Source organism: Pseudomonas sp. P7779, from assembly GCF_013386315.1.
GTDB lineage: Bacteria > Pseudomonadota > Gammaproteobacteria > Pseudomonadales > Pseudomonadaceae > Aquipseudomonas.
Genome location: NZ_JACARZ010000081.1, coordinates 1 through 56,967, shown reverse-complemented (window position 1 = coordinate 56,967; position 56,967 = coordinate 1). Strand labels below are relative to the sequence as shown.

General features: G+C 62.4%; 53 protein-coding genes (1 of these 53 only partly in view). 33 read left to right on the top strand and 20 right to left on the bottom strand.

Features of this window, described 5'->3' with window-relative positions; all coding sequences use genetic code 11:
- The 6 genes from HX869_RS23390 to HX869_RS23365 all read left to right on the top strand — a co-directional run.
- Positions 1–246, top strand: partial view of an acyl-CoA dehydrogenase family protein gene (locus HX869_RS23390; protein ID WP_178903710.1) — the 3' end only. Its footprint begins 933 nt before the window's first position; the window shows 246 of its 1,179 coding nt (coding positions 934–1,179); its start codon lies off the left edge, out of view; it ends in the stop codon at positions 244–246.
- Positions 243–1,202, top strand: a complete 960-nt coding sequence (locus HX869_RS23385; RefSeq protein ID WP_003211305.1) for a D-isomer specific 2-hydroxyacid dehydrogenase family protein — start codon at positions 243–245, stop codon at positions 1,200–1,202. The genes HX869_RS23390 and HX869_RS23385 overlap by 4 nt, the downstream gene beginning before the upstream one ends.
- A gap of 309 nt (positions 1,203–1,511) precedes the next feature.
- Positions 1,512–3,632, top strand: coding sequence for a TonB-dependent receptor (locus HX869_RS23380; RefSeq protein WP_087694856.1), 2,121 nt, complete (start codon positions 1,512–1,514; stop codon positions 3,630–3,632).
- A 26-nt stretch (positions 3,633–3,658) separates the two neighbouring features.
- On the top strand, positions 3,659–5,233 hold the full coding sequence (locus HX869_RS23375; protein ID WP_008434613.1) for an FAD-dependent oxidoreductase: 1,575 nt from the start codon (positions 3,659–3,661) through the stop codon (positions 5,231–5,233).
- Between the two features lie 25 nt (positions 5,234–5,258).
- The gene (locus HX869_RS23370) at positions 5,259–5,750 is read left to right on the top strand and encodes a RidA family protein (RefSeq protein WP_093197996.1); all 492 of its coding nucleotides are present in this window, start codon (positions 5,259–5,261) and stop codon (positions 5,748–5,750) included.
- Positions 5,751–5,786: 36 nt separating this feature from the next.
- Positions 5,787–8,480 carry a TonB-dependent siderophore receptor gene (locus HX869_RS23365; protein WP_256736782.1) on the top strand — a complete coding sequence of 898 codons (2,694 nt, stop codon included), beginning with the start codon at positions 5,787–5,789 and terminating at the stop codon, positions 8,478–8,480.
- A 1-nt stretch (position 8,481) separates the two neighbouring features.
- On the opposite strand, the gene HX869_RS23360 is transcribed toward HX869_RS23365, so the two are convergent.
- The 4 genes from HX869_RS23360 to HX869_RS23345 form a co-directional block, all read right to left on the bottom strand.
- On the bottom strand, positions 8,482–9,369 hold the full coding sequence (locus HX869_RS23360; RefSeq protein WP_178903709.1) for a LysR family transcriptional regulator: 888 nt from the start codon (positions 9,367–9,369) through the stop codon (positions 8,482–8,484).
- A 182-nt stretch (positions 9,370–9,551) separates the two neighbouring features.
- Positions 9,552–10,175, bottom strand: coding sequence for an isochorismate family cysteine hydrolase YcaC (gene ycaC / locus HX869_RS23355; RefSeq protein ID WP_161635723.1), 624 nt, complete (start codon positions 10,173–10,175; stop codon positions 9,552–9,554).
- A gap of 18 nt (positions 10,176–10,193) precedes the next feature.
- On the bottom strand, positions 10,194–12,032 hold the full coding sequence (locus tag HX869_RS23350; protein ID WP_003207313.1) for an amidohydrolase: 1,839 nt from the start codon (positions 12,030–12,032) through the stop codon (positions 10,194–10,196).
- Positions 12,029–12,619 (bottom strand): antibiotic biosynthesis monooxygenase, encoded by a 591-nt coding sequence (locus HX869_RS23345; protein WP_003207311.1) that lies wholly within the window; start codon positions 12,617–12,619, stop codon positions 12,029–12,031. The genes HX869_RS23350 and HX869_RS23345 overlap by 4 nt, the downstream gene beginning before the upstream one ends.
- Before the next feature lie 170 nt (positions 12,620–12,789).
- Between HX869_RS23345 and HX869_RS23340 the strand changes: the two genes are divergently transcribed.
- The 3 genes from HX869_RS23340 to HX869_RS23330 all read left to right on the top strand — a co-directional run bounded on the left by HX869_RS23340 (position 12,790) and on the right by HX869_RS23330 (position 14,512).
- On the top strand, positions 12,790–13,221 hold the full coding sequence (locus tag HX869_RS23340; protein WP_023658747.1) for an AraC family transcriptional regulator: 432 nt from the start codon (positions 12,790–12,792) through the stop codon (positions 13,219–13,221).
- A gap of 83 nt (positions 13,222–13,304) precedes the next feature.
- Positions 13,305–14,027: a pirin family protein gene (locus HX869_RS23335; RefSeq protein ID WP_008434624.1), complete on the top strand. Its 723-nt coding sequence runs from the start codon at positions 13,305–13,307 to the stop codon at positions 14,025–14,027.
- Between the two features lie 137 nt (positions 14,028–14,164).
- Positions 14,165–14,512, top strand: coding sequence for a hypothetical protein (locus HX869_RS23330; RefSeq protein WP_177049916.1), 348 nt, complete (start codon positions 14,165–14,167; stop codon positions 14,510–14,512).
- Between the two features lie 102 nt (positions 14,513–14,614).
- Here the strand turns inward: HX869_RS23330 and HX869_RS23325 are convergent, their stop codons facing one another.
- The gene (locus HX869_RS23325) at positions 14,615–15,613 is read right to left on the bottom strand and encodes a quinone oxidoreductase (protein ID WP_178903708.1); all 999 of its coding nucleotides are present in this window, start codon (positions 15,611–15,613) and stop codon (positions 14,615–14,617) included.
- 102 nt (positions 15,614–15,715) lie between these two features.
- Here HX869_RS23325 and HX869_RS23320 point away from each other — a divergent pair, with 102 nt between their 5' ends.
- Complete coding sequence (locus HX869_RS23320) at positions 15,716–16,579, top strand: LysR family transcriptional regulator (RefSeq protein ID WP_178903707.1); 864 nt, start codon at positions 15,716–15,718, stop codon at positions 16,577–16,579.
- Positions 16,580–16,585: 6 nt separating this feature from the next.
- Here HX869_RS23320 and HX869_RS23315 read toward each other — a convergent pair whose 3' ends face one another.
- A complete protein-coding gene (locus HX869_RS23315) occupies positions 16,586–16,987 on the bottom strand; it encodes a cupin domain-containing protein (protein WP_178903706.1) in 402 nt (133 codons plus the stop codon).
- Between the two features lie 71 nt (positions 16,988–17,058).
- The gene (locus tag HX869_RS23310; RefSeq protein WP_178903705.1) at positions 17,059–18,054 is read right to left on the bottom strand and encodes an aldo/keto reductase; all 996 of its coding nucleotides are present in this window, start codon (positions 18,052–18,054) and stop codon (positions 17,059–17,061) included.
- 99 nt (positions 18,055–18,153) lie between these two features.
- Between HX869_RS23310 and HX869_RS23305 the strand changes: the two genes are divergently transcribed.
- Complete coding sequence (locus tag HX869_RS23305) at positions 18,154–19,047, top strand: LysR family transcriptional regulator (protein ID WP_178903704.1); 894 nt, start codon at positions 18,154–18,156, stop codon at positions 19,045–19,047.
- Here HX869_RS23305 and HX869_RS23300 read toward each other — a convergent pair.
- A complete protein-coding gene (locus tag HX869_RS23300; RefSeq protein ID WP_178903703.1) occupies positions 19,035–19,928 on the bottom strand; it encodes a LysR family transcriptional regulator in 894 nt (297 codons plus the stop codon). The genes HX869_RS23305 and HX869_RS23300 overlap by 13 nt on opposite strands.
- A 117-nt stretch (positions 19,929–20,045) precedes the next feature.
- Here HX869_RS23300 and HX869_RS23295 point away from each other — a divergent pair, with 117 nt between their 5' ends.
- The gene (locus HX869_RS23295) at positions 20,046–20,486 is read left to right on the top strand and encodes a GFA family protein (protein ID WP_087694864.1); all 441 of its coding nucleotides are present in this window, start codon (positions 20,046–20,048) and stop codon (positions 20,484–20,486) included.
- A gap of 101 nt (positions 20,487–20,587) precedes the next feature.
- On the opposite strand, the gene HX869_RS23290 is transcribed toward HX869_RS23295, so the two are convergent.
- Complete coding sequence (locus HX869_RS23290; protein ID WP_178903702.1) at positions 20,588–21,193, bottom strand: histidine phosphatase family protein; 606 nt, start codon at positions 21,191–21,193, stop codon at positions 20,588–20,590.
- 138 nt (positions 21,194–21,331) lie between these two features.
- Here HX869_RS23290 and HX869_RS23285 point away from each other — a divergent pair, with 138 nt between their 5' ends.
- Entirely contained in the window at positions 21,332–22,285 is a 954-nt protein-coding gene (locus HX869_RS23285) for an aliphatic sulfonate ABC transporter substrate-binding protein (RefSeq protein WP_178903701.1), read from the top strand.
- Positions 22,286–22,425: 140 nt separating this feature from the next.
- On the opposite strand, the gene HX869_RS23280 is transcribed toward HX869_RS23285, so the two are convergent.
- A complete protein-coding gene (locus tag HX869_RS23280; protein WP_003215718.1) occupies positions 22,426–23,406 on the bottom strand; it encodes a sugar-binding transcriptional regulator in 981 nt (326 codons plus the stop codon).
- A gap of 63 nt (positions 23,407–23,469) precedes the next feature.
- Entirely contained in the window at positions 23,470–23,931 is a 462-nt protein-coding gene (gene rpiB, locus HX869_RS23275) for a ribose 5-phosphate isomerase B (protein ID WP_003215716.1), read from the bottom strand.
- 284 nt (positions 23,932–24,215) lie between these two features.
- Between rpiB and HX869_RS23270 the strand changes: the two genes are divergently transcribed.
- From HX869_RS23270 to dhaL, 7 genes are all read left to right on the top strand, one after another.
- The gene (locus HX869_RS23270; RefSeq protein ID WP_003215714.1) at positions 24,216–25,703 is read left to right on the top strand and encodes a sugar ABC transporter ATP-binding protein; all 1,488 of its coding nucleotides are present in this window, start codon (positions 24,216–24,218) and stop codon (positions 25,701–25,703) included.
- Entirely contained in the window at positions 25,700–26,689 is a 990-nt protein-coding gene (locus HX869_RS23265; RefSeq protein WP_003215711.1) for an ABC transporter permease, read from the top strand. Before HX869_RS23270 ends, HX869_RS23265 begins: the two co-directional genes overlap by 4 nt.
- 39 nt (positions 26,690–26,728) lie before the next feature.
- Positions 26,729–27,736: a substrate-binding domain-containing protein gene (locus HX869_RS23260; protein ID WP_003215690.1), complete on the top strand. Its 1,008-nt coding sequence runs from the start codon at positions 26,729–26,731 to the stop codon at positions 27,734–27,736.
- A 151-nt stretch (positions 27,737–27,887) separates the two neighbouring features.
- Positions 27,888–28,643, top strand: coding sequence for an SDR family oxidoreductase (locus tag HX869_RS23255; protein WP_008434650.1), 756 nt, complete (start codon positions 27,888–27,890; stop codon positions 28,641–28,643).
- 28 nt (positions 28,644–28,671) lie between these two features.
- Entirely contained in the window at positions 28,672–29,787 is a 1,116-nt protein-coding gene (locus tag HX869_RS23250) for an erythritol/L-threitol dehydrogenase (RefSeq protein ID WP_008434653.1), read from the top strand.
- Between the two features lie 181 nt (positions 29,788–29,968).
- Positions 29,969–30,970 (top strand): dihydroxyacetone kinase subunit DhaK, encoded by a 1,002-nt coding sequence (locus HX869_RS23245; RefSeq protein ID WP_178903700.1) that lies wholly within the window; start codon positions 29,969–29,971, stop codon positions 30,968–30,970.
- Positions 30,971–30,973: 3 nt separating this feature from the next.
- Entirely contained in the window at positions 30,974–31,618 is a 645-nt protein-coding gene (gene dhaL / locus HX869_RS23240) for a dihydroxyacetone kinase subunit DhaL (protein WP_003215682.1), read from the top strand.
- A 141-nt stretch (positions 31,619–31,759) separates the two neighbouring features.
- Here dhaL and HX869_RS23235 read toward each other — a convergent pair whose 3' ends face one another.
- The gene (locus HX869_RS23235) at positions 31,760–32,641 is read right to left on the bottom strand and encodes a LysR family transcriptional regulator (RefSeq protein WP_102605152.1); all 882 of its coding nucleotides are present in this window, start codon (positions 32,639–32,641) and stop codon (positions 31,760–31,762) included.
- 103 nt (positions 32,642–32,744) lie between these two features.
- On the opposite strand from HX869_RS23235, the gene HX869_RS23230 reads away from it, so the two are divergent.
- Both HX869_RS23230 and HX869_RS23225 read left to right on the top strand, forming a co-directional pair.
- A complete protein-coding gene (locus HX869_RS23230; RefSeq protein WP_177008647.1) occupies positions 32,745–33,230 on the top strand; it encodes a heme-binding protein in 486 nt (161 codons plus the stop codon).
- Complete coding sequence (locus HX869_RS23225; protein ID WP_178903699.1) at positions 33,227–34,756, top strand: MFS transporter; 1,530 nt, start codon at positions 33,227–33,229, stop codon at positions 34,754–34,756. The genes HX869_RS23230 and HX869_RS23225 overlap by 4 nt, the downstream gene beginning before the upstream one ends.
- Before the next feature lie 150 nt (positions 34,757–34,906).
- On the opposite strand, the gene sohB is transcribed toward HX869_RS23225, so the two are convergent.
- A complete protein-coding gene (gene sohB, locus HX869_RS23220; RefSeq protein ID WP_008434663.1) occupies positions 34,907–35,932 on the bottom strand; it encodes a protease SohB in 1,026 nt (341 codons plus the stop codon).
- A 193-nt stretch (positions 35,933–36,125) separates the two neighbouring features.
- Between sohB and HX869_RS23215 the strand changes: the two genes are divergently transcribed.
- Entirely contained in the window at positions 36,126–36,836 is a 711-nt protein-coding gene (locus tag HX869_RS23215; protein ID WP_178903698.1) for a histidine phosphatase family protein, read from the top strand.
- A gap of 56 nt (positions 36,837–36,892) precedes the next feature.
- On the top strand, positions 36,893–37,207 hold the full coding sequence (locus tag HX869_RS23210) for an SCP2 sterol-binding domain-containing protein (RefSeq protein ID WP_087694874.1): 315 nt from the start codon (positions 36,893–36,895) through the stop codon (positions 37,205–37,207).
- Between the two features lie 130 nt (positions 37,208–37,337).
- Here the strand turns inward: HX869_RS23210 and HX869_RS23205 are convergent, their stop codons facing one another.
- Positions 37,338–39,974 carry a glucosidase gene (locus HX869_RS23205; protein WP_177122697.1) on the bottom strand — a complete coding sequence of 879 codons (2,637 nt, stop codon included), beginning with the start codon at positions 39,972–39,974 and terminating at the stop codon, positions 37,338–37,340.
- Between the two features lie 195 nt (positions 39,975–40,169).
- On the opposite strand from HX869_RS23205, the gene HX869_RS23200 reads away from it, so the two are divergent.
- Positions 40,170–41,537: a VOC family protein gene (locus HX869_RS23200; protein ID WP_178903697.1), complete on the top strand. Its 1,368-nt coding sequence runs from the start codon at positions 40,170–40,172 to the stop codon at positions 41,535–41,537.
- 125 nt (positions 41,538–41,662) lie between these two features.
- Here the strand turns inward: HX869_RS23200 and HX869_RS23195 are convergent, their stop codons facing one another.
- Positions 41,663–41,902, bottom strand: a complete 240-nt coding sequence (locus HX869_RS23195; RefSeq protein ID WP_003215657.1) for a DUF465 domain-containing protein — start codon at positions 41,900–41,902, stop codon at positions 41,663–41,665.
- A gap of 189 nt (positions 41,903–42,091) precedes the next feature.
- Between HX869_RS23195 and tkt the strand changes: the two genes are divergently transcribed.
- A complete protein-coding gene (tkt, locus tag HX869_RS23190) occupies positions 42,092–44,152 on the top strand; it encodes a transketolase (RefSeq protein ID WP_178903696.1) in 2,061 nt (686 codons plus the stop codon).
- Between the two features lie 61 nt (positions 44,153–44,213).
- On the opposite strand, the gene HX869_RS23185 is transcribed toward tkt, so the two are convergent.
- The 5 genes from HX869_RS23185 to HX869_RS23165 all read right to left on the bottom strand — a co-directional run bounded on the left by HX869_RS23185 (position 44,214) and on the right by HX869_RS23165 (position 49,944).
- Positions 44,214–44,975, bottom strand: coding sequence for an SDR family oxidoreductase (locus tag HX869_RS23185; RefSeq protein ID WP_003215653.1), 762 nt, complete (start codon positions 44,973–44,975; stop codon positions 44,214–44,216).
- Positions 44,976–45,018: 43 nt separating this feature from the next.
- Positions 45,019–45,846, bottom strand: coding sequence for a DMT family transporter (locus HX869_RS23180; protein ID WP_008434678.1), 828 nt, complete (start codon positions 45,844–45,846; stop codon positions 45,019–45,021).
- A 75-nt stretch (positions 45,847–45,921) separates the two neighbouring features.
- Complete coding sequence (gcvA, locus tag HX869_RS23175) at positions 45,922–46,827, bottom strand: transcriptional regulator GcvA (protein ID WP_087693730.1); 906 nt, start codon at positions 46,825–46,827, stop codon at positions 45,922–45,924.
- Positions 46,828–46,897: 70 nt separating this feature from the next.
- On the bottom strand, positions 46,898–48,955 hold the full coding sequence (locus tag HX869_RS23170) for a methyl-accepting chemotaxis protein (protein ID WP_087693731.1): 2,058 nt from the start codon (positions 48,953–48,955) through the stop codon (positions 46,898–46,900).
- A 581-nt stretch (positions 48,956–49,536) separates the two neighbouring features.
- Positions 49,537–49,944: a VOC family protein gene (locus tag HX869_RS23165; protein ID WP_003215625.1), complete on the bottom strand. Its 408-nt coding sequence runs from the start codon at positions 49,942–49,944 to the stop codon at positions 49,537–49,539.
- 215 nt (positions 49,945–50,159) lie between these two features.
- Here HX869_RS23165 and HX869_RS23160 point away from each other — a divergent pair, with 215 nt between their 5' ends.
- The 7 genes from HX869_RS23160 (at position 50,160) to msrA (ending at position 56,899) form a co-directional block, all read left to right on the top strand.
- Entirely contained in the window at positions 50,160–51,125 is a 966-nt protein-coding gene (locus tag HX869_RS23160; RefSeq protein WP_087693732.1) for an amino acid ABC transporter permease, read from the top strand.
- Between the two features lie 15 nt (positions 51,126–51,140).
- Positions 51,141–51,905: an amino acid ABC transporter ATP-binding protein gene (locus HX869_RS23155; protein WP_023658742.1), complete on the top strand. Its 765-nt coding sequence runs from the start codon at positions 51,141–51,143 to the stop codon at positions 51,903–51,905.
- A gap of 74 nt (positions 51,906–51,979) precedes the next feature.
- Positions 51,980–52,819: a transporter substrate-binding domain-containing protein gene (locus HX869_RS23150; protein ID WP_003215621.1), complete on the top strand. Its 840-nt coding sequence runs from the start codon at positions 51,980–51,982 to the stop codon at positions 52,817–52,819.
- A gap of 83 nt (positions 52,820–52,902) precedes the next feature.
- A complete protein-coding gene (locus HX869_RS23145) occupies positions 52,903–54,210 on the top strand; it encodes an FAD-binding oxidoreductase (RefSeq protein WP_178903695.1) in 1,308 nt (435 codons plus the stop codon).
- Between the two features lie 27 nt (positions 54,211–54,237).
- Entirely contained in the window at positions 54,238–54,708 is a 471-nt protein-coding gene (locus HX869_RS23140; RefSeq protein ID WP_003215617.1) for an Lrp/AsnC family transcriptional regulator, read from the top strand.
- A 200-nt stretch (positions 54,709–54,908) separates the two neighbouring features.
- On the top strand, positions 54,909–56,396 hold the full coding sequence (locus HX869_RS23135) for an MFS transporter (protein ID WP_177022100.1): 1,488 nt from the start codon (positions 54,909–54,911) through the stop codon (positions 56,394–56,396).
- Positions 56,393–56,899 (top strand): peptide-methionine (S)-S-oxide reductase MsrA, encoded by a 507-nt coding sequence (gene msrA, locus HX869_RS23130; RefSeq protein ID WP_102605137.1) that lies wholly within the window; start codon positions 56,393–56,395, stop codon positions 56,897–56,899. Before HX869_RS23135 ends, msrA begins: the two co-directional genes overlap by 4 nt.
- Positions 56,900–56,967 lie beyond the last annotated feature (68 nt).

Below are 56,967 nucleotides of genomic sequence, written 5' to 3'. Positions count from 1 at the left end.
GCCGCCGACGGGCACACCCCGGCAGCCCACGCCGCACAGATCAAATACCTGGTGACCGGCAACGCGATCCGTGCCGTCGAGTTGGCCATCGAGGCGTCCGGCAATCCAGGCCTGTCCCGACACAGCCCACTGCAGCGGCATTACCGCGACGTGCTGTGCAGCCGCGTGCATACCCCGCAGAACGACGCGGTGCTGCAAGGCGTCGGCAAGGCCGTCTTCGCTCAACGACACAAGGAACGCCCATGAGCCAGGTGATTATCGCCAGCCAGCTGGACGAAGATTTCAATCAAGTCATCCGCCAGCGCCTGGCCCTCACGCACCCCGGTGCCGAGGTGATCAGCGTGCCGGCCGGTGTGCCCAGCGACTTGCCGGCCCAGGCCAATATCCTGCTGGCCCGGCCGATCAATGTGCGCGGCTACACCGCGCCGGACACACCGCCCCCGGGTTGGCCGTACGGCGTGCAGTGGATCCAGGTGGTGTCGTCGGGCATCGACTTCTATCCCAGGTGGCTGTTCAACGGGCCGCCGGTGAGCACCTCACGGGGCAGCGCCGCCGAAAACCTCGCCGAGTTCGCCCTCGCGGCAATCTTCGCGGCGGCCAAGCATTTGCCGGATATCTGGGTAAAGGATGCCCAATGGCAGTTCACCCCGTTGCGCCCGCTCAAGGGCACCACCCTGGGGATTCTCGGGTTTGGCGCGATTGGCCGCAGCCTGGCGCAGAAGGCTCATGGGTTGGGGATCAAGGTGGTGGCATTACGCCAAACTGACACGCCGTTTGACGTGGAGGGTGTGGAAGCGGCGCGGGATATCCATGACCTGTTTGCTCGTTCCGATCACCTGGTGCTGGCAGCGCCGCTGACCGAGGCCACACGGCATATCGTCGATCGGGAGGCGCTGGCGAATGCCAAGCCAGGGTTGCATCTGATCAATATTGCCCGGGGAGGATTGGTGGATCATGAGGCGCTGCTGGAGGCGCTGGACAGCGGCCATATCGGGCTGGCTTCGCTGGATGTGACCGAGCCCGAGCCATTGCCGGACGGGCATGCGTTGTATGGGCATCCGAGGGTCAGGGTGTCGCCGCATACGTCGGCGATTTCGACCAATAGCCGGCATGACATTGCGGACAGTTTCCTGGGCAATCTGGAAAGGTATCTGAGTGATCGGCCGCTGGAAAACCTCGCTGATACCCAACGCGGTTACTAAGCCGAACAGAAATCAAAATGTGGGAGCGGGCTTGCTCGCGAATGCGGTGTTTCAGTCACTGTCAATGTTGACTGAGCGACCGCATTCGCGAGCAAGCCCGCTCCCACATTTGTTTTTTGTCGGCTGAAAAATATCATCAGCCTTACGCATCACATTCAAACCAATACATACCTATTTTTTATAATTAACTTATAACTAATCGGACTTTTACGCCCGGCATTTATACAAATACTGTTACATCCAGTACCGACCCCTGACCAGGTGGAGGCCCAATTTTGCCTAAACCGTCAACCACCTCAGGGGTCCATCATGAGTCCTACCGCCGTACCCAATCGCCTGGCACTGGCCATCTCCCTCGCCCTGTTCGGCCTCGCCGTTCACGCCGACGACACCGCCCTGCCGGTGGTCAACGTCACTGCCGAGCACCGCAGCGAAGACCTGCAAAAAACCCCGCTGGCGATTTCCGCGTTTGATGAAAAGGCCCTGGAAGACAAGCAGATCAACAGCGTGCGCGACCTCTCGGGCCAGGTGCCGAACCTGACACTCAGCCGCCAGTCGATCTCCTACAGCGCGCAGACCTACGGCATTCGCGGTATCGGTGAAACCGACCCGATCCAGGAAGCCGCCGTCGCCGTGTATGCCGATGACCTGTACATCCCGCGTGCGATTTCGTCGATGCTCGACTTCAACGATGTGGAGCGTGTCGAAGTGCTGCGCGGGCCCCAGGGCACCCTGTACGGACGCAACAGCAGCGCCGGCGCGATCCGCGTGATCACCCGCGATCCGACCCAGGAAACCCGTGGTTTTGTAGAGCTGGGCGCCGGCAACTACGATGCGCAGAACGCACGCCTGCTGATCAGCGGCCCGCTGGTGGACAACGCGCTGTTCGGCAGTTTCTCCGCTATTCGCCTGAGCCGCGACGGCACCGTGTCCGATCCCACCCGGGGCAAGGACGTGAACAACGTCGACATCCAGTCCTATCGCGGCAAGCTGCGCTACAAGCCGGTGGATTCGCCCTGGGATGTGCAATTGACCCTGGCCGGTACCTTCGACCGGGGCGACACCACCAGCTATACGCCCTTCGACGCCAACGGGCATTTCGACAAGTTCAAGAGCTACAGCAGCCTCGACCCAAAAAACCGCCTGGACCAGGGCAGCTCGGTGCTGCGGGCGATTTACGCGATCAATGACAACCTGAACTTCAAATCAGTGACGGCCTACTCGGCGTTCCACCAACCGGTGGACTACGACAACTCAGGGCAAGCCGCGCTGATCCAGAACAACCTGATCCTGTACAAGCAGAACTATGCGACCCAGGAGTTCCAGCTCAACGGCGACTACGACGATTTCAGCTTCAGCACCGGGGTGTACCTGTACCGCGAGAAGTTCGACGCCGACCGCGACAACCTTACCTATTCCATCGCCCGCAATCGGGTGATCGGCCAGGGCCAATACAGCACCACCAACACCGAAAGCTATGCGCTGTATGGCCAGGGCACCTACAAGCTGACGCAACAACTGTCGCTGATCGCCGGCCTGCGCTTTACTCGCGAGCACAAGAATTTCGACTTCACCAACTACGCGATCAACACCGACCGGCAAATCACCGGCACCAACTTCACCGCCGAGTCGAGCAAATCCTGGCAGTCCACCAGCCCGAAGATCGGCTTCGAATACGCCTGGACCCCGCACCTGAACCAGTACGCCTACGTCGCCAAGGGTTTCAAGGCCGGTGGCTACGACAACCGCGCCCCCACCCAGGCCGCCGCCGAACAGGCGTTCTCCCCGGAAGACGTGACCACCTGGGAAACCGGGGTCAAGGGCGACTTCTTCGACCAGCGCCTGCGGGCCAACGTCGCGCTGTTCTACAACGACTACAAAGACCTGCAAACCAACGCCTATGACCCGGCGCTGGGGGTGAGCCTGCGCACCAACGTCGGCCGTGCCCACACCTACGGCGTGGAGCTGGAAACCCTCACCGCCCTGAGCCGCGACCTGCAACTGACCGCCAACGTCGGCTACCTGCAAAGCAAGTACGACGACTTCCAGAACGCCAGCGGTGCCGGGGTGGATGCCAACGGCAAGCAACTGGTGTTCTCGCCACGCTGGAACGCGAGCGTTGGCCTGAACTACACCATCCCGGCCGGGCTGCCGGGCACCTGGCTGGCAGGCACCGATGCGCAGTTCCAGACCAAGTCCTACGCCAACGCATTGAACGACGACATCCAGGAAATCCCGCAACAGACCTTCTGGAACGCCAACACCCGCTACATCAGCGGCGACGGCCACTGGACCACCACCCTGGCGGTGAAAAACCTGCTGGACCGCGCCTACCCGCAGTCGGTGGGCTACGTGCCCTCCAGCGGCGCCCGCTACTACTCGGTCAACGACCCGCGAACCCTGTTGCTGACCGTGCGCTACGACCTCTGACAAACCGCTATCTCAAGGAGCGAATCATGGCTTTTACCCGCAGGGAACTGATTTCCCGTATTGCCGCCGTGGGCGGTTATTCCGCCGCTGTCAGCGCATTGGGCGCGCTGGGGCTGACGCCTCAGGCGGTGGCATCGAGCTTTACCCCGCTGCAATTGGGCAGCACCGGCAAAGGCAAGCAGGTGGTGGTAGTCGGCGCCGGGATCTCCGGGCTGGTCAGCGCCTATGAGCTGCGCAAGGCCGGGTTCAACGTGACGATCCTGGAAGCCCGCGACCGGGTGGGTGGACGCAACTGGACCCTGCGCCGAGGCACCAAGGTCGATTTCGACGACGGCGTCAGCCAGACCGTCGACTTTGATGACGGGCAGTTTTTCAACGCCGGACCCGCGCGTATTCCCAGCCACCACCAGACGATCCTCGGCTACTGCCGCGAGCTGGGTGTGGAGCTGCAAGTACTGGTCAACAGCAGCCGCAACGCCCTGGCCCGGCCGGATACGCAGCAACCGGCGTTCCAGTTGCGCCAGGCGGTCAACGACACCCGCGGCCAACTCTCGGAACTGCTGGCCCGCACAGTCAGCCGCAAGGCGTTGGACCAGGACCTGAGCGTGGATGACCGCAAAGCGTTGCTGAGTTTCCTCAAAGTGTACGGCGACCTCAACGGCGACCTGCAATACAAGGGTTCGGTGCGCTCCGGCTACACCCGCGTGCCCGGCGCCGGCGACCAGACCGGCGTGACCCGCGCGCCGCTGGAGCTGCAGACCCTGCTTAATCCCAAGCTGTGGGGCGCACTGGTGTTCGATGAAATCCCGGAGTTTTCCTCCACCATGTTCCAGCCGGTGGGCGGCATGGACCGCATTCCGTATGCCTTCTACGAACATCTGAAAGATGCGGTGCGCTTCAACGCCGAAGTCAGCGATATCCAGACCTCGGAGCAAGGCAGCCGAATCACCTACCGCGACCGCATCAGCGGCAAGACCCAGGTGCTGAGTGCCGACTACGCGATTGTCACCGTGCCCTTGCCGCTGCTGGCCAAGCTGCCAACCAACTTCACGGCACCCTTCAAGCAGGCGATCCAGACCGCGCAAAGCGACCAGGCCAACAAGGTGGCCTGGCAGGCGCCGCGCTTCTGGGAAACCGACTTCAACATCTACGGCGGCCTGTCGTACCTCGACCATGAAGTCAAAGGCCTATGGTACCCCAGCGACCGCCTCAACAGCGCCCAGGGGATTCTGGTGGCGGCCTACAACACCAGTGAATCGGCCCAGGCCTTCAGCCAGAAATCCCTGGCCGAACAGTTCGCCTCCTCACGCCAGGCGGTGGAGCTGTTGCACCCCGGCCACAGCGCCAAGCTGCAAAAACCGGTGGCGATCAACTGGTCGAAAGTCAGCTACAGCAAGGGCCCGTGGATCGTCAACGACGAGGTCGGCGAAAGCGCCTACCGCCTGCTCAACGAGCCCCAGGGCCGCACGTACCTGGCCAGCGACGCCCTCGCCCACGGCGGCGTCGGCATCTGGCAGAACAGCGCCGCCGATTCGGCGCGGCGCATCGTCTCGCTGATCGGCCGGCATGCCGAACGCCAGCAACCGGGCGTCGCCGCCTGACTTTTCTCTCTCAAGGAATGAACCGATGAAGACGCTTTTTGCAGGACTGCTGATGACCGCCACCACCCTTGCCGCCCACGCCGATGAGATCAAGCGCGTGCCGCTGCCGAACTCGAACTTCCCGATCTCATTGGCGGTGTCGGTGCCGCCGCAGACCGAGCTGTTGTTTGTGAGTGGGTTGCTGGCCGACCTGCATGACCCCAAGGCGCCGAAAGACTCGTTTGCCGCCTATGGCGACACGGCCATCCAGACCACGTCGATCCTCAACAAGCTCAAGGGTGTGCTGCAAAGCCAGGGCCTGGATTTGGGAGATGTGGTGCAGCTGCGGATATTCCTGGTGGGCGATCCAGCCAAAGGCGGCAAGCTCGACTTTGCCGGGTTGCAGGAAGGCTACACGCCGTTTTTCGGCAGTGCCGAGCAGCCGAAAAAACCGGCGCGCACCGCGGTGCAAGTCGTCGCGCTGCCATTGCCCGGCGGGCTGGTAGAAATCGAAGCGGTTGCCGCGCGCAAACGCTGACAGGGACATCACTCGAGACCAAGGAGCTCCACTCTCATGCGAAAATTCAACTGGCTGACGGCACCTTTGTGGCGAGGGAGCTTGCTCCCGCTGGGGCGCGCAGCGGCCCTGCCTGACTCCGCAATTTTCTCGGAAGACCGTATTGGGGCTGCTACGCAGCCCAGCGGGAGCAAGCTCCCTCGCCACAGCAAGCTCCCTCACCACAGCAAGCTCCCTGGCCACAGCAAGCCCACTCGCCACAGCAAGCTCGCTCATCGTAAAAGGCTACATCGGTATAATCATCTGAAACTCCTGCCGCTCTCGCTGGCGTGCGGCCTGGCGTCCTTCGGCGTCGAATCTGCCGAAGACCGCTCCCCCACCCTCGACACCGTGGTGGTCACCGGCAACCGTGGCGCCGAACAACGCACCGTCACCACCAGCCCCACGCCGATTGATGTGATCAGCGGCGAACAACTGCGGGCCGTGGGCAAGCCGAGTTTGCTCGAAGCGTTGGGCAAGCTCATCCCCTCGTTCAACCTGCCCGACCGCGCCGGCTGGGATGCCAGCGGCGTGGTGCGTTCGGCCACCCTACGCGGCCTCACCGCCTCTCACGTACTGGTGCTGGTCAACGGCAAACGCCGCCATACCAGCGCCACCCTGAACATCAACGGCATCAACAGCGGCGCGGCCCCCAGCGACCTCGACCTGATCCCGGTGGCTGCCATCGACCATGTGGAGGTGCTGCGCGACGGTGCAGCGGCGCAATACGGCTCGGATGCGATTTCCGGGGTGATCAATATCATCCTCAAACAGACCACCGGCGGCAGTTCCGACACCACCCTGGGGCAGAACTACGACGGCAAGCGCGGCACCGGCCAGGAGGCGCTGAACTACGGCTTCCAGGTGGGTGAAGCCGGGGTGCTCAACGTGTCCCTCGACACCCGCTACCAGGAACGCGACAACAAGGCCGGCAGCAACGGCTACAGCAGCCATTACTACCCGCTGGCGGACGGTTCCCCCGACCCGCGCGAAGCCACCTCCAGCCACCACACCTACAAAGGCTACGGCTCGCCCCGCAGCCAGTTGGGCGATGTGGCGTACAACCTCGACCTGCCGCTGAACGACAACCTGGCGCTGTACTCGTTTTCCACCCTGGCCACCCGGGAGAACAACGACGGCCAGAACTTCCGCCTGCCCAACGGCCGCAACACCATCACCACCGGGCCCAATGGTTACCCCGACGGCTACAGCCCGTACTGGCTGGTCAACGAGACGGACTTCCAATCGGCTTTCGGCGCCAAGGGCAACGACCTTGGCGGCGGCTGGGGTTGGGACCTGAGCAGCACCTACGGGCGCAACTACGCCAAGCAGCGCACCTACGACAACCAGAACCCGTCCCTGGGCGAAAGCACACCGAACAAGTTCACCTCCGGGATCTACATCGCCGACCAGCTCACCACCAACCTCGACCTGAAAAACACCTACGAGATCGGCCTGGCCAAGCCGCTGGACGTGGCGTTCGGCCTGGAGCACCGGCGCGAGAGCTACGAGACCCGCGCCGGCTCCGAGGCTTCCTATATCGATGGCGGCTACGTGTTCCCGGCAGGCCATCCGCGTGCCGGGCAGCGTCCCGATCCGGGGGCCCAGGTCACCAACGGCATCCGTCCGGAAGACGCGCAGAAGGTCAGCCGCAACAGCGTCGCCAGCTATGTCGACCTCGGGTTCTACCCCACCGAGCAGTGGTACGTCGGCGTGGCCGGACGCTACGAACATTACAACGAAGGCGTCGGCGGTACCCGCAGCGGCAAGCTCAGCACGCGGTATGCGTTCAACCCGGTGTTCGCCCTGCGCGGCACCGTGAGCAACGGCTTTCGCGCACCGTCCCTGGCCAACGAGATCTTCACCGCACGCTCCACCGGGTTCGACACCATCAATGGCGTGTACCAGTCGTATAACTACGTGATCCTGCCGGTAGATTCCGCCGGCGCCCAGGCATTGGGTGCCAAGTCACTGAAGCCGGAGCGCTCGACCAACTTCAGCCTCGGTTTCGCCGTGACCCCAAGCGATGACTTGAGCCTCACGGTGGACGGCTACGTGATCAACCTGCGGGACCGCCTGGTGCTCAGCGAACGCTTCCAGGGCCCGGGCATTGCCTCCCTGCTGGACAGCATCGGCGTACCGGCCACGGCGGGCGCACAGTACTTCACCAACGGCGCCAACACCCGCACCTCCGGGGTCGACGTGGTGGGCAACTACCGGCAGAACCTCGACCGCTACGGCTCGGTGAAATGGACGGCGGCGCTGAACTACAACCACACGCAGATCCTCAGCGTCAACGACACCCCGGCGCAGCTCGCCGCCCTGGGCAACTTCCAGTTGATGGGTCGCCAGTCACGGGCACTGATCACCAAGACCTCACCCAGCAGCAAGATGATCTTCTCCGCCGACTGGGCGATCCACGACTTCGACGTCAACCTGCGCCTGACTCGCTACGGCACCTACACCGAGGTCAACAGCTCCAGCGACGCGAGCCTGGACCGCACGTATTCGGCCAAGTGGATCACTGACCTCGACGTGGCCTACGCGATCAGCAAACAGCTGACGGTGGCCGTAGGTGCACAGAACCTGTTCGACAAATACCCGGATCACATCGGCGTGAAGAACTCGTCGTTCGGCGATAACTGGGGCAGCTATTCGCCGTTCGGGTTTACCGGCGGGTATTACTACAGCCGGGTGCAGTACGCGTTCTGATTCAACAACCGCCGGCCAGGCGTTCACGCAGGAACTCGATCAACGCCTGCACCGGGCGCGAGCTCTGGCGGTGCTGGGGGTAAACCGCGGAAAGGGTCAGGGGTTCGGGCGCGCAGTCTTCCAGCAGCGTCACCAGGCGGCCGTCCTGCAAGGCTTGGGCAACGATAAAATTGGGTAGATAGGTGATGCCCAACCCGGCCACGGCGGCATCCCGCAGCAACTCACCGTTGTTGACCCGCATGCGCCCGCTGACGTTGCGGGTGTGGGGTTTGCCATCGACCTTGAAGTGCCATTGCACCTGGCGACCATGGCCGTAAGGCAGGCATGCGTGATCGGCCAGGTCATCGGGCCTCTGCGGCGTGCCGTGGCGGGTCAGGTAGTCGGGACTGGCGCAATAGACGCGCTGCACACTGGCGATGCGTCGGGCGATCAGGGTCGAATCCTCGAGGGTGCCGATGCGCAGCACCAGGTCGTAGCCTTCGCTGATGAGGTCTACCGGGCGGTCGCTGAGGTCCACTTCCACGGTGACATGAGGGTGGCGTTGCAGGAACAGCGGCAACAGGCAACCCAGGTGCGCCATGGCAAACGACAACGGCGCGCTCAGGCGAATGGTGCCTCGGGGCTCGGTGTTTTGCCCGGCGATGCCCTGCTCCACTTGCTCGACTTCACTGAGCAGGCGCAGGGCGGATTCGTAGTAACTCTGGCCCAGCGGCGTGACGTCCAGGCGGCGGGTGGAGCGGTTGAGCAGGCGTACGCCGAGGCGCTCTTCCAGCTGGATCAGGCGGCGGCTGACAAATTGCTTGGACAGGCCAAGATGCTCGGCGGCAGCGGTGAAACTGCCGGATTCCATGACCTGGCAAAACAGGCGCATGTCTTCGAAGGGGTTCATTGTCGCTTCTCGGTGGACGCTGGGCTGTTTTATAGCCGGTCAGTCGCCACACCACAAATCAAAATGTGGGAGCGGGCTTGCTCGCGAAGGCGGTGGGTCAGTCGGTACATGTATTGACTGGCACACCGCCTTCGCGAGCAAGCCCGCTCCCACATTGGATTACCTGCATATCAGAGAGCGGTTTATTTGGCCGTCAGCGCCGAGTAGCTGTTCATCAAATTGCGATAGTTGGGAATACGCGGCGACAGCAGATTCGCCAGGCCTTCCATGTCGTTGCGCCAGTCCACCTGCAGCTCGCAGGCCACCGAGAACCAGTTCACCAGCTGTGCACCGGCCGCCGTCATGCGTGCCCACGCCGCCTGTTGCACGGTCTCATTGAAGGTGCCCGACGCATCGGTCACCACAAACACTTCAAACCCTTCAGCCAGGGCCGACAACGTCGGGAAGGTCACGCACACGTCGGTCACCACACCGGCAATGATCAGTTGCTTGCGCCCGGTGGCTTTCACTGCCTTGACGAAATCTTCGTTGTCCCATGCGTTGATCTGGCCAGGGCGCGGGATGTACGGCGCGTCCGGGAACAGTTCTTTCAGCTCCGGCACCATCGGGCCGTTGGGGCCGCTTTCGAAACTGGTGGTGAGGATAGTCGGCAGCTTGAAGAACTTGGCCAGGTCCGCCAGGGCCAGCACGTTGTTCTTGAACTCGTTGGGCGAGAAGTCCTGCACCAGGGAAATCAGGCCGGTCTGGTGATCCACCAGCAGGACCACGGCGTCATCTTTGTTCAGGCGTTTGTAAGTCATGGGAATACTCTTTTGGGGTTAGATTCAGAAGGCAAAACACGAGCAGCCAAACGCGCCCCAGAAACCCTGGAAGTCGCTGACCGGCACGTTCGAGAGACGCGCCCGTTCATGGCTATGGGCATGCACGCCACAGGGGCCGCTGCACTGGTGCACCTGGGCTTGCAGCGCTGAGGCCGGGCGCCAGTGGCCCGGTACCTTGACCACCGGCGACCAGTCCGGCAGCACCGGCACGCTGGGTGGTGCGAAATCTTCAAAGTCGCCGGCGCCGTACACCACCTTGCCGCCGACCACGGTGAGTACCGATTCGATCCACTTGATGGCTTCCTCATCGACACTGAAGAAGTCCGCCGACAGTGCCGCCACGTCCGCCAGTTGGCCGACCTTGATCTGGCCCTTCTTGCCCTGCTCGGAGGAGAACCAGGCGCTGCCGTGGGTGAACAGTTCCAGGGCCGTCAGCCGGGGCAGCCCCTCGGCGTGCAGTTCCAGCCCGCCGACGGTGCGGCCGCTGACCATCCAGTACAGCGAGGTCCAGGGGTTGTAGCTCGACACCCGGGTGGCGTCGGTGCCAGCGCCCACCGGCACGCCTTCGGCGAGCATGCGTTTGATCGGCGGCGTGGCCTCGGCGGCCTTGGCGCCGTAGCGCTCCACAAAGTACTCACCCTGGAACGCCATGCGGTCCTGGATCGCGATGCCGCCGCCCAGCGCCCGCACGCGCTCGATGTTCTGCGGGGTGATGGTTTCGGCGTGGTCGAAGAACCATGGCAAGCCGTTGAACGGGATGTCGCGGTTGACCTTCTCGAACACGTCGAGCATCCGCGAGATCGACTCGTTGTAGGTGGCGTGCAGGCGGAACGGCCAGCGCTGTTCCACCAGGTGGCGCACCACCGGCTCCAGTTCCTGCTCCATGGTCAGCGGCAGGTCTGGGCGTGGTTCGAGGAAGTCTTCGAAGTCGGCCGCCGAGAACACCAGCATTTCGCCCGCGCCGTTGTGGCGCAGGTAGTCGTCGCCCTGATGCAGGGTCACGCTGCCGGTCCAGTTCTTGAAGTCGCTGAGTTCTTCCTTGGGCTTCTGGGTGAACAGGTTGTACGCGATGCGCACGGTCAGTTGCTGGTCCTTGGCCAACTGTTCGATCACGGCGTAATCGTCGGGATAGTTCTGGAAACCACCGCCGGCGTCGATGGCACTGGTCAGGCCCAGGCGGTTGAGTTCGCGCATGAACTGGCGGGTGGAATTCACCTGGTATTCCAGGGGCAGTTTCGGGCCCTTGGCCAGGGTCGCGTAGAGAATCATCGCGTTGGGCCGCGCCACCAGCATGCCGGTGGGGTTGCCGTTATGGTCGCGCACGATCTCGCCGCCGGGCGGGTTCGGTGTGTCCTTGGTGTAGCCAGCCACGCGCAGGGCGGCGCGGTTGAGCAAGGCCCGGTCATACAGGTGCAACACGAACACCGGCGTATCGGGGGCGGCCTGGTTGAGTTCGTCGAGGGTGGGCATGCGCTTTTCAGCGAACTGGAATTCGTTCCAGCCGCCCACCACCCTCACCCACTGCGGCGTGGGCGTGCGGTCAGCCTGATCCTTGAGCATGCGCAGGGCATCGGCCAGTGACGGCACGCCTTCCCAGCGCAGTTCGAGGTTGTAGTTCAGGCCGCCACGGATCAGGTGCAGGTGCGAGTCGTTGAGGCCAGGGATGACGGTGCGACCCTTGAGGTCGATGACCTGGGTACCACTGCCGCGCAGGGCCATGGCTTCACCGTCGGTGCCCACCGCGACGAAGCGTCCCTGGTGGATCGCAACTGCCGTGGCACGGGGATTTTCACGGTCCACGGTGTGGAACTGGCCATTGAACAGAATCAGGTCGGCGTTCATAGGGTTTCCTTTACAGAGGCTTCAAGCCAGGGCGCGAACAGGCGGGTGGCCGCCGGCATCAGCAGGTAAACCACCAGTACAACGATGGTCAGGGTGACCAGGAAGGTGGCGACGATGTAGTTGGACAGGAACGGGTGCAGCCGCAGTACCGGGCCCCAGATGATCGGCACCAGCAACGTCAGCGGCAGGATCACCAGCAGCGTGACCACTGCCTGTTTCCAGCGCGGCGGCTTGGCGGCAGCATCGGCCAGGGGCGAGAACCAGAACTCGTTGACCGCGCCGACTTCGGTCTGGTCGCCGTCGGCCAGCATCGGTGCGGCTTGGTTGATCAGCTCCAGGCGCTGCGGCGAATCGAGCCAGCGCTCCAGGTCTTCGGTGGAGCGGTAACGCAGCACGCAGGTAAACAACGCAAGGCCGCCCTGCTTGCTGCGCACCACGTCAACGCCGAGGTGCCCGGGACGCTCACCGGCAATACGCACGATGCGTCGCAGCCAGGCTTCGTAGTCGGCTTCAAGCCCGGGTTTTATGCGGTGCTTGACCACCAGGGTCACGACCTCGTCCGGCCCGCCTTGTGCTGTTGAGTCCATCGTGCCCTTCCCCTGGATGCTTGAACGTTCGCGCTAGTGTGCGACGGCCCGATCCAGAAAAATTGCATGCATGTGCTCAGTTCAACAGATGCTTGCAGCGGTCTACACTGGGGATTCATTCACCGGTAAGGTGTGTGAAAACAAGCGCCCATCGACCACGGATAGCGATCATGGCTCAACCAGCAGCTGCAACCGGAACCCTGTGTTCAGAGCGGGAACAGAGGGTCAAGCAATTGATCCTCGCCAATCTTGCTGGCCCCCTGGAGGTGACGGAACTGGCTCGCGCCTGTGAGCTGTCCCGCAGCCATTTCTCCAGGGCCTTCAAGCGCACCACCGGTGTATCGCCCCAGGAATGGATTCGCCAGCAACGCATCAAACAGGCCAAGGTGCTGATCACCGGCTCCGCCCTGAGCCTGACGCAGATCAGCCAGGAATGCGGGTTCTGCGACCAGGCGCACTTCTGTCACCTGTTCAGCCGCAGCGAAGGCGTGAACCCAATGGCCTGGCGCAAACTTCAGCTGCGCTACCGCCATCATCTGCGGACGGCACAGCTGGCGATCGTCAATCTAAAAGAGACAGTCATTCCGATTTCAGCTTCTTAATCAACCTATCGTTAACCAGTAATCTTCTCCTCACACCGAAGCCCTGCATCTCGCAGCCAGGCTTCCCTTGAGGAGAACACCCCATGCTGACCCTTCGCAAAGCCTCGGAACGCGGCGCCGCCAATCACGGTTGGTTGAAGTCGTTCCACACCTTCTCGTTCGCCAACTACTGGAATCCCAAAGAACAGGGTTTTTCCGACCTGCTGGTGATCAACGATGACCGGGTTGCCGCCGGCAAGGGCTTCGGCCAACACCCGCACCGCGACATGGAGATTTTCTCCTATGTGCTCGAAGGCGCCCTGGAACACAAGGACACCCTGGGCACCGGTTCGGTGATTCGCCCCGGCGACGTGCAACTGATGAGCGCCGGCAGCGGCGTGGCCCACAGCGAGTTCAACCACAGCCACACCCAGGGCGTGCACTTCCTGCAAATCTGGATCGTGCCGGATGTGGCGGGCGCCGAACCGCGCTATCAGCAGGAGCACTTCACCGAGGCGCAAAAACGCGGCCGGTTGCAGTTAATCATCTCGCCGGAAGGCACCGACGGCTCCCTCGGCGTGCGCCAGGACGCGCGGGTGTATGCCGGGCTGTTCAACGGCTTTGAAACCGCCAGCCTGCCGCTGGCCCCGGAACGCTACGCCTACATCCATGTGGCGCGGGGCAGCGTTGAAGTCAATGGCCAGCGCTTGCACGAAGGCGACGGCGCCCGAGTGCGCGATGAGCGGGAGATTCACCTGAGCCATGGGGAGGACGCCGAGGTGCTGGTGTTCGACCTGCGCCCTCGGGAACTGCCAGAAATGCCGTGATGAGCGACGCGATGGCCCGGGAAAACGGGCCATCGCTGGCGTCGATAGTCACCATCAGCCCAATGAAGTTCTCTTAAAAAATCTGCCGCGTAACATCGCATCCATACCAACCAACGACTTTCCCGGAGCACACCCTCATGAAACGCCAACTCTTGCTTAGCCTCGCTTTCTCGGTACTTGCTGTAAGCGCCTTTACCCAACCTGCCCTCGCTGAAGGCGGCGCGGATCGCCTGATGGACAGCCGCGTGGCTGAGGGTGGGTCTGACCGTATGCTGGAACGCCGCGTTGCTGAAGGCGGGTCTGATCGCCTGCTGGAACGTCGTGTTGCTGAAGGGGGCGCTGAACGTCTCCAGGGCAACCGTGTAGCTGAAGGTGGCGCTGACCGTCTTCAAGAAAACCGCGTAGCCGAAGGTGGTGCTGACCGTCTTCAAGAAAACCGTGTGGCTGAAGGTGGTGCAGACCGCCTGATGGAAAACCGCGCGTAACGACTGTGGTTCGCGGTCCACCCCCCAGCCGGCCTGATCAGCCGGCTTTTTTTCGCCTGCTGTTAACTGATCCTCACAAGCGCCACACAAGCTCTCTGGCCATTAGTGAAGTTCACGGTCCAGCCACACCACCGCCTTGCCAATCTGCTGCCGTGCCTCAATCCTCGCGTGCACCTGCTGCACCTCTTCCAGGGCGTAATGCCCTTCGATATCCACCGTCAGCGAACCTTCAAGTATCGCCGCAAACACCGCATTGGCACGCCTCTGCACCGTAGGCCCGTCGGCCATGTGGTCGTTGAGCCGTGGGCGAGTCAGGAACAGTGAACCGGCCTCCCCCAACTCCATCGGATCGAGGTCAGTGATCGAACCGGAGACGTTGCCGTAATTGACGATCACCCCCCGCGTGCGGCACGCCCTGAAGCTCTCGCGCAAGGTGGCCTTGCCCACCGAATCGAACACCACATCCACGCCCTGCCCTTGCGTGGCCTCCAACACCCGCTCGGCAAACCCGTCGTATTGCCAGGCCTGATCCGCGCCACGCTCAAGGGCAATCGCGCACTTTTCGACGCTGCTGCCGGTGGTGAACACCGTGGCACCGAGCCGATGGGCCATTTGCACCAGCAACTGGCCGATGCTGCCGGACGCCGCGTGGATCAAACAGCGGTTGCCCGCCTGCAACCGCGCAACATCTTCAATCAGGTAGTGAGCCGTGCAGCCCTGGAACATCGCCGCAGCCGCCTGATCGAAGCCGATCGCACTGGGAATTTGCGCCACTCGCGCGGCGGGCACGCTGGCGTATTCGGCGAACGCGCCCCATGAAATGCACCATGCCACTCGATCACCCGGCGCCAGATGGCTCACGCCCTCGCCTACCGCCACCACCACACCGGCCCCTTCCATACCCAGAGTGCACGGCAGCCGTACCGGGTAGGTCACCGACTTGGCGTACTTGCCCTGGCGGGTGTGAACATCCATGAAATTGATCCCGGCACAGGCCACCTTGACCAGTACATGGCCGGCGGTCACTTGGGGTTTGGGCACATCAAGGCGCAGTTGAACAACTTCCGGGCCGCCGTAGGTTTCAAGGGTGAGGGCTTTCATCGCGAGACAACTCCGTTTGCAGTGGGAATGCGCCATGGTAAAAGGCGCTAATCTGTACGAGAATTCCCCAATACCTCCCACCCTCCGTGCGGAAATAACCCGATGTTCGACTGGCAGGATCTGTATTTCTTCACCGTGCTGGCGCGCACCCAATCACTGTCGGCTGCCGCACGGGAGCTGCAGGTGGAACACGCCACTGTTGGCCGGCGCGTCGATGCCCTGGAAAAAGCCCTCGGCGTCAAACTGGTGGATCGCCTGCCCCGCAGCCGGCCGCTCACCGAGGAAGGCCTGGCACTGGCGGAGCTGGCGGCCGGCATGGGCGAGATGGCCACCGAAGTGATGCGCCTGTCCCGCGTGGCCTCGATCGAAGTGGCCGGCACCGTGCGGGTCAGTTGCCCGCCGTCGATTGCCATCCACTGCATCGCGCCCCATGTCGCACGGTTCAGGGCGCAATATCCCAAGCTGAATATCGTGTTGATGTCCTCGACGACGCTGGCCGCCCTCGACAAAGGCGAAGCCGACATTGCCCTGCGCACGGTGCGCCCCGATGAGGAAGCGCTGGTACGCAGAAAGGTCGGCGCCGTGCGTTTCGGGCTCTATGCCACGCCCGAGCTCAAGCAGTTACCCGCTGAACAGTGGACGTTCATTGCCTATGACGCCACCCGCGACCACCTGCCCCAACAGGCGTGGATGCATCAGGTGCGCGGCAACCGCACGATTGCCTTCGCCGCCAGCGACCTGATCACCCAGCAAATGGCCGCCCGGTCCCAAGTAGGTGCAGTGGTGTTGCCCACGCTGGTGGGCGATCACGACGCGGCATTGGTGCGGTTGGCAACGAACACCGAAGGCCCGGTTCGCGATATCTGGCTGACGGTGTATCCGGATATGCGCCGCTCGCCTTCGGTGAAGGTGGTGATGGAGTTTCTGGTGAGCTGCATTGAAGGCGAGCCGCAGTTGCGGCGGTGAAACCGATTACTGCGCGGCGTACTGTTCGTCGCTGACCTGCTCCATCCAGTCCACCACCTTGCCGTCGAGCATTTCGTTGATCGCGATATGGGTCATGGCGGTGTTCGCCGTCGCGCCATGCCAATGCTTGACCCCGGGTGCAATCCATACCGTGTCGCCGGGGCGAATGGCCCGCACGGGCTGGCCCCACTCCTGGACCTGACCCAGGCCTGCGGTGACGATCAATGTCTGGCCCAGCGGGTGGGTATGCCAGGCGGTACGTGCGCCCGATTCGAAAGTGACAAAGGCCCCGGTGACACGCGCGGCGTCGGTGCCCTTGAACGGTGAGTCGACGCGTACCGTGCCGGTGAAATAATCCGCCGGGCCTTTGGCTGAAGGCTGGGAACCGTTGGGCGTGATGGTCAGCATGGGCGTCTCCTGTGCCGGTGAATCCAACGCGAATAGGGAGAGTGAAAGTGCAGTGGCGGCGAGGCCGGTTTTCATAGGCCGGTCATCCGTTCCAGGGCTTCGGGATAGCGGTCGCCGTGCACGGCGATGTTCGCAGCGGCCACGTCCAGTTCATGGAGTTCTGCCGCACTGAGCTGCACTTCGAGCGCTCCCAGGTTTTCCGTCAGGCGCGAGGTTTTGGTAGTGCCTGGAATCGGTACGATCCAGGGCTTCTGGGCCAGCAACCAGGCCAGTGCGATCTGCGATGGCGTGGCGTGTTTGCGCAGGGCGACCTGGCGCAGCAACTCAACCAAAGCCTGGTTGGCCTGCAACGCTTCAGGGGTGAACCTTGGTAGATTGCTGCGAAAGTCCGAGCTGTCAAAGGTGCTGTGGCTGTCGAACTTGCCCGTCAGGAAACCTTTGCCCAACGGGCTGTAGGGCACCAGACCAATGCCCAGTTCCTCCAGCAGCGGCAACACCTCGGCCTCCGGCTTGCGCCACCACAGGGAATACTCGCTTTGCAGTGCGGTTACGGGCTGAACGGCATGGGCGCGGCGGATGGTCGAGGCGCCGGCTTCCGACAAGCCGAAGTGCTTGACCTTGCCCTCCTGAATCAAATCCTTCACCGCACCGGCCACCTCTTCGATCGGTACGTTCGGATCAACCCGGTGCTGATAGAACAGATCGATAACGTCGGTATTCAGGCGCTTCAGCGAGGCTTCAGCTACCTGGCGGATATGTTCGGGGCGGCTGTCGAGACCGGACCATTTGCCATTGCCGGACGGGTCGAGGGCAAAACCGAACTTGGTGGCGATCACCACCTGCTCACGCAGCGGCGACAGGGCTTCGCCCAGCAGTTCTTCATTGATGAACGGGCCATAGACTTCGGCGGTATCGAAGAAGGTCACGCCTTGTTCAACCGCATTGCGCAGCAAGGCAATCATCTGCTGTTTGTCGGCCGCAGGGCCGTAGCCAAAGCTCATGCCCATGCAGCCGAGCCCCAGGGCCGAGACTTCAAGTTGGCTGTTACCGAGTGTACGTTTGCGCATGATCATTCTCCGGGTTAGGGGACTGAATCCAATCTAACAGTTACGAATTGTGATAATTAGCCGCTAGAATCCGAAAATACTTATGAGGATCACTCACCAATGCTCAGGGAAAACGCCAACGACCTGCTTGCCTTTCTGGCGGTAGCCCGTGAGCGCAGCTTTACCAAGGCGGCGGCCAAACTCGGGGTTTCCCAGTCCGCGCTGAGCCATACCATCCGCGCCCTGGAGGCGCGCCTGGGGTTGCGCCTGCTGACTCGCACCACCCGCAGCGTGTCACCCACCGAAGCCGGGCAGCACTTGATCGATACGGTCGGGCCGCACTTCGATGAAATCCAGGTGGGGCTTGAAGGCCTGAGTAATTTGCGCGACCGGCCGTCCGGCACCATTCGCATCAACGCCATGGACCACGCGCTGGAATTCATCCTGTGGCCGGTGCTGAAACCGTTCCTGGCGCAGTACCCGGATATCGCCGTGGAGGTGTGTTGCGACTATGGCTTCGTCGACATCGCCGCCCACGGCTTCGACGCCGGTGTACGGCTTGGGGAAGATGTGGCCCAGGGCATGATTGCCACGCGCATCAGCCCGGACATGCGCATGCTGGTGGTGGGGGCACCGGCGTACTTTGCCCAGCGCCCGGTCCCCCGCACGCCTCGGGACTTGACCGATCACGCCTGCAACAACTTGCGCCTGCCCACCAATGGCGGCCTGTATGCGTGGGAATTCAAGAAAGGCGATGAAAGCCTGAATGTGCGGGTGTCTGGCCAGGTGACCTTCAATGGCGTGTACCCATTGCTCAAGGCAGCGGTCGACGGCTTGGGCTTGAGCTACGTGCCTGCCGACCTGGTAGCGCCTTATCTGGCGGACGGGCGACTGGTGCAGGTGCTGGATGACTGGTGTGCGCCGTTTGCCGGCTTCCATCTGTATTACCCCAGCCGTCGCCAGGCCTCGCCCGCGTTTGCGCTGTTGGTGGAAGCGCTGCGTTACCGCGGCTGAAAGAAGTCCGTCAGGGCCGCGCCCAAGCCATCGAACACCACGGCGATGCGCGGGACCTTGCGCATGTCCTGATGCATGGCGATCCACACGTCAACCTTGAAATCCACCTGCGCGGGCAACACCCGCACCAGCCCGTGACGTTGTGCCACCTGGGCTGAACACACGCCGATCCCAAGCCCCGCACGCAGAGCGGCCAACTGCGCGAGGTGATCATCGGTGCGAATCACCGTACTGGGCGCCGAACAGTCGAAACCGCGCTCACCCAGGAATTCGATCTCCAGCAAGTTGCGGTCCGGCCCGATCAGCGGGTAGCCGTGCAATTGCGCAACGGTGTCCGGCGTGCCCTGCTCTGCCAACAGTTCGGGTGCGGCGTACAACCCTACGTGAAGGTCGCCGACCTTGCGCGCGACCACCGTGGATTCGACCGGGCGACGGATGCGTACGGCGACGTCGGCCTCTTGCCGGGCAAGTGCCTGCAGCCGATTGGATACGCTCAGTTCGATGGCCAATTGCGGATGATCACGGCGCAGGCTGCGCAACATGGGCGGCAGCACTTCAACGCCCAGCAGATTGCCGCTGGTGAGCCGCACCGTGCCGCCGGCGAGCGCCGTGTCGGCCGAGGCTGCGCGGCTGAAGGCGTTGGCGGCAACGGCCATCGCTTCAACGTGGCTGATCAGGTCCTTGGCCGTGTCGGTGGGCAACAGCCCGGCGGGTGAGCGGATAAACAGGCTGACCCCGACGCTCTGCTCCAGGGCCTCAATCCGTCGCCGCGCGGTGGCCTGGGCGATCCCCAGCAAACGGGCCGCGCCCGACAGGCTGCCGGTGCGCAACACGGCGAGGAAGGCGCGCTGGGTTTCCCATTGGAGTTGCGGGGCGTTCATACATTTCCTGTGAGCCGCTGGGCAGTTTTGGCGGATGTTCTTTGTTCGGGGGCTGCGGCATGCTGGCGAGCATAACCGATGGGGCTTTCGCCCTCACTTTGCACAGGATCGTTTTTGATGACACTCACGGGCCAATGTCGCTGCACCCGCGTGACCTACACCCTCGATACCGACGCGCCGCTGGCGGTGTATGCCTGCCATTGCCGCCACTGCCAGACCTGGAGCGGCAGCGCGTTTGCCCTGCATGCGCTGTTGCCGGCGGATGCGCTGCGGGTTGAAGGTTCGCTGACGGAATATGCCTATGACGTTGATGGGCAGCGCTCGGAACATCGGTTGTGCGGGGTGTGCCATACGCGGATCTGCAACACCACGACGGCCGCGCCGGGGTTGGTTGTGCTGCGGGTCGGGACACTGGATGAGAGCCCGTCCGTGCAGCCGGTGGCGCATATCTGGCTGCGGCACAAGCAGCCGTGGGTAACGCTGGCGGAGGGTGTTCCGACTTGGCCGGAAAGCCCTACTCCCCAGGCGTTTGCGCAGGCGTTGAGCGTTCCCCTGTAGACATGATTCACACCCACACTGTGGCGAGGGAGCTTGCTCCCGCTGGGTTGCGCAGCAACCCCAAAAGCATTGACCGGCCCATCCTGAAAGACCGCAGCGGCCTACCAGGGGGCGCTTCGCACCCCAACGGGAGCAAGCTCCCTCGCCACATTGGGCTCTGTGGCGATGTTGAGACTCAGCACTTCGCCATTGCGCAACTGCCAGGCGAAGAAGTCTGAGAAATCATCGCGAACCAATGCGCGAATCGCCTTGGCGACAACCCCATGGGCAACCAGCACCACCACCTGTTGCCCATGGTTCACCAGCAACTGATTCAATCCGCCCCGGATGCGCTCGACGAACTGCGATATTGACTCACCGTCCGTGGGTGCCCGCTCCCATTGCCGGGTAATATTCTGCGCCCAAAGGTCGGGATAACGCTGCGCCGCCTCCGCCTGGGTCAGTCCCTCAAACACCCCCACGCCGCGCTCACGAAACACATCCAGCGTAGGCAGTTGCAGCCCATCATCCGCAAACACAATGGCCGCCGTTTGCTGAGCCCTGCGCAGCGGCGAGACGATGACGGCGTCGATCTGCGCCGGCAATTTTTCCCGCAACTCCCGCGCCTGCAGCACGCCCCGTTCGTTGAGATCAATGTCCAGCGAGCCCTGGTAACGCCCCTCGGCATTGGCTTGAGTTTCGCCGTGACGAACAACATACAACTGCATACCGCCCTCCTTCATCCTGACGCTGAAAGGCCGCGAACGGCGCCCCCGATAAAGGCCTAAGCTAAGATCGAAAAATTATTTATCGAATGTTTTTTAGAACAATAAGCTCACCTTAATCCATTAAGAGTCGAGCACGCCATGCCCCAGTTTTCGCTCCATCGCCTTTTCATCGCAGGCCTTGCCACACTGGGCCTCTGCACCACCCTGAGCACCCAAGCCCAGGAAACCGTACGCATCGGCTACCAGAAATCCTCGACCCTGATCACCTTGCTGAAAACCCAGGGCACCCTGGAAAAAGCCCTCAAGGCCGCCGGCATCGACGTCACCTGGCACGAGTTCCCCAGTGGCCTGCCGCTGCTGGAAGCACTCAACGTCGGTAACGTGGATATCAGCGCTGACGTGGCCGACACCGTACCGATCTTCGCCCAGGCCGCCCAGGCCAAGCTCACCTACTTCGCCCAGGAAGCGCCCTCGCCCCAAGCCCAGGCGATCGTGGTGCGCAAGGACTCGCCGATCCAGCAACTGGCGGATTTGAAAGGCAAGAAAATCGCCGTGACCAAGGCCGCCGGCACTCACTATTTATTGATCGCTGCCTTGAACAAGGCGGGGCTGGCCTTCTCCGATATCGAGCCGGCGTACCTGACGCCCGCCGATGGCCGCGCTGCGTTTGAAAACAACAAGGTTGATGCCTGGGTCACGTGGGAACCGTTCCTCACCAGCGTGCAGCGCCAACTGCCCACCCGCACCCTTGCGGACGGTACCGGGCTGGCCAGTTACAAGCGCTATTACCTGACGGGTACGCCCTATGCCCAGGCGCATCCCGAAGTGCTGAAGCTGGTGTACGAGCAGTTGCACCAGGCTGGCGAGTGGGTGAAGAGCCACCCGCGTGATGCCGCGAAAGTGCTGGGGCCATTGTGGGGCAACCTGGATGTGGAGACTGTCGAGGCCGCCAATGCTCATCGCAGCTATGAGGTGCAACCGGTGACGCTGGATCAGTTGGGGGAACAGCAGAAAATTGCGGATGCGTTCTTCAAGGCGGGGTTGTTGCCCAAGGCGGTGGATGCGCAGGATGTGCAGGTGTGGAAACCCTGAGGCAGTCAACTGTGGGAGCCGGGCTTGTCCGCGATGCAGACAACTCGGTACTCCAGTCATACCGCGGTGATGCCATCGCAGCCTCGCCAAGGCTCGACAGCTCCCACAGGTGATGTTCAGGGCCTGGACTATCGGCGGTGTCAGCTTTTACGCGTCGCGTCATCCAGCGCAAGGATGGTGTGAGCATTGGTCACCGTGGTCGCCAGGGTATTGATCACTCCCGAACGCAACGCCCCCAGCGTTGCCGCCGCCTTGGTGTTTTCACTGGCAATCGCCACCACATCCGGAATCCGAAACAGCTCCTGCACCGTCAACCCGATCACCCGCCCCTGAATCGCGTTGACCGCCGGCTGGCCATGAATGTCGATGAAGTCATAACCCATCATGTCCCCCACCGTGCCGGACAACCGCGCCTGTGCAATTTCCTGGGGCGAAAACCACCCCATGCGCACCATGTTGCTGTTTTCACTCATGTCACCGATGCCGATCAACGCCATGTCCGCACGGCGGGCACGGTCAAGCGTGGAACGCACCGTATCGTTGCTGATCAACACCCCACGCAGTTCCGGGTTGGCCACCAGCGCCGGGGCGTACAGGCTTTCACTCTCGCCACCAAACCGCAGGGCCAGGCGCCGGCAAATGTGGTCGGGGTTCATGTATTCACCCGCCTTGAGCGAACCGCCAATGGCGCACACAAACGTACAGTTGCGGGTCACCGGCAAAAACACATTATCGGCCACCGCACCGACGTTACGCCCCATGCCGACCGCGACGATCATGCCGTCACTGAGGGTTTTGTTCAGGTAGTTGGCCACCAGGCTCGCCACCGCCGAGCGCTGGGTGTCCGGGTCGCTGTGGTCGACCGCAATCAAAGCGCGGTCCAGCTGGAAGCGCTCCACCAGCGCCTGTTCCAGCTCGTTGTTCATCGCCGGGTGCTGCAACACCCGCACCTCGACAATCCCTTCATCCCGTGCGCGTTTGAGCAGGCGGCTGACTTTTGCCCGGGACAGGTCGAAGCGCTTGGCGATGGCTTCCTGAGTGACGTTCTCAAGGTAATAGAGCATCGCCACTTCGGTCATCAGGTCGATGTCGCTGGCGATGCGCTGGGTACTGTCACTCATGGGCACGGGCTTCCGTTTCGGTGTCAAAGGCGCATTCTCCCGACTCTTGCCCCGTTCCGTCCACTACTGATGCCCGTCACGCTCGATCGCGTTGATGCGGTCGACCTTGGCCCCGGAACGCGCGGCTTCGAACTCCGACTCCAGGAACGACTTGACGATGCTCTTGGCCAGCTCCGCGCCGATCACCCGTGCACCGATGGACAGGATCTGCGCATCGTTGCTCTTGCGTGCCCGCTCCGCCGAATAAGTGTCATGGGCCTGGGCCGCACGAATCCCCAGGACTTTGTTGGCCGAGATGGCCATGCCGATGCCGGTGCCGCACACCAGCACGCCCAAGCGTTGCTCGCCGGCATTGATCGCCGTGGCCACCGCCAGGGCAATGTCCGGGTACAGCACCGGCGCCGTGGAATGGGTGCCGAAGTCCGTCACCGGGTAACCCAGCGCCTCGATATGGCGCTTCAACAGTTCTTTGAGCTCATAACCCGCTTCATCGCATCCGATAGCCACCGGGAAAGGTGTGTTCATGGCGTTTGGCTCCGCTGCCGTTTTGGGTGCTGGAGAGTGATCATATGATCACTCGGTGAAATTTAGCTCAGTCATTTCTCGGATATTCCAGTCGCCCTGTCAAGCAAGATTTAGCTGACCTTCCAGTCAAAGCCCTCTAAACCGGCTTACTTTGCGCAAATCCATCCATTTACAACTTTTCAGTGAAAGAGATTGACTGATCAGAATTTCATTTGATACACATATGCTCACAGCGAAACATGACTGTGCGACCTAATAAGAATTCACAGCACGAGGACACGCCGATGGCCACGCCATTACTGCTCCAGGCTGAACACGTCGCCAAGGCTTACGCCGGGATTCCTGCCCTGCGTGAGGGGCGCCTCTCTCTGCGGGCCGGCAGCGTCCACGCCCTGTGCGGCGGCAATGGCGCAGGCAAATCGACTTTCCTGAGCATCCTGATGGGCATCACCCAGCGTGACGCCGGGACCATCCTGCTCAACGGCTCCCCCGTCCAGTTCAACCGCCCCAGCGAAGCACTCGCGGCGGGGATCGCGATGATCACCCAGGAGCTGGAACCCATCCCCTACATGACCGTCGCCGAAAACATCTGGCTGGGCCGCGAACCGCGCCGCGCCGGCTGCATCGTCGACAGCAAGGAGCTCAACCGGCGCACTCGCGAACTGCTGGAAGGCCTGGAGTTCGACGTCGACGCCACCAGCCCCATGCATCGCCTGAGCGTGGCGCAGATCCAGCTGGTGGAGATCGCCAAGGCGTTCAGCCACGACTGCCAGGTGATGATCATGGACGAGCCCACCTCGGCCATCGGCGAGCGTGAGGCCGAAACCCTGTTCAAGGCGATCCGCCGCCTCACCGCCCGTGGTGCCGGCATCATCTATGTGTCGCATCGCCTCAGTGAACTGGCGCAGATTGCCGACGACTACAGCATCTTTCGCGACGGCGCCTTCGTTGAGACCGGACGCATGGCCGATATCGACCGCGCCCACCTGGTGCGCGGCATCGTGGGCCAGGAACTGACCCGCATCGACCACAAGGTCGGCCGCGAATGCGCCGCCGAATGCTGCCTGGACGTCGACAGCCTGAGCCGCGCCGGCGAATTCCAGGACATCAGCCTGCAACTGCGCCAGGGCGAAATTCTCGGCATCTACGGGCTGATGGGCTCGGGCCGCAGCGAATTCCTCAACTGCATCTACGGCCTCACCACGCCGGACTCCGGCAGCGTGACCCTGCAAGGCAAACCGATGCCCATCGGCCTGCCCAAGGCAACGATCCAGGCCGGCATGTCACTGGTCACCGAAGACCGCAAGGACAGCGGCCTGGTGCTCAGCGGCAGCATCCTCTCGAACATCGCATTGTCGGCGTACAAGCAGCTGTCGAGCTGGTCGCTGATCAATGCCCGCAAGGAAAACCAACTGGCCCAGGACATGGTCAAGCGCCTGCAGATCAAGACCACTTCCCTGGACCTGCCGGTGGAATCCATGAGCGGCGGTAACCAGCAAAAAGTGGTGCTCGCCAAATGCCTGTCGACCCAGCCGATCTGCCTGCTGTGCGATGAGCCGACCCGGGGCATCGACGAAGGCGCCAAGCAGGAGATCTATCACCTGCTGGACCAGTTCGTGCGCGCCGGCGGCGCGGCGATTGTGGTGTCGTCCGAAGCCCCGGAATTGCTGCACCTGAGTGACCGTATTGCCGTGTTCAAAGGCGGAAGGCTGGTAACCATCAGCAGCGATACCGCCCTTTCCCAGGAAGCCTTGTTGAGTCTTGCCTCATGAATGCCAAATCACTTTCTACACCTGCAGCCGCCCCCGTCACGACCGCACCCCGCAGCCGCCTGCGCCTGTCCCTCGACCGCTTCGGCCTGCCGCTGGTGTTCATCCTGCTGTGCCTGGTGATGGCCTTCGCCAGCGAATACTTCATGACCTGGCGCAACTGGATGGACATCCTGCGCCAGACCTCGATCAACGGGATCCTCGCCGTGGGCATGACCTACGTGATCCTGACCAAGGGCATCGACCTGTCGGTGGGCTCGATCCTGGCCTTTGCAGGGCTGTGCAGCGCCATGGTCGCGACCCAGGGCTATGGCGTGCTCGCGGCAGTCAGCGCCGGGATGTTCGCCGGGGCGATGCTCGGGGTGGTGAACGGCTTTATGGTGGCCAACCTGTCGATCCCGCCCTTTGTCGCGACCTTGGGCATGTTGAGCATTGCCCGGGGCATGACCTTCATCTTGAACGACGGCAGCCCGATCACTGACCTGCCCGACGCCTACCTGGCGCTGGGTATCGGCAAGATCGGCCCGATCGGTGTGCCGATCGTGATCTTCGCCGTGGTCGCGCTGATCTTCTGGATGGTGCTGCGCTACACCACCTACGGCCGTTATGTGTACGCGGTGGGTGGCAACGAGAAGAGCGCGCGCACCTCCGGGATCGGCGTGCGCAAGGTGATGTTTTCGGTGTACGTGGTCTCGGGCCTGCTCGCCGGGCTGGCCGGTGTGGTGCTGTCGGCGCGCACCACCTCTGCCCTGCCCCAGGCCGGCACCTCGTATGAGCTGGATGCGATTGCCGCCGTGGTAATCGGCGGCACCAGCCTGTCGGGCGGTACCGGCACGATTGTCGGCACGCTGTTTGGCGCATTGCTGATCGGCGTGATCAACAACGGCCTGAACCTGCTCGGCGTGTCCTCCTATTACCAGCAGGTCGCCAAGGGCCTGATCATCGTGTTCGCAGTGCTGATTGACGTGTGGCGCAAGAAGAAACGCTAGTTCTGAAAACTACCACTACAACAATAACGGAGTTCTCTCATGAAACCTGGTACGACTTTGGCCGCCGTCGCGGCACTCTCCCTGCTCGCCAGCAGTGTCACCCTGGCCGCCGATGGCAAGACCTACAAGATCGGCGCCGCCGTGTACGGGCTCAAGGGCCAGTTCATGCAGAACTGGGTGCGCGAGCTGAAGGAACACCCCGCAGTCAAGGACGGCACCGTGCAGTTGACCGTGTTCGACGGCAACTATGACGCACTGACCCAGAACAACCAGATTGAAAACATGGTGACCCAGCACTACGACGCGATCCTGTTTGTGCCGATCGACACCAAGGCCGGCGTCGGCACCGTGAAGGCCGCCATGAGCAATGACGTGGTGGTGATCGCCTCCAACACCAAGGTGGCGGACGCAAACGTGCCTTATGTTGGCAACGATGACGTGGAAGGCGGTCGCCTGCAGGCCCAGGCCATGGTCGACAAACTCAAGGGCCGCGGCAACGTGGTGATCATCCAGGGGCCGATTGGCCAGTCGGCGCAGATCGACCGCGAAAAGGGCGAGATGGAAGTACTGGGCAAGCACCCGGACATCAAGATCATCGAGAAGAAAACCGCCAACTGGGACCGCGCCCAGGCCCTGGCCCTGACCGAAGACTGGCTGAACGCACACCCCAAGGGCATCAACGGGGTGATCGCGCAAAACGATGACATGGCCCTCGGCGCGGTGCAGGCGCTGAAGTCCCATGGGCTGACGTCCAAGGATGTACCGGTGACGTCCATCGACGGCATGCCGGATGCGATCCAGGCGGCGAAGAAAGATGAAGTGACCACCTTCCTGCAGGACGCCCAGGCCCAGTCTCAAGGCGCGCTGGATGTGGCGCTGCGGGCGCTTGCAGGCAAGGATTACAAGCCGCAGTCGGTGATCTGGGAACGTTATGGCAAGGACGTGAAATGGGGTGACGGCACCGCCAAGAACTACATCCTGCCGTGGGTGCCGGTGACCAATGCGAATGCGGATGCGCTGTATCAGCAGGTGAGCGGTACGAAGTAAGTTTTGACTTGAAACCCGGTCAAGTGTGGGAGCGGGCTTGCTCGCGAAAGCGGTGGATCATTCAACAGATGTGCCACCTGATACACCGCTTTCGCGAGCAAGCCCGCTCCCACATTGGATCTCCACCGATCTGAAAAATGGAGTCATGTTCATGTCTGGATTCTGGAATCAAGCCTTCGACCTCACCGGCCGCTGCGCCGTGATCACCGGCGGGGCCGCCGGGATCGGTCTGGCTTGTGCCAGCCTGCTGGTGGAACGCGGCGCGCGGGTGGCCCTGCTGGACCGCGACCCGGCCGTGGTCGAAGTCGCCGCCAGCCTCGGCGCCGGGAACATCGGCATCGCCGTGGACCTGCGCCAACTTGACCAGGTGCACAGCACCGTCGATTACGTATTCGATCACTTCAAACGCCTGGATTATCTGGTCAACAGCGCCGGCGTCGCCCTGCTGGACAAGGCCCTGGACGTCAGTGAAAACGCCTGGGACACCACTCTCGACATCAACCTCAAGGCCAGTTTCTTCGTGGCCCAGGCCTGCGCCAGGCACATGCTTGCCCAGGGCAGCGGGCGCATCGTCAACCTCGCCTCCCAAGCGGCGGTGATCGGCCTGGACCGTCACGTCGCCTACTGCGCCAGCAAGGCCGCCGTGGTCGGCATGACCAAGGTGCTCGCCATGGAATGGGCGCCGCATATCAACGTCAACGCCATCTCCCCGACCATCGTCGAAACCGCCCTCGGTAAAAAGGCCTGGGCGGGCGAGCTGGGGGAACGGGCCAAATTGCAGATCCCGGCGGGCCGCTTTGCCCAGCCGGAAGAAATCGCCGGGCTGGCGTTGTACCTGCTCAGCGACGCCGCACAGATGATCACCGGGGAAAACGTGGTGATCGACGGCGGCTACAGCATCCAGTAATTGATCTTTTGTCGTGAGGTTTATCGTCATGTCTACCGTTACCGAACGCACTGCCGAACAACTGTCCCCCGTCATTCCGAAAACCATGCAGGCCGTGGTCTGTCACGGCCCCGAAGACTATCGCCTGGAGACCGTCGATGTGCCGACGCCCGGCCCCGACGAGATCCTCACCAAGGTCGAGCTGTGCGGCATCTGCATGGGCGACATCAAGACCTACCGCGGCGCGCCCTCGTTCTGGGGCGACGCCGAGCAGCCGCGCTACGTGAAGCCGCCGATGATTCCCGGCCACGAGTTTGTCTGCCGCGTGGTCGCCCTCGGCCCTGGCGCGGAAAAGCGCGGGGTGAAGGTCGGCGACCGGGTGATTTCCGAACAGATCGTGCCGTGCTGGGGCTGCCGCTTCTGCAACCACGGCCAGTACTGGATGTGCCAGAAACACGACTTGTACGGCTTCCAGAACAACGTCCAGGGCGCCATGGCCCAGTACATGATCTTCACCAAGGAAGGCATCATCCACAAAGTACCGGACTCGATTGCCCCGGACGAAGCCATCCTGATCGAACCCCTGGCCTGTTCGCTGCACGCGGCGGAACGGGCGAATGTGGATTTCGACGACATCGTGGTGGTGGCCGGCGCCGGCACCCTGGGCCTGGGGATCATCGGTGCGGTGCGCATGCGCAACCCGAAAAAGCTCATCGTGCTCGACATGAAACCCGAACGCGCCGCCCTCGCCCTGCGCATGGGCGCGGACGAAGTGTGGAACCCGGCCGAAGTCGACGTGATGGCGAAGATTCGCGAGATCACCGATGGCTACGGCTGCGACATCTACATCGAAGCCACCGGGCACCACAAGGCGGTGAACCAGGGCCTGGCGATGTTGCGCAAGCTGGGGCGCTTCGTGGAATTCAGCGTGTTCAACGACGAGGCCACGGTGGACTGGTCGATCATCGGTGACCGCAAGGAACTGGACGTGCTGGGCTCGCACCTAGGTCCGTACATGTACCCGCGCGCCATCGACTTCATCGGCAACCGCAAGATCGACATGCGCGACGTGGTGACCCACAAGTTTGCCCTGGCGGACTTCAAGGAAGCGTTTGCGGTGATGGAGCGCGGGGACAAGTCGCTTAAAGTCGTCCTGGAACCCTGATTGGCCCAATAACCCAAAACCCTGCGGGCGCCGGGCTTAGGCTTTTTGTGGGAGCTGGCTTGCCTGCGATGCAGACGCCTCGGTCTATCTGTGACACCGAGCCGATGCAATCGCAGGCAAGCCAGCTCCCACAAAAGCCCCCGGCTCCCACACCAAGAACAAGAACACAGGAAACCGCGTTATGAATCGAGTGATAAACGATCCGGACCAGGTGGTCGAGGACATGCTGCGGGGTATTCTGGTCGCGCACCCCGAGCTGCGCCAATACGAAACCAATCCACGGGTGATCGGCAAGGCCAAGCCGTCGCCACAAGGCCGGGTGGGCATCGTGACCGGCGGCGGTTCCGGCCATGAACCGGCCTTCCTTGGCTACGTCGGCCCCGGCCTGGTAGACGCCGTGGCCGTCGGCGAAATCTTCTCCTCGCCCACCGCCAAAAGCTTCTTCGACGCCTTCCGTGCCGCCGACCACGGCGCCGGGGTGGCGTGCCTGTACGGCAACTATGCCGGCGACAACATGAACGTGAAGCTGGCGATGAAGATGGCCGCCAGCAAGGACATGCGCATCCGCACCGTGGTCGCCAACGACGACGTGGCCTCGGCGCCCAAGGCCGACATCGCCAAGCGTCGCGGCGTGGCAGGCGAGATCTTCATGTGGAAGGTCGGCGGTGCGGCCGCGGCCCAGCATTACGACCTGGACGGGGTGATTCGTGTCGCCCAGAAAGCGGTCGACAACTGCCGCTCCATCGGCATCGGCCTCACGCCCTGCACCATCGCAGCGGTGGGCAAGCCGAACTTCCAGATTCCCGACGGGCAGATGGAATTGGGCATCGGCCATCACGGCGAGCCGGGCATCGAAGTCATCGCCATCGAATCCGCCGAAGCCATGGCCGCGCGCATGCTCGCACCGATCCTCGCCGACCGCGACTTCAGCCAGGACGACAGCGTGGTGGTGCTGGTCTCGGGCCTGGGTGCGACGCCGGTGATGGAACTTTACATTTTCTACGCCGAGGTTGAACGTCAGCTGCAAGCCAGGGGCTTGAAGATTCACCGCTGCTACGTGGGCAACTACTTCACCTCCCTGGAAATGATGGGCGTGACCCTGACCTTGCTGGGCCTGGACGCCGAGCTGAAATCCCTGATCGACCAACCCTGCCGTTCCATCGGCATGACCCAGGCGGACTAAACCATGAGCCAGCATTTCTCCACCCACGACGGCAGCGCCATCGTCGCCGACCTGGTCAGCGTGATCGTTGCCAACCGCGAATACCTGAGCGAAGTCGACGGCGCCATTGGCGATGGCGACCACGGCATCAACATGGCCAAGGGATTTGCCCATTGCGGGCGCACGATTGAAGGCCGCCAGCTGACCCTGGCCGAAGCCCTGGATGAGTTGACACTGAGCCTGATGGAAGGCATCGGCGGCTCCATGGGGCCGTTGTATGGCAGCCTGTTTATCGGCATGGCGGATGAGGTGCGCGGCAGCGAACAGATTGACGCGGCGACCTTTGCACATTTGCTGCGGGGCGGGCTGACCTCGTTGCAGGACATCACCGAAGCCGGCGTGGGTGACAAGTGTTTGATGGACACCTTGATTCCGGCGGTGGAGGCGTTTGAACAGGCCCATGGGTCAGGAGCGTCATTCAGCGATGCGCTGGAGGCGATGAAAAGTGCTGCTTCGCGGGGGCGGGATTCCACCAGGGATCTGGTGGCAAAAATCGGCCGCGCCAGCCGCCTGGGCGAGCGCTCACTGGGTGTACTGGATGCCGGAGCGGTATCGTGCTGCTTGATACTGACGCGATTGGCGGATTCGGTTCAACCGCGGTTGGTGTAGTGCTTGAAATGACCCCTTCGCGAGCAAGCCCGCTCCCACCTTCGACCGAGTTCCATCTTTGGAATGCCGTCGAAGGTGGGAGCGGGCTTGCTCGCGAAGGCAGCAACACACTTAACCCGTGAAGCACCTAACCCGCCGCGATCAAACCTTCAACCTGGCTACCTGCTTCACCTGCTCTATATACCGCGCCACCGCCGGCGCCTTTTCAAAGCGCCGGTAAATCAGCGACAACCAGGACGACGCCTCGCTGCCTTCGATGCTGCGGTACACGACATTCGGCAAGCTCACATGCCCCACCACCGACTCCGGCACCACCGCCACGCCCTGCCCCAGTGACACCAACGCAATCACCGCCACCAACCCACCCGGCTGCGGCCCCAGTCGCGGCGCATAACCACCCTGCGCCGCCACGTGCAGCGTGCCGCTGATCTGCTCGGGCAAGATGAAGGTCTCGTTCTGCAGGTGCTCGCAACTGATTGCCTTCAACCCCAGCAGCCACGAATCCTGGGGCAACGCCAGCACAAACCCTTCACTGCTCAACCGCACCGCTTCGACCCCATCAGGCAAGGTCATCGGCGAACGAATGTAGCCAATGTCGAAACGCCCCTCCGCCACCAGCCCCGGCAACGCCGCCATGGGGCTCTCACGCACGCTGAGGCTCACGTCCGGGCAGTCCGCGCAGAACGACTGCACCTGGCGCTGCAACAACCCCGAATACACCGCCGACGCCACATAACCCAGTTCGATATGACCGATTTCGCCGCGCCCGGCGCGCTGGGCATTGCGTTGGGCAAACTCGAACTGGCGCACGGTGGCCTCTGCCTCGATCAGCAAGGCCGCGCCCGCCTCGGTCAGGCTGACCTCGCGCTGGCGGCGGATAAACAAGCGCGTACCGAGGGTGGTTTCCATGTCCTGGATCTGCCGGCTCAGGGTCGGCGGCGCGATACCCAGCTGTTCGGCAGCACGGGTGAAATTGCGTTGCCGGGCAACCGCCAGGAAGTAGCGGAAATGACGTATTTCCATCGCAGGATTAGCTCAAAGGTAATGAAGTTCTGTATGGCGCCTAACAAGGACGCCACCTGCCGGGGATAAGCTCGCGGTACGTTCACAGTAGAGAGGCTTTCCCATGTTCGTCAAATCATTGGTCCTGGTGCTTGCCGGTCTTTGCACCGTGCCCGCAGCGCTGGCCGCAGAAGCCCCGGCAAGCATTGCCCACAAGGCAATCCTGAGCCTGGCAACGGCCCAGCAGATCGCCGCACACGCGCGCAAGGTCGCCGCCGACAAGGGCTGGCCCTGCGCCGTGGCCATCGTCGATGACGGTGGCTGGCCGATCCTGACGCTGCGCATGGATGGCGCTCCCGTGGTGGCCGGTATCGAGCTGGCCCAAGGCAAGGCGCGCACTTCAGCGCTCTTCAAGCGGCCGTCCGGGGACCTGGAAAACGCTATCAACAATGGCCGCCCGGCAGCCATCACCGCCGGCCTGTTGATGATGAAGGGCGCCCAGCCAATCATCCTTGAAGGCCAGGTAGTGGGCGCCATCGGCATCAGCGCAGATACTCCGGCCCACGATGACGAGATCGCCCTCGCGGCGGTGGCTTCGGTGCAACCATGAGCAAGGTCAGCCCGCGCCTGACGCTGCTGACCGCCTCCGGGGTCTGTTCGCTGATCGTGCTCGACACCAATATCGTCGCCGTGACCCTGCCGAGCATCGCCCGGGACCTGGGGGCGAATTTTGCCGATATCGAATGGGTGGTCAGCGCTTATATGCTGGCCTTCGCCGCCCTGTTATTGCCGGCCGGAAGCATTGCCGACCGCTTTGGCCGCAAGAAGACCCTGGTCTGGGGCCTGGGTATTTTCATCCTCGCCTCCCTCTGCTGCGGTGCGGCGCCGAATGCGTTGCTCCTGGATATCGCTCGCGCCGTCAAAGGTGTCGGCGCAGCGCTGCTGCTGACCTCCGCCCTGGCCTCCATCGGCCATACCTTCCATGACGAAGTGGAGCGCGCCAAGGCCTGGGCCTTCTGGGGCGCGTGCATGGGCGTGGCGATGACCGCCGCACCGACCCTCGGCGGGTTGATTACCCAGTACCTGGGCTGGCGCTGGATTTTCTATCTGAATTTGCCGGTCGGCCTGGTGCTGATGGGACTGGTGCTGCGCGCGATTCCGGAATCCCGCGATGCCCAGGCTGCAAGGCTCGACCCTTGGGGCAGCCTGAGTTTCAGTGCCAGCCTGCTGTGCCTGATCTGGGGCTTGATCGAAGCCAACCGTATCGGCTGGGACAACCCGCTGACTTATGCACGGCTGCTGGGAGGCGCTGCGTTGCTGGGTGTTTTTGTACTCGCCGAACGCCTGCAACAGCGGCCCATGGTCGACCTGCAACTGTTCAGGCACCCGCGCTTTATCGGTGCACTGCTGGGGATGTTCGCCTACGCCGGCTGTGCCCAGGTGATGATGACGCTGCTGCCGTTCTACCTGCAAAACGGCCCGGGGTTCTCCGCGATTGCCTCCGGGCTGGGCATGTTGCCGTTTGCCTTGACCATGTTGATTTGTCCGCGGATAGGCGCACGCCTGGCCGGCCGCTTTGCCCCGGCCACTCTGATGGCGACAGGGCTGGCGTTGGTGGGGTGCGGCAACCTGCTGAGTGCCTGGGCGGTCAATATCGGCGGCTATCTGCCGTTCGCCCTGGCGATTGCCGTCACGGGGGCCGGCGCGGGATTGCTCAATGGCGATACGCAGAAAAACATCATGGCTTGCGTGCCACGGGACCGCGCGGGGATGGCGTCGGGCATGAGCACCACCATGCGCTTCAGCGCGATCATGTTGGCGATCGGGGTGTATGGGGCGTTGTTGAGCAGCCATAGCGAACAGTTGCTGCACACGAGCATCGGCTCCCAGTGGCAGGAACAGGCGGCAGGGATTGCTTCACGGGTAGTGGCTGGCGATATGCCGGCGGCCATGGCGTTGCTGCCCGAGTCAGCACGGGACACGGTGCAGCCACTGGCGCGGCAGGCGTTTGTCGGTGGGTTCAGCGTGGTGTTGTGGGTGGCGGGGTTGTTGGGTTTGCTGGGGGCGCTGGTGGTGGGCTCGTTGATGCGGCATCCCATACCGGCGGTGCCGCAGGTCTCTTTACTGACTCGATAATGCGACCACCACGACCCAATGTGGGAGCGGGCTTGCTCGCGAATGCGGTGGGTCAGTCAATACATCTGTGACTGATCCACCGCCTTCGCGAGCAAGTCGAATCGTCGCACCGCCGCTCCCACATTTTGATCTTCGACAGTCAGTGAATGGTTACCAGAAACGCTGCTGGGTCAGGCGACTCCACCAGGTCAGCAGCACCCGGTCAACCGAACCGCTGGCCGCCAGGCCCACCCGCTCCTGCAGGCTTTTACGCTCGGCATAGTGCAGGTGGAACACCTCGGCGGTCTTGGCCTTGGTCGCCAGGTATTCGTCGCTGGTTTGCAGCTGGTCCACCAGTTGCTTGTCCAGCGCCGCGACGCCCAGCCAGACTTCACCGGTGGCCACGTCATCAATGGCCAGCTGCGGGCGGTAGCGCGACACGAAGTTCTTGAACAGTTGATGGGTGATGTCCAGGTCTTCCTGGAACTTCTCGCGGCCCTTCTCGGTGTTTTCGCCAAACACCGTCAGGGTGCGTTTGTATTCGCCGGCGGTCAGCACTTCGAAGTCGATGTCGTGCTTCTTCAGCAGGCGGTTGACGTTAGGCAACTGCGCCACCACGCCAATCGAACCGAGGATGGCAAACGGTGCGCTGATGATCTTCTCGCCGATGCACGCCATCATGTAGCCGCCGCTGGCCGCGACCTTGTCGATGCACACGGTCAACGGCACGCCCGCCTCGCGGATACGCGCCAGTTGCGACGACGCCAGGCCGTAGCTGTGAACCATGCCGCCGCCGCTTTCGAGGCGCAGCACCACTTCGTCCTTGGGTGTGGCCAGGCTCAGCAGTGCCGTGATTTCATGGCGCAGGCTTTCAGTGGCCGAGGCCTTGATGTCGCCGTCGAAATCCAGCACGAACACCCGTGGCTTGGCTTCTGGCTTCTTCTTGCCCTTCTTCTTTTCGGCCTTGCCTTCAGACTTGCGCAGGGCCTTGAGCTGGTCCTTGTCGAGCAGGGTCTGCTCCAGGCGCTCACGCAAACCCTTGTAGAAGTCATTGAGCTTGCTGACCTGCAACTGGCCGGCAGCTTTGCGACGGCCTTTGCTGCGCAGTGCGGCGAAACTGATCAGCACCACCAGGATGGCGACGACCAGGGTGACGGTTTTAGCCAGGAAAGTAGCGTACTCGGCCAGAAAATCCATGTGACTCCTTACAAGTGCAGTGCGCCAGGCGCGGATTGCCCAAGCATACCGACGCCACCGCCATGGAGCCAGTGATCAAACCGCCAGCAGCGGGCCTCTAACGACCTTTTAAAACAAGCGTATGTTTTTTCATTGACAGCTTCCCGGCATCCTCATAACCTCGCCAGACTTTCAACGTACCGGGAAAACGGACGTGGGCAGCATCTACCTGATTCGACATGGCCAGGCCTCCTTCGGTGCAGACGACTACGACGTGCTGTCGCCCATCGGTGTGCAACAGGCGCAAGTGCTGGGCCGCCACCTGGCGGAACTGGGCCTGGGCTTCGACCGCTGCGTGTCGGGCGACCTGCGCCGCCAGCAGCACACCGCCACCGCCGCCTTCGACCAATACAGCGCCCTCGGCCTGCCGGTACCCACGCTGGAAATCGACAGCGCGTTCAACGAGTTCGACGCCGAGGCGATCATCCGCGCCCTGCTCCCGGACCTGCTGCACAGCGAACCCGAAGCCCTGCATATCCTGCGCAACGCCGCGCAAAACCGTGGCGAATTCCAGCGCATCTTTTCCCTGATCATCGAACGCTGGCTGGCCGGCACCTACGACCCGCCGGGCCTGGAAAGCTGGCTGGGATTTGTCGAACGTGTCCAGGGTGGCCTGCAACGCATCCTCGAAGCCGCCGACAACCGTGACAAGATCGCCGTGTTCACCTCCGGCGGCACCATCACGGCCCTGCTCCACCTGATTACCCGAATGCCTGCTGCACAGGCCTTTGAACTGAACTGGCAAATTGTTAACACCTCGCTCAACCAGCTGAAATTCCGTGGTCGCGAGGTGGCACTGGCTTCCTTCAACAGCCATACCCACTTGCAACTGTTGAAGGCGCCGCAGCTCATCACTTTCCGATGAATTGCGGCCAACCGTGACCCCAAGGTCACTGGACTCACCATAAAAGGATCGAAACCATGACTGACGTAGCTAAAGCCGTAGAAGCAATGAAAGCCAAATTCAACCCAGCCGCTGCCGACGGCCTGGACCTGGTGTTCGGTTTCCGTATCGACGACACCCAGAACTTCTCGCTGGTCGTGAAAAACAACACCTGCGAACTGCTGGAAGGTGAAAACCCGGACGCCCAAGTCACCCTGGTGATGGACGGCGACACTATGAAAGGCATCGTCAGCGGCGAAACCGACGGCATGCAGGCATTCATGGGCGGCAAACTGCGCACTGAAGGCGACATGATGCTGGCCATGAAATTGAGCGAGCTGTTCCCGGCCTGATCAGGGCAACCCTGGCAAGACCCGTGTGGGAGCGGGCTTGCTCGCGAAAGCGGTGTATCAGCGCAGGATTTGTTGGCTGACCCACCGCTTTCGCGAGCAAGCCCGCTCCCACATTTTGATTGTGCTGTTTTCAGGTTTTTGGCTGCAACAACAGCGCCACCAACGCACTCCACCCTGTCTGATGCGAAGCCCCCAACCCCCGCCCGGTCTCGCCATGAAAATACTCATGGAACAACACTAGGTCGCGGCTCGCCGGGTCCGCCTCCAACTGTGCATACCCCACCATCGACGGCCTTGAACCGTTCTCATCCCTCAGAAACAGGCTCGTCAACCGCTGGCTCAGCCCCTGCGCAACCTCCTCCAACGACGCCAGATACCCACTCCCCGCCGGATACTCCACCGAGAAATTATCCGCGTAGTAGCGGTGAAACTCCCGCAACGATTCGATCAGCATGTAGTTGACCGGCATCCACAACGGCCCGCGCCAATTGGAGTTACCGCCGTACAGCCGCGAATCCGACTCCGCCGGCTCATAGCGGGCACACAGGGTATTGCCATTCATCTTCAGCGCCAGCGGTTCCTCGGCGAACGCTTTCGACAGCGACCGCACCCCAAAGGTGGAGAGAAACTCCGACTCATCCAGCATCCGCCGCAGCAAATCCTTGGTCCGCTCCCCCCGCAACAGCGCCAGCAGCAGGCGATTACCCTGCCCCGGCTCGTTCCAGCGCGACACCAGCTTGGCCAGGTCCGGCCGGTGTTTCATAAAACCCAGCAATCGCTCGCGCAACCCCTCCAACCCTTCGTGCTCGCGCTGCTCCAGCACCAGCACCGCAAACAGCGGCATCAGGCCGACGATGGAGCGCAGGCGCACCGGTTCGCTTTCACCGCCAGGCCGATGCAGCACGTCATAGAAAAACTGGTCCTGCTCATCCCACAAGCCTTCATCGCCATTGTCGACGCGGTTGATCGCCCCGGCGATGTACAGGAAGTGCTCGAAGAATTTCACCGCAATATCCACATACACCACGTTACGCTTGGCCAGCTCCAGGCCGATGCGCATCAGGTCCAGGGCATAGGCGGCCACCCAGGCAGTGCCGTCCGCCTGGTCCAACTGATAACCCGGCGGCAAATCAGCCGAGCGATCAAACAGCGCAATGTTGTCCAGCCCGAGAAACCCACCCTGGAACAGGTTGCGGCCCTCGGCGTCCTTACGGTTAACCCACCAGGAAAAATTCAGCAGCAGCTTGTGGAAGATCCGCTCGAGGAAATCCATGTCGCCCACGCCATTCAGCGCCTTGTCCTGCTGATACACCCGCCAACTGGCCCAGGCATGCACCGGCGGGTTGGCGTCGTCAAAACGCCACTCGTAGGCCGGCAACTGACCGTTGGGATGCATGAAGCGGTCTTTCACCAACAGCAACAGTTGCTGCTTGGCATAACCGGGGTCGATCAGGGCAACGGCCACCGCCTGGAACCCCTGGTCCCAGGAGGCATACCACGGATATTCCCAAGTGTCGGGCATCGAGAGAATGTCGAAATTCGACAAGTGCCGCCAATGGGTATTACGGATATGCAAACGCTCGGGCGGCGGCGCGGGCTGGGCCGGGTCGCCGTCGAGCCATTGATTCACGTCGAAGTAGTACAGCTGCTTGGACCACAGCAACCCGGCCAGGGCCTGGCGCTGCACATTGCGTGCGTCTTCATCGGCGATGCCCTGTTGCAGCGCCGCGTAAAAGTCATCGGTCTCCTGGCGGCGCTCTTCGAATAGCTTGCGCGCATTGATCCACGGCGCCTCCGCCGGGGCGAAGCGCAGGTACAGGGTTTTGCTTTCCTGACCCGCCAGTTCCAGGATGAAACGCGCGGCCACTTTCGTGCCCGAATCCCGGCGAATAGCCGATTCCAGGCCCGTGGTCACATAGTCGTTGATCCCGTCCTTGAACGGCCCCGGCGCCGGTTGCCCGTCCAGCCTGGGGTAGTTGGTTTCGTTCTCGCAGAACAGCCATTCCACCCCGTCCTGGCCCCAGGCACTGAGGTGGCGATCGAACAGCTCATGGTGCCGCGCCACCACCTGTTCGCCCTCCAGGCGCAACTCGGGCCTGGGGGCATCGTGGGTCCAACTCCAGTCGTTGCGCGCCCACAGGTGCGGCAACACCTGCAGGCGTGTGGATTGGTCCGAACGGTTGTGCACGGTAATGCGCATGAACACATCATCGGGCTGGTGCTTGGCGTATTCGACGGTGACATCGCAATAGCGGTTGTCTTCGAAAACCCCGGTATCGAGGATCTCGTATTCGGCATCTCCAAGGCCACGGCGGGCGTTCTCGGTGATCAGGTCATCGTAGGGAAAGGCCGCGTGAGGGTATTTGTAGAGCATGCGCATGTAGGCATGGCTCGGCACGCCATCGACGAAAAAGTACAGTTCCTTGACGTCTTCGCCGTGGTTGCCCTCGGCGTTGTTCAGGCCGAACAGACGCTCCTTGATGATCGCGTCGTGCTCGTTCCACAGCGCCAGGCCCAGGCACCAGCGCTGGGCCTTGTCGCTGAAGCCCGCCAGGCCATCCTCGCCCCAGCGGTAGGCGCGGCTGCGGGCATGTTCGTGGGGGAAGTAGCGCCAGGCATCGCCGTCGGCGCTGTAGTCTTCGCGCACCGTGCCCCATTGCCGCTCGCTCAGGTAGGGGCCCCAGTCACGCCAGCGCTCGCCGTCAGGCTTGGCCAGGCGCTGGCCTTCAATCGTTTCCAGAATGTTCGTCGCAGGCTGTGCCGTCATCGAGTCTTCCGTCGCGTTCAGAGGTGACGGCCAGTGTAGAGCCCTTCGACGGTGAGATGCACGTGAAGCTGACGTCATCCAGCTCATTCATTTGCAGAATGAAGTCCAGAGGAATCTTCGTTTGCAAGGCGTCGGCAGGCCCAACAAAATCAGGCAACCGTGCCTTTCCTCTCTATAGCCGCCAGGAATTTTTCTATGCCCGCCGCCCGCCCAGTCAGCCCTGACGAGATTCGCAAAGGCTTCTCCAAGGCCATGTCCGACATGTACCGCGATGAAGTGCCGCTGTATGGCGCACTGATGGAACTGGTGGCCGAGACCAATGCCCGGGTGCTGGAAACCGACACCGCGCTGGCGCAACAACTGAAGCGCACCGGGGAAATCCAGCGCCTGGACAGGGAGCGCCACGGCGCCATCCGACTGGGCACCGCTGAAGAACTGGCGACCATCAGCCGCCTGTTTGCGGTGATGGGCATGCAGCCGGTGGGCTATTACGACCTCACGCCTGCCGGGGTGCCGGTGCACTCCACCGCCTTTCGCGCCGTGCATGAAAGCGCCCTGCAAACCAGCCCGTTCCGAGTGTTCACTTCACTGCTGCGTCTGGAACTGATCGAAAATACTGAACTGCGGGCCTTCGCCCAGTCAGCCCTGGCCAAGCGTTCGATCTTCACCCCACGCGCCCTTGAGTTGATCCAGCAAGCCGAAGCCGACGGCGGCCTCGATGCCGCCCATGCCGAAGAGTTTATCCAGCAAGCCCTGGAAACCTTCCGCTGGCACCACACCGCCACCGTCACGGCCGCGCAATACCAGCAACTGAGCGACCAGCACCGGCTGATCGCCGACGTGGTCGCCTTCAAGGGCCCGCACATCAACCACCTGACACCGCGCACCCTGGACATTGACCAGGTGCAGGCCGCAATGCCCGGCAAAGGCATCACCCCCAAGGCGGTGATCGAAGGCCCGCCCCGCCGCCAGTGCCCGATACTGCTGCGCCAGACCAGCTTCAAGGCCCTGGATGAAGCCATTGCCTTTACCGATGCCAAGGGCAGCCACAGCGCGCGCTTTGGTGAAATCGAACAACGCGGCGTGGCGCTGACCCCCAAGGGCCGCGCGCTGTACGACCAATTGCTGAATGCCGCACGGGATGAATTGGGCGCGTTTCCGAATGAGGCCAATGCCGGGCGCTACACCGAATTGATGGAGCAGCACTTCCAGGCGTTTCCCGATAATTACCAGCAGATGCGTGAGCAGGAACTGGCGTACTTCCGCTACTTCGTAACCGAGAAAGGCTTGGCCGCCCAGGACAAAGTTAAAACCCTGGACGAACTGATCGCCGCCGGCCACGTGGACGTGGAGCCGTTGGTGTACGAAGATTTTCTGCCGGTGAGTGCGGCGGGGATTTTCCAGTCGAACCTGGGGGATGCGGCGCAGAGTCACTACGCGGCCAACTCCAACCAGGCCGAGTTTGAAAAGGCCCTGGGTCGCCAGACTATCGACGAGTTGAAGTTGTACGGTGAAACCCAGCAGCGCTCGATTGACGAATGCAAGCGCGCGCTGCTGGCTTGAAAGAGAGAGTTCGCCCGGCCACAGCGCATTCCATGCGCCGTCTAAGAGCCCCAGTGCCGGGCGAACGGTTGGCATGATAGGCAGCGGCGGTGCTGCTGTCTTTCGGGCAATTCTGAACAAATCTTCTACTTGGCCGTCGCTTTCTCCAGTTGCTCGACGATCTTGTCTTTGATCAACAGGCGTTTCTTCTTCAGCTTCTCCAGCTCCTCGTCACCGCCGCTTGAGGACTCAAGCTCCAGCACCTCCTTGTCGGCGCTGTCGTATTGGTGGAGCAGCGAATCCAATCGGTTATCGCTCGCCCTGCGTTCATGAATAGCTTCCTTGCTCAAACCCAGGTCCTGATACAGGTCGTGTTTCACTGGCATGGAGTACCTCCGCAAGTTGATCATTGACTGAATGCCCCTTGAAGCTAGCCCATCCGGCGGGCTCTTGTCATGTTTGAGATCAACCTGTCGCGTTTGCGTCCCCGTTCGTCGCGGGGCAGACGATTTCATAAAACCTTTGGCGCACGCTGCCCTCCACTGTAGATCGTCACCCGATGGAGAACAGGTTCCATGAATCACGCTGCCAACGCTGTCGACACCCAGTGCATCAACACCATTCGTACCCTCGCCATGGACGCTGTGCAAAAGGCCAACTCCGGCCACCCCGGCACGCCCATGGGCCTGGCGCCCGTCGGTTACACCTTGTGGAGCCGCTTCCTGCGCTATCACCCCGAGCACCCCGACTGGCCCAACCGTGACCGTTTCGTATTGTCGGTGGGCCATGCCTCGATGCTGTTGTATTCGCTGTTGCACCTGGCCGGCGTGGTGGAGATTGACGCCCACGGCAAGCGCTCCGGCCAGCCGGCCATCAGCCTGGATGACATCAAGCAGTTCCGGCAGATGAGCTCCAAAACTCCCGGCCACCCCGAATACCGCATGACCACCGGTGTGGAAACCACCACCGGCCCCCTCGGCCAGGGGTGCGCCAACAGCGTCGGCATGGCCATGGCCGAGCGTTGGCTGGCCAAGCGTTTCAACCGTGACGACCAGGTGCTGTTCGACTACAACGTCTACACCCTGTGCGGCGACGGCGACATGATGGAAGGCATCAGCAGCGAAGCCGCGTCCATCGCCGGGCACTTGAAGCTGGAGAACCTGTGCTGGATCTACGACAACAACACCATCAGCATCGAAGGCCACACTGAACTGGCCTTCAGCGAAGACGTGATCAAGCGTTTCCAGGCTTATGGCTGGCACACCTTGCACGTCACCGATGCGAACAACCTGCTGGCTTTGAGCGACGCGCTTAGCACCTTCCAGAAAAATACCGGGGCACCGACGCTGATCGTGGTCGACAGCGTGATCGGCTATGGCTCGCCCCACAAGCACAACACCGCGTCGGCCCATGGCGAGCCTTTGGGCGAAGAAGAAATCCGCCTGACCAAAGCCGCGTACGGCTGGCCCGAAGACTCAAGCTTCCTGGTGCCGGATGAAGCGCGCACGGTCCTGCGGGATGCACTGCTCAAGCGCAGCAAGCCGCTGTATGAGCAATGGACTGAGACCCTGTCCCACCTCGAACAGTACGAACCGGAACTGGCCGATGAACTGCGCCGCATGCGTGCCGGCGAGATGCCCGAGCATTGGCAGGAGCAACTGCCGAGCTTCGACGCGGATGCCAAGGGCGTCGCCAGCCGTGCCGCCGGGGGCGAGGTGTTGAATGCGTTTGCCAAGCAGATCCCGTGGCTGCTGGGGGGCTCGGCCGATTTGTCGCCGTCCACCAAGACCAACCTGACGTTCGACGACGCCGGGCGCTTCAGCGCCGAGAACTACGGCGGGCGCAACCTGCACTTCGGTATTCGTGAACATGCCATGGGCGCGATTGCCAACGGCATGGCGCTGTCGTACCTGCGGCCCTACACCTCGACCTTCCTGGTGTTCAGCGATTACATGAAGCCGCCGATTCGCCTCGCGGCAATCATGGAGCTGCCGGTGGTGTTCGTGTTTACCCATGACTCGATTGGTGTCGGCGAAGACGGCCCCACTCACCAGCCCATCGAACACCTGACCCAACTGCGGGCCACCCCGGGTTTGCTGACCCTGCGCCCGGGCGACGCGAATGAAACCCTGGAAGCCTGGAAGATCGCCCTGGCCCAGACCCATCGGCCGACCTGCGTGGTGCTGTCGCGGCAGAACCTGCCGACCCTGGACCGCACGAAATACGCAGCGGCGTCGGGCACTTCCCGTGGCGCGTATGTGCTGGCCGGCGCCGATAAGCCCCAGGTGATCCTGATGGCCACCGGCAGTGAAGTCAGCCTGGCGGTAGACGCCTATGAGCAACTGAAGGCCGAGGGCGTGGCGGCGCAAGTGGTGTCGATGCCGAGCTGGGAACTGTTCGAAGAACAGGACCAGGCCTACCGCGACAGCGTGCTGCCACCCGCAGTGAAGGCACGCCTGGTGGTGGAACAGGCCGGCCCGTTGGGTTGGGACCGCTACGTCGGGCAGACCGGGGCCAAGGTGGTGATGAACAGCTTTGGCGCCTCGGCACCCTTGGCCAAGTTGCAGGCCCAGTTCGGCTTTACCCTGGACAATGTGGTGAAGCTGGCGAAGGAGCAAGTCAGGCTCAACAGCTGACCCAGTGCATGCATGCCGGGCGTGGCCTACCGAGGGAAACCTCGGTGCCACGCCCTGCTGCTCATTTCCCGCCGGTGACATCCAGGAACGTACCGGTGATGAAGGACGCCTCGGCGCCTGCCAGCCACAGGATCGCCCGAGCCACTTCTTCAGGCTGGCCGCCGCGGCCCATGGGAATCGAATCCTTTACGCGATCAACCCGCCCTGGCTCCCCGCCACTGGCGTGAATGTCGGTGTAGATATGCCCGGGGCGGATGCAGTTGACGCGTATTCCCTCCCTGGCCACTTCCTTGGCAAACCCGATGGTGAAGGTCTCGAGAGCCCCCTTTGATGCGGCGTAGTCGACATATTCGTTGGGGCTGCCCAGCCGGGCGGATGCCGACGAGATATTGATCACGGCACCACCCCGCCCCTGGTGACGAAACGACATGCGCTTCACCGCTTGCTGGGCACACAGCATCGGCCCGATCGCGTTGACCGCGAAAATCCGCTGCATCCGCTCGAACGGCAAGTCTTCGACCCGGGACTGCAACGCGTTGATCCCGGCGTTGTTAACCAGCACATCGATGCGCCCGAACGTCCGATCTATCGCCGCAAATAACTGGACGACCTGCTCCGGGTCTGCGCTGTCCGCGCGTACGGCCAACGCCCGGCGCCCTGCCGCTTCTACATCCGCCACCACCGCGAGGGCGGCAGACTCATCGGAAACGAAGCTGATCGCCACGTCATAACCTTGTGCGGCGGCCAGCCGCGCGGTGGCGGCGCCAACGCCACGACTTCCACCTGTTATCAGAATCAGCGGTGCCTGCGGGACGGTATCCATTGCGCGAACCTTCATGTGGTGGTGGAAAATGCTTTGCCTGCTGTCAGCCGATCAGGATGGTGCCCGTGGCAATCACCACGCACGCCAGCACCTTGCGGACCGTCAGTGTCTCGCCCAGGAAGAAATAGCCGATCAGTGCCGCAAACAGCACGCTGGTCTCGCGCAAGGCCGAGACCGCGCCCATGGGCGCACCGGCCATGGCATAGATAATGATTCCGTAGGCCAGGAGCGACACCAGCCCACCGGCGAAGGCCGTGAAAAACCCGGGCCGCAGGCTGAACAGACTTTTCGGGCCCCGCAGGCCGATATACACCGCCGGCATCAACACGCCCCACAAGGCGCACATCCACACCGTGTAGGCCATCGGCGCACCCGACAGGCGCGCGCCGATGCCGTCCGTCACGCTGTAGGCGGCAATGAAACAGCCGGTGCCCAGGGCGTATGGCAGGCTGGGAACGGCGAGCCGGCGCCCCCTGAACGCCAGGGAAATGATGCCGCCCGACACCAGGGCAATGCCCAGAAGCGAGCTGGCCGAGACACTCTCCCCGGCAAACACGGCGGCACCCAGGGTGATCAGCACCGGCGAGGAGCCCCGTGAAATCGGATAGGTCTGCCCCAGGTCTCCGACTTTGTAGCTACGCACCAGGAACAGGTTGTAGCCCACGTGCAGCACCGCTGACAGCACCACATAAAACCAGCTGGCTGGCGCCGGAGGGTCCAGGAACACCGCAACGCCGCCACTGGCGATAGCGACCGCCAGGCACATCACCGTCATCGACCAGAGCCGGTCGGCGCCGCCACGCAGCAGCGCATTCCAACTGGCGTGCAGTAAGGCGGCGAAGAGGACCAGGAGAATAATGGGATAAGGCATGCGCCCATCCTAAGCAAACCGGCGCCTTAACTGAAGCGAAGTCTGCTCATTGAAGAATGAGCAAATCCTCATGCTTTATTCGTAAGCCAGTCCGGCGTTTACGGCTTCCTGCATCAGCCAATCACGAAAGCTGACGATATGCGGCTGGGACTCGATGCCTTTGGGGCAGACAAAGTAATAAGCGACCGGTGACGGGAACGGCACATCGAACAGCCTCACCAGGCTGCCATCGCTCAGCTCTGACTCCACATGCCCACTGCGCGCCAATGCAATGCCCTGGCCGAGCAAGGCCGCCTCTATCGTCATGTTGGTATCCGCAAACCTGACACTTTCCTTGAGCGGCGCAATCGCGAGCCCGACGTGCTGGAACCAGACTTCCCACTTCGGCACCAGGTCGGCGCCGTCGCGCATCAGCAAGGGATAGCGCAGCAATTCGGCGGGTGTGTGTGGCCGGCCAAAGCGTTTCAACAGATCGGGACTGGCCACCGGAAAAATCTGCTCGCGGAACAGGAACTCCGAATACAGCGCCGGGTAATTCCCGTTGCCCAGGCGGATCGCAACATCAGCCTCCGCACTGGAGAAGTTGATGATCTTGTCGCTGGAGTCCAGGGTGACCAATATTTCAGGGTGCCGTTGGGCCAGGCTCGGCAATCGGGGCAGCAGCCATTTCAGCGCGAAGGAATAGGTGGTACTGACCTTGAGCCGGACCCTGCCCTTTTGCTCGCGCAGGTCCGCGAGTGTCGCCTCAAGGTTCATGAAAAACTCGCGCACGATCGGCGCAAGGGCTGCTCCGGCAGGCGTCAGGCTGAGTGACTTGCCCCGCTGGAACAACTGCAACCCCCAGAGTTCTTCAAGGTGTTTGAGCTGATGGCTGACGGCACTCTGGGTGACATGCAACTCTTCTGAAGCCGAAGTGAAGGTTGCGTGGCGTGTAGCAACCTCAAAGGCGCGCAATGTCGAGGTGGGTGGCAGGTCTCTCATGGCATTGCTTCACCGTTTATGAATAGATGCTCATGATAGAACATCTATCCATTGCGCTGTAGGCCGCGCCTCAACCCAGCTGGAACCGCGCCGTGTTATCGCTCAACGCCCGGCTGCCCTTGCTCAACCTATCCGCCGCCTGGTTCACCGCCCGCGCGCCGTCGAGCAAGCGCCCGGCGGCCTGGTCAACCTGCTGGATATTGCCGCTCACTTCATCCGCCGTCGCTGCCTGTTCCTCAACCGCCGTGGCGATCTGCGCCAGGGTGTCAGTGACGCTCTGCACCGCGCTGGCGATCTCCCCCAGGCGATGGCCCAGGCCCGTGACGGACTCGGCATCGGTCACCGCCTGCTCACAGGCCACGCCCATCAGGGTGACCGCCTGGCTCACCGTCGCGCGCAAACTGTCCACCGTGCCGGCGATCTGCGCCGTGGAAGCCTGGGTCCGTTGCGAGAGGCTGCGCACCTCATCGGCCACCACCGCAAAACCCCGGCCCTGTTCACCGGCCCGCGCAGCCTCGATGGCAGCGTTCAGCGCCAGCAGGTTGGTCTGCTCGGCGATACCCCGAATGGTGTCAACCACCGACTGGATCTGCTGGCCCTGCTGGCTGACGCGCTCCAATGCATCGGAGGTGTCGGTCAAGCGCTGGTTGAGTTGCTGGATACTCGCGGTGGTGCGCTGGCTGTCGCGGCTGCTGTCTTCGGCAATCTGCCGGGTTTTCTGCGCGCTGCCGGAGGCCTGCTCGCAGCTCTTGGCGACGCCCATGGAGGTCGCGGCCAACTGTGTGGCGGCCGCTGCAATCTGGCTGATCTGCTGTTGCTGGTCTTCCACTTCGGTCAGCGTGCTGCCCGATTGCGAATTGAGTGTCAGCACCGCAGAGCCCAACTGCTGCGTCTCGTGATTGACCCCCAGCAGGCTGGTGCGCAACTGCACCACCGCCACGTTGAGCGCCGTGCTGATGGCCGCCAGTTCATCGCGCCCTTCCACCGCCACTTCAACGCACAGATTACCGTCACGCAGGGATTCGGCCAGGGTGGTGATGCCGCTGGCACTGCGGCGAATCGATGCCTGCAAGCACACGAACAGGTACAGGGCTGCCAGGGCCAGCACGCTGAACGTGACCGCCACCGGGATGAATTGCTTGAGCGAGCTGTCGCGGTAGTAACCCAGGCGCGCGTCCAGCGAGGTCAGCGACTGTTTACGCAACGCGCCGAGGGTACCAAGCATGCCATCCACACTGCGTTCGAAGCCGGTGGTATCGAGCTTGATGGTGCCGCCGAACACGCCTTCGTCCAGGGTCTTCAGCTCGTTGTCCAGCAGTTGCAAGCTGTCGTCGTATGGCGCGATCCAGGTTTGCAGCCCCGGGTATTGCTTGGCCTTGAGGGATGCGGCGGCCTTGACCAACTGGTCCCTTGCGTCGCCGATGCGACCGCGCAAATCACGCATCTGCAAACGGCTTTGCAGGGTGAACTGCCCCGATGCGATGGATGACTGCCCGACGCTCGCCATACGCCCGATACGCTCGATCAGGTCGGGGGTTTGCTGGGTGGAAATCTGCATCAGCAAATAGGTTTCAAGCCACGGATCGAGGATCAACCCGGTGTCCATGGTGATCTGTTCGCGCAGGGTTTGCATCGCGCTCAGCGCAGACGTGAAGCGGTCATAACCATCCGGCCACCAGCCCACGGTGCGCAGGGATTGGGAATCCATGCCCGTGACCGAGGCTTGCAATGCCTCAAAACGTGCAAGGGTATCCGGGCGGGCGTTCTGGGCTTTGAGGGCCTCGCCCAGGGCCTGCACGCTTTGCAGGATCAGCGGGAAATTGGTATCGACCGCAGTCATGGCCGCCTTGGCCGCGGGTGTCTGGTCGTGGAGGATGTCGGCAGCTTTCCAGCGCGCCGCCAGGTTGCGCTGGGCGGTCAGTTGGGCGTCCAGGGCATCCAGCGCCAGCAGTTCGCGCACCCCGGATTGCTCATTGGAAATCACCGTCAGCTTGGTGCGGTACTCCTGCGCGATCATCCACAGGCTGCCCGCCAGGGGCAGCATGAACAGGAAAAACAGGATCTGGAACTTGCGCGCGAATCCAAAACGTCCGAGCAGGCGGATACCTGGCGACAACACACTTTGCATGTCCGACTACTCCTAGAACCACTCGCCTCAACAGCGAATCAAGCTTTGAAATGATTGACGGCAAAATGCCATGTCATTGATTAAGCTGGCTCTAGCAAGAAACGGACCGCTGTTGTCGGGCCCGCTGGATAGGCGGGACGTCGTGCAAAACACGCTGTACCGTGCGCGAAAATGGGGCGAAAGCACTCAGCGCAGGTGGCAGAACGGTAACCGTCTGACCAATACCGCAAGCGTGAGGGCAGCCGACAACCTGTGGCGAGGGAGCTTACTCCCTCGCCACAGGGTGAGAGCTTGCTGAATCAGGAGTGCCAATGGACGGCGCGCCCGGAATTTCGGCGGAGAGCGGGATTTACTTTCTGGGTTTGCCGAACCTGGTGAACCTTTTGCTGTGGGGAAATTGATGCAGCTCGGACTCACATGGCAGACGTTGGCGACGGGTCCTCACAAAACGTGTTGAGAGGGTGCTTCGGGTCGACGCTCTTCGGAATGTACGTTCCAGAAAGGCATCGGAAACAAACTGCTGCGTAGCGTCCTGGCCTATGCGAAATCCCAGCCTCAGCTTTTGCTCGTTCAACTCACCCTCACCGAGGGTAATTTGCTTGTGGATCATGGCAGCACACGCACAGCTTGTTGCCATCAGTATCTCGAAAATACGCGCCGTAATAATCGGGGTGGTAGTGAGGCCTTAATCCAGGCTCTCCTTCACATATCCCGCCGAGCGCCAACGCCGCTGTATAACTTCTTCTAACCGCTTCCCGACTGGGCGCAAGTAGCCCCACCATCTGCCCATTCCCGGGTGCACTCGGGTTGCCATCAAATGGCGCCCCAATGACGAAGATCGGACGAGGTGCGGTTTCAGCCACCCAACCGGCCCACGGTTTATCCGCATCGCAAAATTTCAACCTGAGGCCCAACTCAGCCATCACCTTCGAATAGAAAGCAAAAGCCCGATCAAAATCACCTGTACCTAAAAACACATGGGAAATCATGGTGGCTACCCTGGGGCAATGAATGCCCATGAGTCTGGCGCGAAATGATTGCTGGCGAAAGCTTGATGACTCCGCCCGGCATATGTACGGCTCCCCTCCCCTCATACGCCAATGAAAACCGCAAATCCCAACAATCCGCAGGGTGCCGCCCGGCATTTCGTCAACCCATAATGGGCTTACAACAATAAAGGGGCTCACCCCGGGGCGCGTAAGCCATGTACAGAGACCATATCGTCAAGACCCGCATGACGGACAGCGCGGTATTCATGGGCGCGGTGGCCGTGGTGATTTTCATCATCACGCTCGCCTGCGGCGTCGGTGATGGCCGCCTCTCCCACTTGATGGGCCCCATCGTTCTCGACCTGAAGGCACCACTGGCACGAGATATTGCAGTGGGCGGCACGTTCACCCTGACGGTGGTGCTGAACCTGTTCATCCTTGGCCGCTTTCCCTTGCGCGCGCAGATCATCACGGTCTGGTGCGAGTTGCTGGTGCTGTTCCTGTTGTTCTTCGACACCTTCAACCTTTCCTACAGTTTCATCGCGACCAAAATCGGCTTCATGATCACCCAGGGGGTGTTCACGACCGTCTACGTGTCGGCGATTTCGATTGCGATTGCGTTCGTCCTGGCGCTGCTGGGCGCCACCGCGCGCTTGTCTTCCAACGGCTTCGCGATTGCGATTGCGAGCTTCTACACCTCGTTTTTCCGCGGCGTTCCGCTGCTGATCCAGATCTATCTGATTTACCTGGGCATCCCTCAACTGGGCTATGTCGTCGGCGCGGTTCCAGCCGGGATCCTGGCGCTCTCGCTGTGTTATGGCGCCTACATGACGGAGATCTTCCGCGCCGGTATCAGCAGCATCTCGCGGGGCCAGTGGGAAGCCTCGCGGGCGATTGGCCTGAACCCGTTCCAGACGATGACCCGGGTGATTCTCCCGCAGTCCATGCGCTTGATCATTCCGCCAACGGGCAACCAGTTCATCTCGATGCTCAAGGACAGTTCGCTGGTGTCGGTGATCGGCGTCTGGGAGCTGATGTTCCTGGCACGAACCCAGGGACGCGCCGAGTTCCGGCACCTGGAAATGCTGATCACCGCCGCCGTGCTGTATTGGCTGCTGTCGATCGTGCTGGAAACCGTCCAGGCCCGCCTGGAAAAGCACTTCAACCGCGCCCATCGCTGAACCAGGAGCATGACGATGAATCAGCCCTCAATAGTCCCTGCTCCATACCCTGCAATATCGATCCAGGACATGCATAAATGGTATGGCGATTTTTATGTGCTCAAGGGCATCGACCTGCACATTGCCAGCGGTGAAATCGTGGTGGTCTGCGGGCCGTCGGGCTCCGGCAAGTCCACGTTGATTCGCTGCCTGAACCTGCTGGAAGACTTCCAGAAAGGCCACGTGTTCATCGAGGGCACCGAGTTGACCCGTGATGCCGCCTGCGTGGCGGGCATAAGGCGCCAGGTCGGCATGGTGTTCCAGCAGTTCAACCTGTTCCCGCACATGACGGTGCTGGAGAACCTCATGGTGGGACCGCGCCTGGTGAGCAAGCTCAGCGAGCCCCAGGCCCGCGAGCTGGCCTATGAATACCTGGACCGAGTGCGCATCGGGAACCAGGCCGACAAATACCCCAGCCAGCTCTCGGGCGGCCAGCAGCAGCGCGTCGCCATTGCCCGGGCCTTGTGCATGCGCCCGCGCATCATGCTGTTCGACGAGCCCACGTCGGCCCTTGACCCCGAGATGGTCAAGGAAGTGCTGGACGTGATGGGCGAACTGGCCCAGGACGGCATCACCATGGTCTGCGTCACCCACGAGATGGGATTCGCGCGGCGGGTGGCCGACCGAATCATCTTCATGGACCAGGGCTGCATCATCGAGCAAGCCAAACCCACCGAGTTTTTTGACAACCCGCAGCACGAGCGTGCCCGGGAATTCCTGTCGCAGATTCTCAGCCACTGAGCAGCACCGTCGAACCTTGCGAAGTCACCGATAAAAACAACAGGCACCGCACTCAAGATACTGGAGGCTTACCCATGATCTCGTTCACTCGCTTCTTCACCGCAGCCGCTGTCGCCACCGCCCTCACCAGCCTCACAGGCGCGGCCTGGGCGGGCTCGACCCTCGACCGCATCCATGAAACCAAGGTGATCAAGGTGGCCACCTCGGCCAACTGGCCACCGCAATCGTTCCTTGGCCCGGACAATAAGCTGCAAGGCTTCGATATCGACGTCGCCAGCGAAATCGGCAAACGCCTGGGCAGCAAAGTCGACTTCGTGACGCCCGAATACGGGATCATCACCGCCGGGCGCTGGTCGAGCCGCTGGGACCTGTCGGTCGGCTCAATGACGCCTACCACCGAGCGCACCCGGGTGCTCGACTTCCCCGCGATCTACTACTACACGCCGTATGTATTCGCGGTGCACAAGGACGCGGCCGAGACCAAAGTGGCGGACCTGAACGGCAAGATCATCGGCGTCGAAGCCGGTACGACTTCGGAGGACTATATCAACCGCCGCCTCAAGATCGACGCCGCCGATGTGCCGCCTTTCACTTACGAAGTCACCCCCGGCGAGGTTCGCACGTACGGCGACAGCATGGGCCCGCTGGATGACCTGCGCATGGGGGACGGGGTGCGCCTGAACGCAACCCTGTCCGCCCTGCCCACCATCGTCGCCGCCGTCAAGAATGGCTACCCCATCGTCAGGGTGGAAGGCAAACCCGCCTACTACGAACCCTTGGCCATCGCCGTGGACAAGGGCGATGAGGCGTTCAACAGCGCGCTGACCAAGATCGTCGCCGACATGAAAGCCGACGGCACGCTCAAGCAATTGTCAGAGAAATGGTACGGCGCCGACCTTACCCAGGTGCAGTAAAAACCCCCACAGGCCGTACAGGCGCCCCGTCCCCGACGCGGCGCGCTGTATGCCTGCGCCGCGAAAAAAGGACGACCGACTTCATGTACACCTATAACAACAATTACTACACCGCCACGATGCGCGACACGACTGAACGCCAGGCGCTGTGTGGCAACGCCCGGGCCGATGTGTGCGTGATCGGCGCCGGGCTGGCGGGGCTGAGCACGGCGTGGGAGCTGGTCTCCCGCGGGCAGTCGGTGGTGCTGCTGGATGCCGGTCGCGTGGCCTGGGGAGCGTCGGGGCGCAACGGTGGCTTCGTGCTCCAGGGCTGGTCCGAAGGGTTGGCCGCCATCGAGCGACGCTGCGGCAAACCGACGGCCGCCGCGCTGTTCAAACTGTCGCTTGAAGGCGTCGAAATTGTTCGGGGCATGATCGCCGGTCATCAGTTGCCCGGCTGCACGCCAACCCCGGGAAAACTGAGTGTGGTGCGCTACGAGGATGGCGACAACCTGCAGCGTGTGCGGGACAAAATGGCCGCGGATTTCGACTTTCACCTCGACTACCTGGATCGCCAGGCGGTGCGCGAAAAGCTCAAGACCGAGCGGTATTTCCAGGCGCTGCGCGACAACCATGGCTTTCACTTCCACCCCTTGAACTATTGCCTCGGCCTGGCCCGACTGATCGAGCAAAGTGGTGGCAAAATCCATGAACGCTCGCCCATGACCGCCGTCGAAAGCCGCAACGGGCGACACCGGGTCATCACCGATCAGGGCACTGTCGATTGTGCCCACGTGGTGTACTGCTGCGGCGGCTATGGGGGGCCTGAGTTCGGCAAATTACGCCGCGCCTTCCTGCCGATCGCGACCTATGCAGTGCTGACCGAGCACCTGGGCGATCGCCTGGCCGAGGCGGTCTGTACCTCCGATGCCGTGGGCGATAACCGCCGGGCCTCGGACTATTACCGAATCGTCGAGGGCGACCGCCTGCTCTGGGGCGGCCGCATTACCACGCGCAACCTGCAGGATGAGAAACGCCTGGGGCAATTGCTGACGCAGGATATCCTCGACGTTTATCCGCAATTGCGCGGCATCAGGATCGACAAGGCCTGGTCCGGGTTGATGGGTTATGCGCGGCACAAGATGCCGCACATTGGCCCGCTGGGGCAGGGATTGTGGGCGTGTACATCATTTGGTGGCCATGGTATGAACACCGCGCCGATCGGCGCACGCGTCATCGCCGAGGCGATCTGCGGCGAAACCGATCGCTACCGCCTGTTCGATGCCTACGGCCTGGAATGGAATGGCGGCCCCCTGGGCCCGGCGGCCGCACAAACGGTTTACGCCGGCCTGAAAATGATGGATATGTTTCAGGAAAAGCGCTCGCAACACAGGGCGACTCATAAAAACTGAACCCCAGCGAGGGTCAAGGACGTGTCCATGGATACGCAGAATCCCGGTCCACTGTTTAACCTCACCGACAAGGACAGGCAATTGCTTGGCCTGCTGCAAGCCAACGCACGCGAACCCACCGCGTCATTGGCCCGCAAGCTCGGGGTCTCGCGCTCTGCGGTGCAGGAGCGGATTACCCGCCTGGAAAAGGCCGGCGTCATCACCGGCTACAGCGTGCGCATCGACCAGGACCGGCTTCAGCAGACGGTGACCTGCTTTACCATGACCTCCTGCACCAACAAGAGCTACACCGATGTGATGACCTCGCTGCGCAGGATGGAAGCGGTGCAGGCCGTTTACGCGGTCTCGGGGGAATCCGATTTCATCATTCACCTGGCCACCGCCACCCTGAGCGAACTCAATGCCGAGCTCATCAGGATCAACATGATCAAAGGGGTGGCGCACACCGCTTCGCATATCGTGATGGAAACCAAGTTCAGCCGGAAACTGATGGTGTGAAGTGCTGCTGGCCGTGGGAAACCGCGCGCCTCACGCCCCCCCTCGGCTGCCATAGCGACTCAGCCACCTGACAAGTCATTCCTTGCAAAATAATTCGCCTCAACGCAATATTAAAAGCAATTGCTTGGTTAATTACCTCAAGCCTGACGCTTAGCCCTTCGCCGGCTTCCATACCGCGAACGCATTACAAGGAATCGTTGATGCAAACCCAAGACAGCAGTTGGGGCGAGTTGCTTAGCGGCAAGAACGCCACCCGCTCCATTGCCCTTTCAGGCGGCATCGCGCTGTATGCCACCAACACCTATATCGCCACCACCATCCTGCCGTCGGTGGTGGCCGAAATCGGCGGCCTGGCGCTTTATGCGTGGAGCACCACACTGTACGTGGTGGCCTCGATCCTCGGTTCCGCCCTCACCTCCAAGCTGTTGCAACGCACCGGTCCACGGCTGGCGTATGCGCTGGCCACACTGGTGTTCATGGTAGGCGTGCTGATCTGTGCCCTGGCGCCGAACATGCCGGTGATGCTCGCGGGGCGCTCCATCCAGGGACTGGGCGGCGGGGTCTTGCTGGCCCTGTGTTACTCGATGATCCAACTGGTGTTCGAAGAGCGCCTGTGGCCGCGCGCAATGGCACTGGTGTCGGGGATGTGGGGCGTGGCGACGCTCGTCGGGCCGGCGGTGGGTGGTGTGTTTGCCGAGATGGACGCGTGGCGCCTGGCCTTCGGCTCGATGGTGCCGGTGAGCCTGGCGTACATGGTACTCACCAGCCGCGCCCTGCCCCCACGCGACACCACGGCGACCGCTACCACCCGTTTGCCGGTGCCACAACTGGTGCTGCTGGCGGGCGCGGTGCTGGCGGTGTGTGCCGGCAGCGTCTCGGCGCTGCCGAGCTGGAACCTGTTGGGTATCGCCACCTGCGTCGTGCTGGTGGTGCTGTTGATCCGCAAGGAGTCCAGCGCCACCGTGCGTCTTTTGCCCCGGGATGCATTGAAGTTCAGCACCCCGCTCTGCGCGCTTTATGCGACCACCTGCCTGTTGGTGATCGGCATGAGCAGCGAGATCTTCATGCCGTACTTTCTGCAGCATTTGCATGGCCAGTCGCCGCTGATCGCCGGTTACATGGCCGCGCTGATGGCGGCCGGCTGGACGGTCTCGGAAATCATCAGCTCCGGCTGGACCGGCCGCGGCCCACATCGCGCCATCATCGCGGGGCCGCTGTTTATCGTGGCGGGCTTGATGATGCTGGCGATCACTACGCCCATCGCCAGCCAGGGCGAATGGACATTGCTGGCCCCTATCTGCCTGGGGCTGTTCCTGGTGGGGTTCGGCATCGGCCTGGGTTGGCCGCACCTGCTGACGCGCATCCTGCAAGTGGCTTCGGAACAGGACAAGGACACGGCCGCTTCGTCGATCACCACCCTGCAACTGTTCGCCATGGCCATGGGCGCGGCGCTGGCGGGGGTGATCTCGAACATGGCGGGCATCAATGAAGTGGCGGGCAATGGCGGCATCGCCCATGCCGCGCGCTGGCTGTTCGCGCTGTTTACCCTGGCACCCGTGTTGGCGCTGTTGATGGCGCTGCGGGCAACGCGGACAAAGCCGATCGAAGGCGCGCCCCTCGACCTTGGAATCGTCCAACCTGCCCCCATAACTAGCGAGGTATCCAACAAGGGGAAGCACAGACCATGACCAACCCGACCGAAACCGCCCTGCTCGCCGGCGGCTGCTTCTGGGGCATGCAAGACCTGCTGCGCCGCTACCCCGGCGTGCTGCACACGCGGGTCGGCTACACCGGCGGCGATGTGCCGAATGCCACGTATCGCAACCACGGCAACCATGCCGAAGCCATCGAGATCGTCTTCGACCCGACGGTGATCACCTACCGGCAGATCCTCGAGTTCTTTTTCCAGATCCACGACCCCAGCACGCCCAACCGCCAGGGCAACGACCTGGGCCCCAGCTACCGTTCGGCGATTTATTACCTGAGCGAACAGCAACGCGACATCGCTGAAGACACCGCCGCCGACGTCGATGCCTCGGGGTTGTGGCCAGGCCGTGTCGTGACGGAAATCGAACCGGCGGGGCCGTTCTGGGAGGCGGAGCCGGAGCATCAGGATTACCTGGAGCGGATTCCGAATGGCTACACCTGCCACTTCATCCGACCCAACTGGAAGCTGCCGAAACGCGGTTGAAAATGTGGGAGCGGGCTTGCTCGCGAAAGCGGTGTGTCAGTCAGCAAGTTCTTCACTGACCCACCGCC

Bases quoted from the DNA above. Each gene is read 5' to 3' on its own strand.
- HX869_RS23325 (WP_178903708.1), bottom strand. From the start codon at position 15,613: ATGAAAGCCCTCACCCTTGAAACCTACGGCGGCCCGGAAGTTGTTCAA.
- HX869_RS23365 (WP_256736782.1), top strand. From the start codon at position 5,787: ATGCGAAAATTCAACTGGCTGACGGCACCTTTGTGGCGAGGGAGCTTG.
- HX869_RS23135 (WP_177022100.1), top strand. From the start codon at position 54,909: ATGCAAACCCAAGACAGCAGTTGGGGCGAGTTGCTTAGCGGCAAGAAC.
- HX869_RS23145 (WP_178903695.1), top strand. From the start codon at position 52,903: ATGTACACCTATAACAACAATTACTACACCGCCACGATGCGCGACACG.
- HX869_RS23345 (WP_003207311.1), bottom strand. From the start codon at position 12,619: ATGGACTCAACAGCACAAGGCGGGCCGGACGAGGTCGTGACCCTGGTG.
- HX869_RS23385 (WP_003211305.1), top strand. From the start codon at position 243: ATGAGCCAGGTGATTATCGCCAGCCAGCTGGACGAAGATTTCAATCAA.
- HX869_RS23260 (WP_003215690.1), top strand. From the start codon at position 26,729: ATGAAACCTGGTACGACTTTGGCCGCCGTCGCGGCACTCTCCCTGCTC.
- HX869_RS23200 (WP_178903697.1), top strand. From the start codon at position 40,170: ATGCCCGCCGCCCGCCCAGTCAGCCCTGACGAGATTCGCAAAGGCTTC.
- HX869_RS23330 (WP_177049916.1), top strand. From the start codon at position 14,165: ATGAAACGCCAACTCTTGCTTAGCCTCGCTTTCTCGGTACTTGCTGTA.
- HX869_RS23300 (WP_178903703.1), bottom strand. From the start codon at position 19,928: ATGAACGCCCCGCAACTCCAATGGGAAACCCAGCGCGCCTTCCTCGCC.
- HX869_RS23315 (WP_178903706.1), bottom strand. From the start codon at position 16,987: ATGCTGACCATCACGCCCAACGGTTCCCAGCCTTCAGCCAAAGGCCCG.
- HX869_RS23285 (WP_178903701.1), top strand. From the start codon at position 21,332: ATGCCCCAGTTTTCGCTCCATCGCCTTTTCATCGCAGGCCTTGCCACA.
- tkt (WP_178903696.1), top strand. From the start codon at position 42,092: ATGAATCACGCTGCCAACGCTGTCGACACCCAGTGCATCAACACCATT.
- HX869_RS23160 (WP_087693732.1), top strand. From the start codon at position 50,160: ATGTACAGAGACCATATCGTCAAGACCCGCATGACGGACAGCGCGGTA.
- HX869_RS23380 (WP_087694856.1), top strand. From the start codon at position 1,512: ATGAGTCCTACCGCCGTACCCAATCGCCTGGCACTGGCCATCTCCCTC.
- HX869_RS23170 (WP_087693731.1), bottom strand. From the start codon at position 48,955: ATGCAAAGTGTGTTGTCGCCAGGTATCCGCCTGCTCGGACGTTTTGGA.
- gcvA (WP_087693730.1), bottom strand. From the start codon at position 46,827: ATGAGAGACCTGCCACCCACCTCGACATTGCGCGCCTTTGAGGTTGCT.
- HX869_RS23250 (WP_008434653.1), top strand. From the start codon at position 28,672: ATGTCTACCGTTACCGAACGCACTGCCGAACAACTGTCCCCCGTCATT.
- HX869_RS23375 (WP_008434613.1), top strand. From the start codon at position 3,659: ATGGCTTTTACCCGCAGGGAACTGATTTCCCGTATTGCCGCCGTGGGC.
- HX869_RS23180 (WP_008434678.1), bottom strand. From the start codon at position 45,846: ATGCCTTATCCCATTATTCTCCTGGTCCTCTTCGCCGCCTTACTGCAC.
- HX869_RS23205 (WP_177122697.1), bottom strand. From the start codon at position 39,974: ATGACGGCACAGCCTGCGACGAACATTCTGGAAACGATTGAAGGCCAG.
- HX869_RS23290 (WP_178903702.1), bottom strand. From the start codon at position 21,193: ATGCAGTTGTATGTTGTTCGTCACGGCGAAACTCAAGCCAATGCCGAG.
- HX869_RS23350 (WP_003207313.1), bottom strand. From the start codon at position 12,032: ATGAACGCCGACCTGATTCTGTTCAATGGCCAGTTCCACACCGTGGAC.
- HX869_RS23340 (WP_023658747.1), top strand. From the start codon at position 12,790: ATGGCTCAACCAGCAGCTGCAACCGGAACCCTGTGTTCAGAGCGGGAA.
- HX869_RS23230 (WP_177008647.1), top strand. From the start codon at position 32,745: ATGTTCGTCAAATCATTGGTCCTGGTGCTTGCCGGTCTTTGCACCGTG.
- HX869_RS23245 (WP_178903700.1), top strand. From the start codon at position 29,969: ATGAATCGAGTGATAAACGATCCGGACCAGGTGGTCGAGGACATGCTG.
- HX869_RS23155 (WP_023658742.1), top strand. From the start codon at position 51,141: ATGAATCAGCCCTCAATAGTCCCTGCTCCATACCCTGCAATATCGATC.
- HX869_RS23195 (WP_003215657.1), bottom strand. From the start codon at position 41,902: ATGCCAGTGAAACACGACCTGTATCAGGACCTGGGTTTGAGCAAGGAA.
- HX869_RS23305 (WP_178903704.1), top strand. From the start codon at position 18,154: ATGCTCAGGGAAAACGCCAACGACCTGCTTGCCTTTCTGGCGGTAGCC.
- HX869_RS23185 (WP_003215653.1), bottom strand. From the start codon at position 44,975: ATGGATACCGTCCCGCAGGCACCGCTGATTCTGATAACAGGTGGAAGT.
- sohB (WP_008434663.1), bottom strand. From the start codon at position 35,932: ATGGATTTTCTGGCCGAGTACGCTACTTTCCTGGCTAAAACCGTCACC.
- HX869_RS23255 (WP_008434650.1), top strand. From the start codon at position 27,888: ATGTCTGGATTCTGGAATCAAGCCTTCGACCTCACCGGCCGCTGCGCC.
- HX869_RS23295 (WP_087694864.1), top strand. From the start codon at position 20,046: ATGACACTCACGGGCCAATGTCGCTGCACCCGCGTGACCTACACCCTC.
- HX869_RS23235 (WP_102605152.1), bottom strand. From the start codon at position 32,641: ATGGAAATACGTCATTTCCGCTACTTCCTGGCGGTTGCCCGGCAACGC.
- rpiB (WP_003215716.1), bottom strand. From the start codon at position 23,931: ATGAACACACCTTTCCCGGTGGCTATCGGATGCGATGAAGCGGGTTAT.
- HX869_RS23310 (WP_178903705.1), bottom strand. From the start codon at position 18,054: ATGCGCAAACGTACACTCGGTAACAGCCAACTTGAAGTCTCGGCCCTG.
- HX869_RS23225 (WP_178903699.1), top strand. From the start codon at position 33,227: ATGAGCAAGGTCAGCCCGCGCCTGACGCTGCTGACCGCCTCCGGGGTC.
- HX869_RS23360 (WP_178903709.1), bottom strand. From the start codon at position 9,369: ATGAACCCCTTCGAAGACATGCGCCTGTTTTGCCAGGTCATGGAATCC.
- dhaL (WP_003215682.1), top strand. From the start codon at position 30,974: ATGAGCCAGCATTTCTCCACCCACGACGGCAGCGCCATCGTCGCCGAC.
- msrA (WP_102605137.1), top strand. From the start codon at position 56,393: ATGACCAACCCGACCGAAACCGCCCTGCTCGCCGGCGGCTGCTTCTGG.
- HX869_RS23150 (WP_003215621.1), top strand. From the start codon at position 51,980: ATGATCTCGTTCACTCGCTTCTTCACCGCAGCCGCTGTCGCCACCGCC.
- HX869_RS23140 (WP_003215617.1), top strand. From the start codon at position 54,238: ATGGATACGCAGAATCCCGGTCCACTGTTTAACCTCACCGACAAGGAC.
- HX869_RS23370 (WP_093197996.1), top strand. From the start codon at position 5,259: ATGAAGACGCTTTTTGCAGGACTGCTGATGACCGCCACCACCCTTGCC.
- HX869_RS23210 (WP_087694874.1), top strand. From the start codon at position 36,893: ATGACTGACGTAGCTAAAGCCGTAGAAGCAATGAAAGCCAAATTCAAC.
- HX869_RS23270 (WP_003215714.1), top strand. From the start codon at position 24,216: ATGGCCACGCCATTACTGCTCCAGGCTGAACACGTCGCCAAGGCTTAC.
- HX869_RS23165 (WP_003215625.1), bottom strand. From the start codon at position 49,944: ATGATTTCCCATGTGTTTTTAGGTACAGGTGATTTTGATCGGGCTTTT.
- HX869_RS23280 (WP_003215718.1), bottom strand. From the start codon at position 23,406: ATGAGTGACAGTACCCAGCGCATCGCCAGCGACATCGACCTGATGACC.
- HX869_RS23335 (WP_008434624.1), top strand. From the start codon at position 13,305: ATGCTGACCCTTCGCAAAGCCTCGGAACGCGGCGCCGCCAATCACGGT.
- HX869_RS23320 (WP_178903707.1), top strand. From the start codon at position 15,716: ATGTTCGACTGGCAGGATCTGTATTTCTTCACCGTGCTGGCGCGCACC.
- HX869_RS23265 (WP_003215711.1), top strand. From the start codon at position 25,700: ATGAATGCCAAATCACTTTCTACACCTGCAGCCGCCCCCGTCACGACC.